The following is a 56,031-nucleotide window of genomic DNA, read 5'->3' on the forward strand; positions in this document are numbered from 1 at the left end:
CATCAACAATGCCGTCGACGGTGTCGCGGACACTTTTGGCGCATATAACAAGCCCGTTGGTCCCAGCCGGAACACGGTCTACGCCGCTCCCGCCGTCCGACCGACCGCTACCGCTCTCGCGCCCTGCGGCCTTGCCGGCCTCGGGCACTCGCGGTCTACCGGCGTCCGCCGCTCCGTCCGTGTTCCGGCTGGCCGTTCGGGTTGTGTCCGGCCGAAGGGTGAGTCGCTCCGCAATCGAGCTCGTTGAATGCGCGCTCGACCTCGTGATGCCGGGCATCGGGTACCTGCTCCCCGGGAGCCCCCAGCGCGCATCACTGAGTGACGGGCGATGAAGGGTCCCTTGTCGGGAGTGCTGTCACCGTGTCCGGTCTGTGTCCGATCGCCGGACGAGCAGCCTGCGTCAGACGCGCTCAGCGCGGCGTATTTGACGTATGGGAGTCATTAAACCGCAGGCCAGCGGCCGTTCCATCCACCTGAAAAGCGGAAGGTCGGCGGTTCGATCCCGCCCCTGGCCACCATGCAGTGTCCGCCCGCGGTGTCTTGGCGGCCCGGCGGGAAACCGGTTACGACGGTCGCTTCGTCGCTGGCGGTGCGGTGTCGGGGCCGTCAGAGAAGACGGGAAGTTGCACGGCCTCCGAGCTGCGACCGGCGTCTGAGGCGATCTCGGGCTGGTGGCGATGCGAAAACAACTCTGCCGAATCCATGTATGCGTGGTCCTTTGTCGTGGTGCTGGGTCGCTCAGGCGAGAATCCGTCGGGCCGGGAGCGGTCGGACTGCGATCTGGCGTCAGGAGCAAGACGGCCGCGTCGGCACGAGGGGAAAAGGGCGAACGACTCACCAGCCAACCTACACGCACGCAGCGAGGGGGGTGGTCCCGCGGGGCCCGCCGATCGGGCGGCCTGCGCACGGGTGGGGGCCACTGCCCGGTGCTGGCGCCGTCCGGCGGCCGTTGTAGCGCCGGACTGGACGCGCATGGAGCCCCGAAAAGCATTGTGGGCTGGTGGGAAACCCCACCAGCCCACACGGACGAAGCGCTCCGTCAGAGTGCAGTCACACCGACTGCCTGCGGGCCCTTGTTCCCCTGCTCGATGCTGAATTCCACTCGCTGGTTCTCATCGAGCGATTTGTAACCGCTCCCCTGAATCTCGGAGTAGTGCACGAATACGTCCGCCGCACCACCGTCGGGAGCGATAAAACCGAAGCCTTTTTCGCTGTTGAACCACTTCACAGTTCCCTGTGTCATACTTTTCCCACTTCTTTCATTTCATTCCGATGCCGACAGGCACCCTGGGTCATGCTAGCACGTCTGGTGCCGGATCTGAATTCGACTGCAGACGAACGCATTTCGCCGCGGCGGCTCAGGCCGGCACGGTGAATGGAATGCGAATGCGCAAGCGTGCGTACATGTTTCGCGGCTATCGCCGGTTGCGGTCGGTGAACCTTCCGAGGTGGAAGTGGCCAGTGCGGCGCTGCGTCGTCACGTCCCGCCGCGCACGCCGGTTTCGTCAGCGCGGTGCCGCTAGCAAAGTGGTGTTCCATGACGACGTGGTGCGCCTCGATGGCTACCGGTGCCGGCCACCCGCGACCGTCGGGCCGCGCCGCGGCGCCGCCGACGCTCAAAAAATCGTGTGCCGGGCCGGCGCGACGATGACCGGCTGACAACGGAAGCCGGCTCCGCTGCAACGGTTTCGGCGCGGGACCGGCTGGCTCACCATGTTTGCAGAGTCGACGGCGCCGGCGAACCGGTCCCGCGGGTGCAATTGCGGCGGCCCGGTTCGGCCTGACAGGTCAACCCTTGCCCCGGTGCACGACGCGGCGGCCCAACCCAATCGTGGCCGCCGCGAACTTTATGGATTGACCACGGTTGCGCGGGTTACTCCCCTTGATGGCGCCGAGCGGTCTGTGCACGGTACTGGCCGCCTCGTCACGCGATCGGCGCGTGCATCCACGACGGAAGAGTCATGCCATGGCAGAGGACGACGAGGACTCCGGGCAACGCGCGGGCCCGCGCTCGGAGGGCAACCTCGAGCTCTTCTTCGATCTGGTGTTCACCTTCGCGATGTCGCAGGTCACCCAGCTGGCGGTCGGCGATCCCTCGCCGACGGGCTACGGCAGGGCAGCGTTGGCGCTGCTCGCGGTGTGGTGGGCCTGGGCGGGCTACACGTGGCTGATCAACACCTTCGACACGGCCAACGTGTGGCATGAAGCGATCGTCATCGCCGCGATGGCCGCGATGCTGGTGGCCGCGGCGGCACTGCCGGCGGCGTTCGGGTCCGGCGCGCTGGTCTTCGCCGTCGCCCTGCTGACGGTTCGGCTGATCCACGTGGTGAAATTTGTCGCCCTCTCGGGGCACGAGGACGCCGCCTTGCGGCAAAGCACCCGTCGGATAGCGCCGGCGTTCGTCGCCGCACCCGCCTGCACCGTGGCCGCCGCCTTCGTCGATTCGCCCGGACGCGAGCTGCTGTGGGTGGCCGCGGCGGTGATCGACTACGGCGCGCCCGGCGTGCTCGGGCTCGGCGGATTTCGCGTCTCGCCGTCCTACTTCGTCTCGCGCCACGGCTCGATCATCATCATCGCGCTCGGTGAGGTGGTCGTGCAATTAGGCGGGGCCGCAAGGAATCTCGACCGATGGCAGGTGGTTGCGGCTCTGCTGCTGGGCGTGGCCGTCATGGCCACGTTCTGGTGGACCTACTTCGGCCTGACCTCCGGAGCCCGGCAGCGGCTGGAGCAGGCCACGGGCACGGAACGGGCCCACCTTGCGCGCGACGCCTACAGCTACCTGCATCTCCCGCTCGTCGCCGGCATCATGCTGTTCGCCGTCGGCGCGCACGCCACCATCGAGCGCGCGACCGCGCCGCTGCCGCTGGCACCCGCGGTCGCGCTGGCCTGCGGCATGGCGTTGTTCTACTTCGCCGATGTCGCCTACCGGTGGCGCGACCATCGGCAGATCCCCGTCGACCGCGCCGTCACCGGGGTGCTCGCCGCGGCGACGCTGCCCGCGTTGCCGCACCTGCCCGCCCTGGCGGCGCTGGGCCTGCTCGCCGGCATCGGGGTGTGCCGATTGGCCTGGGAACTGTGGCGGCGCCCGCGGATCGGTCCGGCCCTGGCGGGACAGGCGCGTTGAGGGGTGCGCCCGCACGGCTCGCGGTCGGTTGAGCAACCAGCCGGCCGGGCAGAAGGTAACCGGCGCCCTCGCGCGCCACAACTGACAGGAGAGCGTGATGTCAAAGACTCGACGCCTTGCGGGGCGACGAATCGCAGCGTTGGCGGCCGACGGCTTCGAAAAGGTGGAGCTGGTCGTTCCGTTGCGTGCATTGCAATTGGCCGGTGCAAAGGTCGATGTCGTGTCCCTGCGCAAGGGCCGCATCCGCGGGGTGAACCTGCACATGCCGGCGACCCGCGTCGGCGTGGACGTGGTCGTCACCGACGCCGACCCGGATGCTTACGACGGGTTGCTGCTGCCGGGCGGCTTCATCAACCCCGATCTGCTGCGGCAGTCGGCGCCGGCCCGCGACTTCGTCCGCGCCTTCGACCATGCCGGCAAGCCGATAGTCACGCTGTGCCACGGACCGTGGGTGCTCGCGTCGGCGGGCCTGTTGAACGGGCGCACCCTGACCTCGTGGCCGGGAATCCGCGACGACCTGGTCAACGCCGGCGCCGATTGGCTCGATCGCGAGGTCGTGCGCGACCGCAACCTCGTGACCAGCCGGGGACCGCAGGACATGAAGGCGTTTCTGCCCGCGATGCTGGACATCTTTGCCGAGTCCGAACAGCGACCGCCCGCGGCCACCGAGCACGACGGCTCCGACCCGCAGCTCGACGAACCGCTCGGCTGGGCCATGGCCGCGCTGCACTGGTCACCGAAGCCGTCGGCGGCGGCACTGACCGGCGCGGCAGCGGCGGCGCTAGCGTCGCCGCTGCGGAAACAACTCTCGAAATACGCCGCCCGGTCGTAGCTTTCGGTCGACGCCGACAGGCCGGCGCGCGTTGTTCGTTAGTGCCCCGCGTTGCGGGCCAGGTCGATGGCGTACTGGTTGACGAAGGTGCCCGCCGGCGGGTCGCCGTTGTCGCAGCTGCCGTCGGATTCCCCGGGGCGTTTGATCCACAGGTAGGCGTCGGCGTGCGCGCCCGCGGTGGCCGCGGTCGGCGGGGTGCCCAGCGCGCGACCGCTGGGGTTACACCAGTTGAGCCGGGAATCCGGTGCCGGGCCGGCGCCGTTGCGTGAGGTGTCGACCACGTAGTGTGCCCCATTGGTGAGCCCGGAAATGGCCTCGCCGTAACCGATTTCATCCTCGGTGGTGTAGAAGTTCGCGGTGTTGACGCTGAAGCCGCGGGCATGGCCGACGCCGGCCTGGTTCAGCCGCGCCGCCATGTCCTCCGGGCTGTGCCAGCGCAGGTGCCCGGCGTCGACGTAGACCGCCGCGGCCGGATCCTTGGTGAGCGAGTCGACGGCGTAGCGGATCAGGTCGTAGCGCTCCTGGCGTTGGTCGGCCGACAAGCAGTCGGCCATGGCCAGCGCGTCGGGCTCGAGGACGATGGCGACCCGCGACCCGCCCACGCCCCCGGCGATGCCGTCGATCCAGCTGCGGTAGTCGGCGCCCGATCCCATGCCGCCCGCGGCGAAACTGCCGCAGTCGCGGTGCGGGATTCCGTAGATCGACAGCACCGGGATGGCGCCGGCGGCGTTCGCGTCGCCCACGTATTGCCCCACCGTGGCCGCGGAGCCGCCCGGCACGATCCAGTACGCCTGCGGGGTGTTGGCGACGGCGGTCAGTTCGGGGCTCGGCGGGTCGGCGTGCTGCGCGGCGCGCATGGCGGCCGAGTTGGGGTTGACGTAGAACGGCGCGCCGGCGAGCGGGTCGGCCGCGTCGGCCAGGCGGAGCGTCGGCGCGGGGTGGGCGACGAGGCCCGTGCCGACGACGGCAGCGACCGTCAGGAAGGGGGCGATCCATCGCGCGGCTGCACGAGCAGCTGAGAACGTCACCCCTGGCAAATTAGTGCGCCGAAACCGTCAATGCCAATTCCGGCCAATTGCGGCCAATTGTGATCACAATGACCGCATGCCACTCGCCCGCGTCGCCCGGCTGGCCCCGGTGATGGCCGCGCTGGCCGGGTTGGGCGCCGGGCCGCCGGCGCTGGCCGGCCCCGACGTGCCGCCGCTGGGTGCGGCCGCCCGCGCGGCCGGTTTCGTCGACGTCCGCAGCGCTGTCCCGGACGCGGTGATCGACCTGCGCTACGCGACGGCCGACAACTTCACCGGGACGCAGCTGTACCCGTCGGACGCCAGGTGCCTGGTCCACCAGTCGATGGCCCCGGGCCTGGCCGCGGCGGCGTCGTCGCTGCGCGCCCAGGGTCATCTGCTGGTGTTCTGGGACTGCTACCGCCCCCACGACGTCCAGGTGAAGATGTTCAGCCTGGTGCCCAACCCGGCGTGGGTGGCCCGCCCTGGACGGTTCGCGCACAGCCACGAGTCGGGGCGCTCGGTCGACGTGACGTTCACGGCCGGGCAGCAACCGTGCCCCGCCCAGCAGCGCGCCGACGGGCTGTGCCTGGCCGACATGGGCACCGATTTCGACGACTTCACCGCTCGCGCAACGGCATTCGCCACTCAAGGGATCAGCGCTGACGCGCAGGCGAACCGCGCCGCGTTGCGCACCGCCATGAACTACGGCGGCCTGAAGGTGTACGCGGGCGAGTGGTGGCACTTCGACGGCCCGGGGGCGGGTGACGACCGCCCGATCCTCGACGTCCCCGTCGACTGAGCGTCTCAACATATGAGATAACAAAGTCACAATGTGACCAGACACCGGTAATCTGTGCCCAGACGCGACGATCGGAAGGGGCGCAACTATGGGCGACGAGCAGGGGGCGACCTATACCCACGGGCATCACGAGTCGGTGCTGCGCGCACACCAGCGGCGCACGGTCGACGACTCCGCGGCATACCTGCTCCCCTGGTTGCGGCCCGGACTGTCCGTGCTCGACGTCGGGTGCGGGCCCGGCAGCATCACCGCCGGGCTCGCCGCCCGCGTCGCCCCCGGGGTGGTGACGGCCGTCGACCAGGTCGCCGACGTCCTCGACGTCGCGCGCGCCGAGGCCGACCGGCACCGGCTGACCAACGTCGCGTTCGCAACCGCCGACGTCCATCGCCTCGACTTTCCCGACGACACCTTCGACGTCGTGCACGCCCACCAGGTGCTCCAACACGTGACCGACCCGGTGGCGGCGCTGCGCGAGATGAGGCGGGTGTGCGTCCCGGGCGGCATCGTGGCCGCCCGCGACGCCGACTACTCGGGCTTCATCTGGTTCCCGCAGTTGCCGGAGCTCGACCGGTGGCGCGACCTCTACCAGCGGGTCGCCCGCGCCAACGGCGGCGAGCCGGATGCGGGGCGGCGGTTGTTGTCGTGGGCCCGGCGGGCGGGGTTCACCGACATCACCCCCAGCGCGAGCGTGTGGTGCTACGCGACGCCGGAGTCGCGCGACTGGTGGGGCGGGATGTGGGCAGACCGGATCGTGAACTCGACGATCGCCCACGACCTGGTGCGCCTCGACGTGGCGACGACCGCCGAACTCGCGGACATCGCCGCGGCGTGGCGGGCCTGGGCCGCCGACCCCGACGGCATGATCGCCATCCCGCACGGCGAGATTCTCTGCCGCGCCTAGGCGCCGCGGTCGCCGCGCCCGGCGGTATTGGCATTCTCTTTTTTGGCAAGTACGTTATCCATCAGTGCATAATCAGACTCGCATCCCGCGGGGCGGGCGATCGGCGTTGGAGGAACCGTGCGTGTCGGAGTGATGATCGGACCCGAGCGCGGGGATTCCGCGCGCAAGGTCACCCGCATGCTCGCCGACATCGACTGGGCCGAGACCGCCGGTCTGGACAGCGCGTGGATCCCGCAGATCCCGAACGACTTCGACGCGTTGGTGGCCGCCACCCTGCTGGGCACCCGCAGCACCCGCATCGAACTGGGCACGGCGGTGGTCCCGCTGCAGGCCCAGCACCCCATCGCCCTGGCGCGCCAAGCGCTTTCGGTGCACGCGGCCACGGCCGGGCGCCTGGCGCTGGGCGTCGGACCGTCACACCACTGGATCGTCGACGACATGCTCGGCATCCCCTACGAGCGGCCCGCCGGCTACACCCGCGACTACCTCGACGTGCTGCACGCCGCGTTCGCCAACCCGGGTCCCGTCGACGTGGAAAACGACACGTTCCGGGTGCACAATCCCCTGGACCTGGCGCCGGTGGCGCCGCTGCCGCTGCTGGTCGCCGCCCTCGGACCGGTGATGCTGACGATCGCGGGCGAGCGCGCCGACGGCACCATTCTGTGGATGGCCGACGAGCGCGCAGTCGGCGAGCACGTCGTCCCGCGCATCACCAAGGCCGCCGACAATGCCGGGCGCCCCGCGCCGCGCATCGTCGCCGGCGTTCCCGTATGTCTTTGTGCCGCAGACGAAGTGGATGCGGCGCGGGAGCGTGCGAACCGCATCCTGGGCGAGGCCGAAGTGTCCCCCAACTATCAGCGGCTACTCGGCTACGGGGACGCCCGCGATGTCGGCGACATCTGCGCCGCGGGGGACGAGACGGCGATCCTGAATCGCCTGCGCCGCTTCGCCGACGCCGGCGTGACAGATCTGTCGGTGCGCCTGCTGCCCATCGGCGACAACCGCGACGAGTTGATCGCGTCCAAGCGCCGGACCCGCGAGATGATCGCCGAGCTCGCAACGCAATTGCGTTAGCCGCCCGGACCGTTGAGGTGAGCCTCGGCCAGTTTCCGGAAGGCGGCCACCAGGCGGCCGCGATCGCCGGCGCGCGTGGCCAAGACGACGTGGCTGGGCTCGACGTTGTCCAACGGGATGGTGACGATGTCGGGCCGCAACGCGTTGCCGTGGAAGCCGGCGGTGATCGCGACCGCCTGCCCGGAGGCGATCAGTTCGAATTTGTCCTCGAGCGCGTCGATGAACGGGCCGTCCGGCGCGCGGCGGCCGTCGGGCCGAGGGTCGATGCGCCAATACGCGCTCCACGCGGGATCGGAGTGCCGCACCCGCGGCATCGGCTCGTCGGCGATGTCGTCGAGGCTCACCGACGCGCGGCCCGCGAGGCGATGATCGATGGGCACCGCCAAGACGCGGGGCTCGTCGTAGAGGACCGTCACGTGCAGCTGATCGGTCGGGAAGGGCAACCGCGTCATCACCGCGTCAACCACGTGGTCCAGCAACGCCATTCGCGCCCGCGCGAAATCCAGGTGTACGACCTGCACGTCCGCGTCCGGATGTTCGCGGCGCAATTCCCGCACCGCCGGGGTGACGATCATGCCGGTGGTATAGCCGATGGTGATCCGGCTCGGTTGGGCGGCGGCGCGGGCCTGCGCGGCGGCCTGGGCGGCCGAGCGCAATAGCGCCTTGGCCCGCGGCAGGAACACCTCACCGGCGGCTGTGACCCGGGTGCCCTGCGGCGTGCGGTCCAGTAATCGCACGCCCAATTGCTGCTCCAGGCGCCGGATTTGGCGGCTCAAGGAGGGCTGCGCGACCCGCAGGGCGGCGGCGGCACGGCCGAAGTGCCGCTGTTCGGCGACCACGACGAAATAACCCACCAGGCGCAGGTCGAGATCGATCACCGGCGAATCCGTCATGCCTCGAGTGTAAGGCCCTCTTCGCCGGCCGCGACGCCGCTGCGCCCCGCTGAGCTGGCGTGATGCCGATTGTGCATGACGCCATCCGGAATGGGTCTTGGACGTGGTGGCGCGACGGACTTTGACTGGACAGCACGGACTGGACAGCACGCTAAGGCGCCAACCTGAAGGGAACCACCATGCACGTCTTCGTGACCGGCGCGACCGGACACATCGGCTCGGCCGTCGTCGACGAACTGCTCGCGGCCGGGCACCGCGTCACCGGCCTGGCCCGCTCCGACGAGGGCGCCGCCGCCCTCTCCGCCAGGGGCGCCCAGGTACACCGGGGCGACCTGGACGACCTCGACAGCCTCCGGTCGGGCGCCGCCGCGGCCGACGGCGTCATCCACCTCGCTTTCAAGCACGATTTCGACGATTTCGCCGGTGCGGCCGAGGCCGACCTGCGCGCCGTCGAGGCGTTGGGGGAAGCGCTCGTGGGAACCGATCGGCCATTCGTCAGCACGTCCGGGACCCTGCTGCTGTCGCTCCTCGGGGCGGGTGGCACCGGGACCGAACTCGACGTGCTGCCCGGCGGGCCTCGGGTCGACTCGGAGAATGCGGTCATCGCGCTGGCCGAGCGGGGCGTGCGCTCCTCGGTGATCCGGCTGTCGCCGCTGGTGCACAGCAACCTCGACCATCACGGCTTCGCCCACCACCTGATAAACACCGCGCGCGCCACCGGCAAGTCGGGCTACCTCGGTGACGGGTCGAACCGCTGGCCCGCGGTGCACACGCTCGACGCCGCGCACCTGTACCGGTTGGCGCTCGAAACCGCGCCCGCCGGAACGCGTTTGCACGGCGTCGCCGACAAGGGAATACCGTTCGCCGACATCGCGGCCGTCATCGGGCGCAAGCTCGACGTGCCTACGGTGAGCATCCCGGCCGAAGAGGCGGGTCATTTCGGTTTCCTCGCGCTCTTCGCGGCCCTGGACAACCCGACCTCGAACGAGCTGACGCGAAAGATCGTGGATTGGCATCCGCAGCGGGCGGGCCTCATCGAGGACCTCGAGGCCGGCCACTACTTCGGTGAGTGACGCCATGGCGCCGATCGACGAGACCCGAAAGGCGTTGGGACCGGTGGGCGCATGCCTGCCGGTCTCCTTCACCGCCACACCGACGGCCGACCAGTTACGGGATGCCGCGCGCCGCCTCGAACGCGCGGGTTACGGCGCGGTCTGGACGAACGAGGTCCTCGGCAAGGACGCCCTGGTCCAACTGGCCGTGTTACTGGCCGCCACCGAACGGATCGTCCTGGGCACCTGCATCGCCAACATCTGGGCGCGCCCGGCGCAGACCATGAACGCGGCAGCCGCCCAACTGGCGCAGGCGTATCCCGGCAGGCTGGCCCTCGGGTTGGGGGTGGGCTACCCGGAGCAGGCGACCAGCGTCGGCCGCGAATTCGGCAGCCCCTTGGCCACCATGCGCGACTACCTGGACCAGATGGACGCCGTCACGTGGCCGCCGGCACCGGACGCGCCCTACCCGCGCATCGTCGCCGCCAACGGCCCGAAAATGCTGGCGCTGGCCGGTGAAAAGGCGCACGGCGCCTTTCCGGCCGGCCTGCCCCCGGAATTCACCGCCCGGGCCCGCGCGGCGTTGGGGCCGGGCAAGCTCCTGGTGGTCGGGGTGAGCCTGGCCGCCGGTTCGTCTGCGGCAGACCACGATTACTCAGAAATCGGCGCGCTGGTGCGCGAGCACCTGCGTGTCGGTGCGGACCACGTCGCGCTGCTGGCGCCCGTGGGCGGCGACTTCGCGACCGGGGTGCGTGCACTCGAAGAGCTGGGCCCGACGCTCGCCGCTCGAACGTGCGGGTAGCTTCACGCTCGGCCCCGAGCGTGCGGGTAGCTTCACGCTCGTCCCAGGCGAGCGGGGGCCGCGCGCCCGAGGTGGCTACGCGAGTTGCTTCTCGGCGTACAAGCGGGCCCACTCCGCGCGCGGCCGGATCGACACGTCCACGTCGACGGCGTTGGCGCGCAACGCCGTCACGGTGGCGCGTTCCCGGGGGGTGCGCGCGAATGGGTCCCAGCCGAAGAATCGGCAGGCGTTGGCCCAGGTGATCTTGTTGATGTCGGCGTCGTCGGCGCCCGCGGCGTTGAGTTCGGCCAGCACCTGCTCGGGAGCGTCGGGCCAGAAGCAGTCCGAGTGCGGGTAGTCGCACTCCCACGCGATGTTGTCGATGCCGATCTCGTGGCGCAGTTTCAGCGACGTCTTGTCGGTGACGTAGCAGGCCAGCGAGTGCTCGCGGAACACGTCGCTGGGCAGTTTCGAACCGAAGTCGCGGCGTAGCCACTTCTGATTCGTGTAGTGGCGGTCGCTACGATCCAAATAGAAAGGGATCCAACCGATTCCGCCCTCGGAGAACGCAAACCTCAGGTCGGGGTAGTTACGCATCGCCGGACCCCACAACAGGTCCTGCGCGCACATCGCCGAGACCTGGGTGGCCAAGATGATCATGTTGTCGATGGGCGCGTTCGGGGCCATGCTGATAGCGCCGAAGCCGGTTCCGATGTGCAGGCACATCACCACGTTCTCCTCGGACAGCGCGCGAAACACCGGGCCCCAGTAGTCGTCGTCGTGATAGCTCGGCAGCCCCTCCAGGTGCGGCAGTTCCGGCATCGTCACCGCCCGGCAACCCTTGGCGGCGACGCGGCGGATCTCGGCGCACATGGCGCCCGGATTCCAGGTCGGCAGCACGGCGATGGGAATGAAGCGATCGGGGTAGGAACCCGCCCAGTCGTCGATGTGCCAGTCGTTGTAGGCCGACACCATGACCAGCGTGACCTCTTCGCGGTGCATGTTGAGGTGCCGGGCCGAGAACCCGGTGAACGTCGGGAAGCACATCGACGCCAGGATGCCGTTGCGGTTCATGTCCCGGACCCGTTCGTGGACGTCATAGACGCCGGGGCGCATCTCGGCGAATCCGGCCGGGTCGCGGCCCCACTCCTCGGCCGGCCACGAGACCACGGCGTTGAGGCCGCTGACGCCCTGCGGCCGGCCTTGATACATCCACTGATCGACGCCCTTGTCGTCGGTGACGACGATTGGGGCCTCGTCCTTGTACCGCGCCGGCACGTGGCGCAAGAACATGTCCGGCGGTTCGACGACGTGGTCGTCGATGCTCACCAGGATCAAGTCGTCGACGTTCATTCGAATCCTTTCGCGCACGGGCTATGTGGCCGTGTGGCCTAGCCGTCGCACTCGGTGGTGGTCTCGAGCAGCCGGGGAATCGGCGGTGGATCCAGCTGCAGGGCGTCGGACATGTGCAGCTGAGCGGCGTTGGCGATCATGCCGTCGAGGATGGCCTGCAGGTCGTCGCCCTCGATCTCGTAAATGGCGACATACGGGCCGTTGCCGTCGACGGGCCGCAGCCGCCGTGCCGAGACGAAACCGTCCAGGGCGACGAGTTCGGGCAGGTGCACCTCGTCGTACCACATGTTGTATTCGCGTTCCCGCTCCGGCGAACTGGGCCGGCTCTCAACGAGAATGACGCCTTTGGCCATGCGCTCGCCCCTCTCACTCACTCGTAACGCACCGTGACCGTGTCCGTGTCCGGCACGCCCTGGCAGGTCAGGACGTAACCCTCGGCCACCTCGTCGTCGTCCAGCGCGTCGTTGACCCGCATGGTCGCGTGGCCCTCTTCGAGCAGGGCCATGCAGGTGCCGCAGTTGCCGGCCTCGCAGCTGAACGGGGGCTGTAGGCCAGCGCGCCGCGCCGTCTCCAAGAGGGTCTCGCCGGCCACGATCGGTACGGTCACCTTCTTGCGGTCCAGCAGGATCGTCACGCTGCCGGCGACGGAGCCGTTCGCTTCGGGATCAGCCACCGGTGGGTCTCCTCGATGATTCGGGCACTCGACCGCCCCCGACACATTTGCATTCTTCACTGTAGAGAATACTATTCTCACAGACCGATAGGGTCTTCTCAAGCCACGTCGGGGGCGAGCCCGGCCTGCCAGGGAGGACGGGACGTGACCGAGCCGCCCGCGCTCGTGTACGGGGAACGGCACCTCAGCTTGTCCGATCTCGACGCGCTTTCCAGCGGCTGGGCGACCCGCCTGAGAAGCGGCGGTGTGCGGGCGGGCCAGCGGGTGGCCGTCATGGCGTCCACCCGACCGGAATTCGTCGCGGCGGTGCTCGCGATCTGGCGGGTGGCCGCCACCGCGGTGCTGCTGAGCCCCGCGTGGCGACGCGCCGAGGTCGACCACGCGCTCGCACTCACCGCCCCCGGCCACGCCGTCGGCGACCACCCGGTCCTCGCCGGGCTGATGCCCATGCTGCACCTGGACGAGCCCGTGCCGGCGGGCGCTTCGACGCCTCGCGCCGCGGCCCCGCCGTCCGATGCGGTCCTGGTGTTCAGTTCGGGCACCACGGGCCTGCCGAAGGCGGTGCGGCACACCCACGCGTCACTGGACGCCGCCGTGGCGCACTGGCGCGCGGCGCTGCAGCTGACGCCGCGCGACCGGATCCAGGTGGTCACGCCGCCGTCGCACATCCTGGGGTTGCTGAATCTGCTCACCGCGCTGCGGACGGGTGCCCGGGTCCGGCTGCATCCGCGGTTCGACATCGACCGCATGCTGCACCACATCGCCGCCGACCGCATCACCGTCGAGATGGCCGTCGCCCCGATCGCGCTGGCCATTGCGGCGCATCCCGATCTGGAGTCCTACGACCTGTCGTCGCTGCGCTACATCATGTGGGGCGCCACCCCCGTCGCGGCCGACGTCGCCCAGACGGTGACGCGGCGCACCGGCGTCGGTTGGGTGCCGGCCTACGGGACCACCGAGCTGCCCGTCATCGCCTGCAACCCGGTCACCGGCGCCCGGCTGGACGCGGTCGGTCGCCCGGTGCCGGGGGTGCAGGTGCACGTGGTGTCGCTGGGGACTTCAGAGCCGGTCGGCCCGGGTGAGGTCGGTGAGATCCAGGCCCGGTCGGCCTCGTTGATGGCCGGTTACCTGCCTGCGGAGGCCACCGGCGAGGCCGTCCGGGACGGCTGGTATCGCACCGGGGACGTCGGCTGGCTCGACGACGCCGGCTGGTTGCGGATCACCGACCGGCTCAAAGAGATGATCAAGGTGCGCGGCTTTCAGGTCGCCCCCGCCGAGATCGAGACGGTGTTGCACGGCCATCCGGACGTCAAGGACTGCGCGGTCTTCGGGCTGCCCGACGGCAGCAACGGGGAAGCGGTCGTCGCCGCGGTCGCCGCGCACGCATCGGCCGACGCCGACACCCTGGCCGCGGAGCTGTCGGCGCGGGTGGGCGAGCGACTCGCCTCCTACAAGCAGCTGACCCGGATCGTGTTCGTGCCCGACATTCCGCGCCTGCCCTCGGGCAAGGTGTTGCGCCGAATCCTGAAGGAGCGCTATGGATGTACGTCTGACCGCTGAACAACGGCAGCTGCGCGACGCCGCCGCCAAGCTGGCCGACGACCTGGGCCCCGGCGCGGTGCAGGAGCTTGACGACGAGGACCGAATCCGCCGCCTGGACAAGCAGATTGACGCGACCGGCTGGCGGTCGTTGCGCGCCGACGAGGCGTCGGGCGTGGAGGTGGCCGTTGTCGCCGAGGAGTTCGGCCGCCGCCTCGTCGATGCGCCGTTCCTGGGCCCGCTCCTGGCCGACGACCTGGCCCGCCGCGTCGGCGCCGACGCGCACGGCGCCACGGTGGCCGTCGACGGCCGCGTGATCGATGCGCGGGGTGCGCGGCGCGCCCTGACCCTGTCCGGAACCTCGGTGCTAGCCATGGATGTGGGCGCCGCGAGCACCTGCGCCGACCTCACCCGCGCCGAGGCCGACGTCGCCGGGGCGCCGGTGTCGCAGGGCGAGATATCGGAGGACGCCGCCGCGCGATGGCGGGCCCTGGCGCTGGTCACCACCACGGCCGACCTGGTCGGCATCGCCCGCGGCGCGCACGCGCTCGCCTGTGACTACGCGAAAATCCGCGAGCAGTACGGCAAGTCGATCGGTTCATATCAGGCCGTCGCACACCTGCTGGCCGAAAGCCTGGCACTCATCGAGGGTTCGGTGAGCGTCCTGCGGCACGCCGCCTGGGCGGTCGACGAACTGGCCGCGCCCGAGGCGATCAGGGCCGCGCAGGTGGCGAAGGTCTACTGCGCCCGCGCGGCCCGAACCGTCTGCGAGACGGCCATCCAGGTGCACGGCGGCATCGGCAACACCTGGGAGTGCCTGGTCCACGTGTATCTCCGGCGCGCGCTGACCTCGACCGAATTGTGGCCCGTGACGTTGAAGGAGATCGACCTTGGACTTTCGTGACTCCGCCGACGAGGCCGCGTTCCGGGAGCGGCTGCGGGCCTGGCTCACGTTGCGCGCCAAAGAGTTTGTGGGCTCCGGCGACGACTACTGGGCCCTGCAGGCCGGGTGGCACCAGGCGCTGTACCGGGAGGGCTTCTTCGGCCTGTCCTTCCCGCGCGAGTACGGCGGGCAGGAACTTCCCCCGGTCTACGACGTCATCGTCGACGAGGAACTCGCGCGCGCGGGCGCCCCGCCGCGGCCCAGCGTCGGCTACCTGGTCTACGGCATCGGCCGCCACGCCAACGACGAACTGCGCCGGCGCTTCCTGCCCGGCATCATCGACGGCACCCAACGGTGGTGTCAGGGCTTCAGCGAACCGGGCGCCGGCTCGGACCTGGCGTCGCTGAGCACCACCGCCCGCCGTGAGGGCGACAGCTATGTGGTGAACGGCCACAAGATCTGGACGAGTTACTCCGACGTGGCCGACTGGTGTCTACTCCTGGCCCGCACCGAGCCCGACGCCAAGCGTCACCGCGGCCTATCGGCCTTCATCCTGGAAATGAAACAGCCTGGCGTGCAACAACGTCCGCTGCGGATGATCAACGGGGTCACCAACGAGTTCGGCCAGGTGTTCTTCGACGGTGCGAAGATACCGGCGGACCGGATGGTCGGCGCCCCCGGCGAAGGCTGGGCGGTGGCGATGACCGTCGTCGGTCACGAGCGGGAACCCTCGACGCTGGGGTACGCGGCCCGCTACGGCAAGCTGGTCCGAAAAATGTTGAGCCGCAACGAGGGTGAGGTTCCGGAAGAGCTGGCCTGGGCGGCGGTGCAGGCCGAGATGCTGACGCACCACGTGCGGCGGCGGCTGTCCGAACAACTCGACGGCATCTCGCACGGGCCCGAGGGTTCACTCGACAAGCTGCTGATGACCTGGGTCGAGCAATCCGTCGGGCACGCCGCGGTGGCGGTCGCCGGCACCCGCGACGCCGACCTGCTCGGCGCCTATCTGTACAGCCGCGCCCAGAGCGTGATGGGCGGGACGTCGCAGATACAGAAGAACATCATCGCTGCGCGCATCCTGGGACTGCCGCAGTGATCGCGAAGGGGGCCCGGGTGAAGCGGGTCACGACCAGAAAAGAAGGAGTCTGACGTGTACGACATGCCCACCGAGATCGACGTCCAAGCCGACGGTCCCTTGCGGCTCATCACCTTGAACCGGCCGGAGTCGCTCAACTCGGTGAACGACAACCTGCACGTGGGCCTCGCACGGCTGTGGCAGCGCTTGACCGACGACCCGACCGCCCGGGCGGCGGTGATCACGGGGGCGGGGCGGGCGTTTTCGGCCGGTGGCGACTTCAGCTACCTCAAGGAGCTTTCGGCCGACGCCGACCTGCGCGCCAAGACCATTCGGGACGGGCGGGAGATCGTGCTGGGGATGGCGCGGTGCCGGATCCCGGTCGTGGCCGCGGTCAACGGGCCGGCCGTCGGGCTCGGTTGCAGCCTGGTCGCGCTCAGCGACATCGTCTACATCGCCGAAAAGGCTTATCTCGCCGACCCGCACGTGCAGGTCGGCCTGGTGGCCGCCGACGGCGGACCGTTGACGTGGCCGCTGCACATCAGCCTGCTGCTGGCCAAGGAGTTCGCGTTGACGGGCACCAGGATCGACGCGCAGCGCGCCGTCGAGTTGGGGCTGGCCAACCACGTCGTCGCCGATCCCGTGGCCGAGGCGATCGCGTGCGCGAAGAAGATTCTCGAGCTGCCGCAGCAGGCCGTCGAGAGCACCAAGCGGGTGCTCAACATCCACCTCGAGCGGGCGGTGTTGGCGAGCCTGGACTACGCCCTGTCCGCGGAGAGCCAGTCGTTCCTCACCGAGGATTTCCGGTCGATCGTCACGAAGCTGGCCGCCGGCAAGAACTGAACCCGGCGCTACGCCGCCGAATCATCGTGCTGTGCCAGGAATTCGCGCATGACGGCGTCGAATTTCTCCGGCTCCTCGATGAACGGCATGTGGGAGCTCGCCTCGAACAACTCGAAGCGCGAGCCGGCGATGCGCTGATGCATGGCCCACATGTGCTCGGGCACGCACTCGTCGTACCGGCCGGCGAGGATGAGGGCGGGCACCGTGATTTCGGCCAACCGGTCCATCACGTCCCAGTCGCGGATGGTGCCGACGATGTGAAAGTCGCTGGGCCCGAACATTGTTTCGAAGATCTCGGAGCCCATGTGGCGGAAGGCTTCCTCGAGTTCGCGGGGCCAGGGCCGCGCGCGACAGAGGTAGGTCTCGTTCCAGGTGCGGATCGCGGCCTGGTATTCGGCGGCGTGCGTGGTGCCGGCGGCTTCATGGCGTTCGATGGCCGCCTGCGTCGCGGGGTCGAGCTCGGACTTCAACCGCTGGACCATGGTGCCGAACGCCGGGATGGAGGCGATGCTGTTCGAGACGGTCAGGCTGGTCGGCCGGGGGCCCGCGTCCAGCACGAACTGCTGGGCCAGCATGCCGCCCCAGGAGTTGCCGAACAGGTGGAAGCGGTCGAGGCCGAGCGCATCCACCACGGCCCGGGTCTCGGCCACCGAGCGTTGCATCGTCCACAGCGCCGGATTCGGTGCGCAGGGGGACTTTCCGCAGCCGAGCTGATCCCAGAAGATGACCTCGCGCTCGTCGGCCAGCCGTTCCAGCGACCGCAGGTAGTCATGCGGGAGGCCGGGACCGCCGTGCACCACGAGCAGCGGCAGGCCCCGCCCGCCCCCGATCCGGGTGAACCAGACCGTCCCGCCCGGGACGTCGATCGACCCCTCCGGCGCCGCCGTCGCCTCTGTCATGACCCAGCAGTGTAGGCAGCCCGGCGGCAACCGGCGCGGCGTCGCCTTGCAACTGAGGCTCTCCGATTGAGAGAATAAAGTTCTCTACCCGCGGGGCGTCGTGACTGCGCCGCCGCGTCCGCTCGCCACCACAGGAGAAGGCCGTGCCCGAAGCCGTCATCGTGTCCGCGCTGCGCACCCCCATCGGCACCGCCCGCAAGGGCACGTTGCGCGACACCAGCGCGTTCGACCTCGCGCATCACGTGGTTACCGAGGCGGCCAAGGACCTGGACCCGGCGCAGTTCGACGACGTCATCCTGGGCGAGGGGCTCTACGGCGGCGGGGTGCTCGCGCGGCATGCGGCCGTCACGGCCGGCCTGACGCAGGTGCCCGGCCTGGCCAACAACCGCCACTGCGCCGCGGGCCAGGCCGCCGTGCAGAGCGCCGCGGCGAGCGTGCGCGCGGGCATGGACCGGCTGGTGCTCGCGGGCGGCGTGAACTCGGCGTCGACCTCGCCCCGATCGCGCCTGCAGGTGGACGGCGAGTGGGTCGACTGGTTCCCGCCGACGCACCCCGATCGTCCCGACGCGCCGAACCTGGACATGTCGATCACGGTCGGGTGGAACGCCGCCGTCAAGGCGGGTGTGAGTCGCGAGGAGATGGACGCCTGGGCGCTGCGCTCGCACCGCAACGCGATCGCCGCCATCGACGAGGGGCGGTTCAAGGAGGAGATCGTTCCGATCGAGACTCCGCACGGGGTGTTCGCGGTCGACGAGCACCCGCGCCGCGACACCACCATGGAGAAGCTGGCCGCCCTCAAGCCGCTGCACCCCGAGATCGAGGGCTTCTCCATCACCGCCGGCAACGCCTGCGGGGCCAATGACGGTGCCGCGGTGTTGACGATCGCCAGCGACGAGCTGGGCCTGCCCGCGCTGGCCACCGTCAAGTCCTGGGCGTCCGTCGGCGTCGACCCCGCGATCACCGGGCTGGCGCCGGTGGACGCCATCCCGAAAGCCCTTGCCCGCGCCGGCCTTTCGGTCTCCGACGTGGACCTGTTCGAAATCAACGAGGCCTTCGCGGCGATGTGCGTGGCCACCGTCAGGCTGCTCGACCTCGACCCCGACACGGTGAACGTCAGCGGCAGCGGCTGCTCGCTGGGCCACCCGGTCGCCGCGAGCGGCGCCCGGATGCTCGTCACGCTGGTCCACGAATTGCGGCGTCGCGGCGGGGGAATCGGCGTCGCGGCGATGTGCGCGGGTGGCGGCATGGGTTCGGCGACGGTGATCGAGGTACCCGCTCCCTAACCGCCAACGCCGCGCGTCGCCCACGCGCACCGTGTCCCCCGATCGGGGGACACGAGATTCATCCCGTTCGCGAGCCGATCGGCGGAGGCGCCCGCCGCGGCCGCGCCCTACCTTCAGAACTGTGTTCAACGCGGTGACCGGCCCAGCCACCCGACTACGGGGCTCGGCCGGCGCGCAACCGGATCGCAGTGAGCAAGGAGACGCGGCAATGACTTACACCACCGAACTTTCGGCAACGCTGGCGCGGGACGACCGGCTGGAGCTGTACCGCCGGATGTGGGTACTGCGACTGCTCGACATGGCCCTCGACGAGCCGCGCGTGGACGGTCCCTTCGACGGCTCGTTGCCGCCCGCGCTCGGTCAGGAGGCGGTGGCCGTCGGCGCCACCGCGGCGCTACGGCCGGGCGATGTGGTGCACACCGCGATCCCGCACTTCCGCAACGCCGAGCACGTCGCCCGGGCCCTTCCCCTCGGCCCGGCCCTGGCCGAACTGCGCTGCCCCCGCCCCGCCGCCGCTGCCAACCAGACGGCGTACGCCACCGATTGGAAGCAATTGCTGGACAGCTCAACGGATTTGGCGCGGTCGATCTCGTTCGCCCTGGGCGACGCTTACGCGCAGAAACTGGCCGGCTCCGGCAACGTCACCCTGTGCGCGATCGGCGGGCGAGACGCTAACACGGCGGAGTTCACCGCGGCGGCAAGCATCGCGGTGTCCTGGCGGCTGCCCCTGGTGTTCGTCGTCGAGAACATCGTCGAGGGCGCTCGCGGGCGTCGGGGCCCACATGAGAGCCGCGGGCTGCCGTTGCGCTCCGCCGACGGCAGGTACGTCGCGGCGGTCGCGGACTCGGTGGCCGACGCCGTGCGGCGGGCAAGCGCCGGCGGCGGGCCCGGCGTGGTCGAGGCGGTCACCTATCGGACGAATCATCCATGCGGGGGTGACCCGCTGATCCTGGTCAAGCGGCAGCTTCGCTGGGCGGGCGTGGACGACGCCGAGCTGTGCGGGGTCGAACGCCGGGCCCGCCGGCTGGTCGCCGAGGCGGTGTACGTCGCCAACTCGCTGCTGGCGCAGGGGCCCGCACCGAAGCGCCAGCCCGGTCCCTGGTCGGCCGCTAGCTGAGCAGGCCCTGCCGCATGGCCTCGGCGACGGCGGCGGCGCGATCACCGACGCCCAGCTTCTCGTACAGGCGCTGCACGTGCGTCTTGACCGTCGACGGGGCCACGAACAACTCACCGGCGATGACGGGGATGCTTTGACCGCGAGCGATCCGATTGAGCACCTCCCGCTCCCGCGCGCTGAGCACGGGGGCGGGAGGTTCGGCGCGGTGCCGGATCTCCGCCGCCAACCCGCCGACCAGGGTGGGCGCCACCACGTCGCGGCCCGCGGCGCAATCCCGCACGGCCGTGACGATCTCCGCGCGCGTCGCGTCCTTGAGCACAAAACCCGCGGCACCGTGCTGCAGCGCCTGGTACACGATCGCCGGCTCGTCGTGCGCCGAGATGAGCAGCACCCGGGTCGGCAACCCCCGATTGCGCACCGCGGCCGCCACCTCGGCCCCGTCCATGCCGGGCATCCGGTAGTCGAGGAGCGCGACCTCGGGCAGCTGCGACGCGATCAGCTCCAACGCGGCGGTCCCGTCGGTGGCCTCACCGACCACGTCCACCGACCCGCTCGACGACAGCGCCCGCACCACGCCCTCCCGGAACAGCGGGTGATCATCGGCAACCACCACCCGCACCTTCTCGCCCGGCGCCGCGCTGACCATGGCGACGAGTCTAACGTTTTGCCGGGTCGCTACCTCCGTCGACGTGGCGGGCGCTGATGCGTAGACACGCAGTTTGCCTGGGCTCGCCGGCCGCCGATGAGTACGGTGAGCGGGTGGCGGTCACCGGCGACGCGGAACTGGAACGCGTCCGCACCATTCACCAATTGCGTTCCTACCGAATCGGTGCCGTGCTGCGGCTCGGCGTCGTGGGTCTGATGGCCGCGGCCATGATCATCGGCACCGAGCGCTCGGAGTGGCCTCAGGAAACCGTGCTGATCGCGCTCTACGCGTCGGTCGGGCTGGGCGCGCTGGCGTTGGCGTTCGCCCCGGTGCGCCGCCGGATCGGCCGGGGCCGCCTGGTCACGCTCGGCCGGCTGGAGCCGTTCGCGTTCACCGTCGTCGACATCGTCGCGCTGACGGCGTTCCAGCTGTTGTCCACCAACGGGGTGTATCCGCTGCTGATCATGGCGATGCTGCCGGTCCTGCTGGGCCTGGACGTCTCCTCGCGCCGCGCGGCGGTGGTGTTGCTCTTCTCCATGCTCGGCTTCGCGATCGCCGTGCTGCAAGATCCGGTGATGTCGAGCGCGGTTCGATTGCCCGAGGCCGGGTTTCGCTTCTTGCTCTATGCGTTCCTGTGTTGCGCGGCGTTCCTGGTGGTCCGGATCGAGGAGCGGCATACGCGGTCGGTGGCCGGGCTCAGCGCCCTGCGCGAGGAGTTGCTCGCGCAGACGATGACCGCGGCGGACGAATCGCAGCGCCGGATCTCCGAGTTCATCCACGACGGGCCGTTGCAGGACATCCTCGCGGTGCGCCAGGAACTCGACGAGCTCAAAGTCGCCTTCGCGGGCGACGGCCGGGTCGACCGGGCCTTGGCCGGCCTCAAGTCGGCCTCGGAACGGTTGCGCCAGGCCACCTTCGAATTGCACCCGGCGGTGCTCGAGCAGGTGGGGCTGGGCGCCGCGGTGCAGCAGTTGGCCACCTTCACCGCCCAGCGCGCCGGCATCGACATCGCGACCGACATCGACTACCCCCTGCGCAGCGAGATCGATCCCGTCGTCTTCGGGGTCGCGCGGGAGTTGCTGTCCAACGTCGTGCAGCATGCGCGGGCCCACACCGCGACGGTCACGCTCGGGATCACCGACGGTCGCTGCGTGCTGCACGTCATCGACGACGGCGTGGGCCTCAGCCTCACGACCGTGGCGCGCCGGCTCGGTGAGGGGCACATCGGGCTCGCCGCGCATCGATCTCGTGTGGAGGCGGCCGGCGGGGCGTTCGTCTTTCTCGACGTGCCGATCGGAACGCACGCGTGCGTCGAACTGCCGGTCCCGCAACGCTCTTGCGACCAGCGGCGGACGGGCGGGTAATCGCCGGGCTTCTGGGTACGCCTTCGGGGAGCAGTCCAGACACACAGCCGGGAGGGCAGCAATGACGACGGCGCAACCATCGCCCGTAGCCGCGACGCACGACTACACGCTCGACGAGCAACGCAACATCAACCTGGTGCGCAAATACATGGAGATCTCCTACACGCCCGGCAGGGCCAGCGCCGAAGCGGTGGCGCACCTGTGTGCCCCCGGCAATCGCTTCATCGCGCCGACCACGTTCCCGGGCGTCGACACCCTCGAGGGCTATGCCGACGACCACGGCCGGCTCATGGAACAGGTCGACGACCTGCGCATCGTGAGCTACGACGTCTGCTTCGCCAAGGCCGACCGCGTCTGCCTGCGCTACAGCGCCGAGGGGACGCACCGGGGCCGGCCGCACGGCGACCTCGAGCCCACCGGCCGCACCGCGCGGTGGTCGGCGGCGGCGCTTTTCCAGGTGCGCGACGGCAAGCTGGTCGAGTTCGTCAAGGACTGGAACAAGCTGTCGATGTGGGAGCAGTTGGGCTGGCCCCTGGAGGAATGCCTGACCTCCGGCCGGGCCTGAGCCGCCGCTAGGTCAAGTCGACGGACTTTCCGGTGGCGGCCGCGTGACCGGCGCGGTAGCCGAAAACCATTGCCGGACCGAGGGTTCCACCGGCGCCGCCGTAGGCCCGTCCGGTCACGCCGCCCATCGCGTTGCCGGCGGCGTACAGGCCGGGTATCGGCTCGCCGCTGACGTGCAGCACGCGACCGTCGCGGCCGGTGCGCGGCCCGCCCTTGGTGCCCATCGCCCCGATGCGCACCGGCACGGCGTAAAACGGTGCGGTGTCGATGGGGCCGAGGGTCTTTCCGGCCAGCGTGGTCGCATTGTCGTCTCCCCAGTAACCGTCGTAGGCGCTGGAGCCGCGCCCGAAGTCGGGGTCGGCGCCGGCGGCCACGTGCCGGTTCCACCGTGCGACGGTGTGGGCCAGGCCGTCGGCGTCGATGCCGGTCTTCGCGGCCAACTCGGCGAGATCCGCGGATTCGCAGAACCATTCCGGAACCCGTTGGCCCGGTTCGATTCCGAGGAATCCGTAGCGCTGCAGGTGCACGGAGTCGAACACCATCCACCCCCGGTCGTTGACGTAACCGCCGCGCGGGTCGAGGTAGTGGAACGCTCCGGCCATCGAGTTGTAATCGCACGCCTCGTTGACGAAGCGGCGCCCGGCCGCATTGACGATGATGCTGCGCGGCCGGGTGCGTTCCAGGCGCACGCTGCGGCTGCGTTGCCTGCCGTCGATCGTGTCGCCAGGGATCTGCACGATGGGCACCCACCAGGCCTCGCCCATGTTGGCCAGGTCGGCGCCGTGCGCCATCGCCAGCCGCAGCCCGTCGCCGGTGTTGTTGGGCGGTGAGACCGCACCGTGCATGGGGCCGCGCAGAAAGGCCTGCGCCAGAACGGGATCCCACTCGAAGCCGCCGGTGCCCAGGATGACACCGTGGCGGGCGCGCACGGTCAGGGTTTGCCCCGCCAGCGCGACCCGCACCCCGGTGATCTCCCCGGCCTCGGCGACGAGCTGCTCGGCGCGGGCGTTGACGTGCGGAACCACACCGACGTCCAACAGGCCCTTGAGCAGCCCGGCGATCAGCGCGGTGCCGGCGACACACAGGTGGCTGGTTCGCTCGTCGATCGCCGCGTGCAGCCTGGCGCGGGTCTCGGCGTCGAATCCCACGTTGGACCAGTCGGCCGGGAACGACGTGATGCGCGTTGCCCATTCGCCCAGCTGCGCCAGGTCGAACGGGGCCGCGGACAGCGACCGGCCCCCGGACGGCTGCCCGCCCGGCAGTTCGGGCTGGTAGTCGGGGAAGCCGGTCGCGATCTCGAAGCGCAGCCCGCTGTGCGCCTCGATGAAGTCGAGCATCGCGGGTCCGGTGTGCACGAACGTCTCCACCAGGTCGTCGTCCATCGATCCCAGCGACTGGGCGCGCAGGTAGCGCAACGCGTCGTCGGGCGTCAATTCGCCGTCGGGAGAACGGTTGTGCGCCGGTATCCACACGATGCCGCCGGACACGGCGGTGGTCCCACCCACCGTCGGTGCCTTCTCGAAGACTTCCACCGTGGCGCCCGCGGCGGCCGCGGTGAGCGCGGCGGTGAGGCCCGCACCTCCCGTGCCGAGCACGACGACGTCGACTTGGGTGTCCCAGGGCATGAACGGTGTCCTTTCAGCTCAGCAGCGCCGACAGCTGGTGGGCGGCCGCCAGGACCGCGTCCTTGCCGCGCAGCACCACGTCTTCCCGGTGCGAGATCAGGTTGATGCAGGTCGGCGGGGAGGGCGCCGGTCGCCGTACCGGGACCGCCAACCCGAAGGTGTTGGGTTCGATCTCCCCGTAGGTGCTCACCCAGCCCCGCTCTCGCGCCCGGGCGACCAGGTCCCGCTCGCCCGGGCGCGGCGGCATGCTCGCGAGCAGCGCGATGCCCGCGGCCCCACGCTCCAACGGGTAGCGGCTGCCCTCGTGGAACGAGAGTTGGTAGGCGACGTGGCTGGGGACGATCACCGCGATCGCCACCTGCTGCTCGCCCTCGGCGATGAGCAACGACACGGTGGTGCCCAGCTCGTCGGCCAGCGTGCGCAGCGTCGGGAGGCTGACCTGCCGCACGTTGCGGTCGAACGACGCACCCAGCACGGCGAGCCCCGCCGCCGGCCGATAGCGGCCGTCCTCGCCCTTGGCCACCAGGTGGAATTGGGCCAGCGTCGTCAGCAGGCGGTAGGCGATCGTGCGATGCACACCGACCCGTTCGGCCAGCTGTTGCGCGGTCAGCCCGCCGGGGGAGTCGGCCACCAATTGCAGCGCGGTGAGTCCCCTGGCCAGCGTCTGCGAGCCCGGTCCCGGTCCTGTCACAGGCTTGACAGACCACCGCGCGAGAGCGAAGCTCTAAATATAACGCACATTAGTGTGCGATATTAGCACACAAAGTTAGTCGAAAACGAGAACGGCGTTTTCCCACGGGCGAGGCGTGAGAGGAATCGTGGCGGAGTTCGAAAGCATCTGGAGCGACCTGCAGGGTGTCGCCTTCGAGCAGGGTTACCTCGAGGCTCAGGGCGTGCCCACCCGCTACCTACGGGCGGGCAGGCCGGGCAACCCGGTGCTGGTGCTGTTGCACGGCTCGGGCGGACACGCCGAGGCCTACGTCCGCAACCTGGCCGCGCACGCCGAGCACTTTTGGACCTGGTCCATCGACATGCTCGGGCACGGCTACACCGGCAAGCCCGGGCACCCGCTGGAGGTCCGGCACTACGTCGAACACCTGATGGCCGTGCTGCGCGCCATCGGCGTCGACCGGGCCAGCATCAGCGGCGAGTCGCTCGGCGGGTGGGTGGCCGCCCGCGCCGCCATCGACCACCCGGACGTCGTCGACAAGCTGGTCCTCAACACCGCGGGCGGCTCCCAGGCCGATCCGGCCGTGATGCAACGGATCATCACCTTGTCGATGGCAGCGGCCGAGGACCCGGCCTGGGACACCGTGCAGGCGCGGATCAAGTGGCTGATGGCCGACAAATCCAAGGGCTACGACGACCTGGTCGCCAGCCGCCAGCGCGTCTACCGCCAGCCGGGATTCGTCGACGCCATGCGCGACATCATGGCGCTGCAGGACCCGCAGATCCGTGCGCGAAACCTCCTGGGGCCGGCCGAATACGGGTCGATCACCGCGCCCACGCTGGTCCTGTGGACCAGCGACGACCCGACCGCCGACGTGACCGAGGGCCGCCGCATCGCCTCGATGATCCCGGGGGCGCGTTTCGAGGTGATGCCCGGTTGCGGCCACTGGCCGCAGTACGAGGACGCCAAGACCTTCAACCGCCTGCACCTCGACTTCCTGTTGGGCCGCTGATGTCCGACGCATCCGAGGTCGACACCGACGTCCTCGTCGTCGGCGCCGGACCCGTCGGCTTGACGCTGGCTAATATCCTTGGCCTGCAAGGCATTAAGACGGTGGTCGTCGAGGAGCGGGACACCCTGATCGATTACCCGCGCGGGGTCGGGCTCGACGACGAGGCGTTGCGGACCTTCCAGGCGATCGGGTTGGTCGACCGGATCCTGCCGCACACGGTGCCGAACCAGATCCTGCGTTTCCTGGACGCGCACCGCCGCGTGCTCGCCGAGATGGCACCACCCGACGCGCGATTCGGCTGGCCCAAGCGCAACGGGTTCGTCCAGCCGCTCGTCGACGCCGAATTGCTGGCCGGCCTGGACCGTTTCGACCACGTCGAGCTGTGGTGGGGCCGGCCGATGACGGCCTGCGAGGAGGACCCGACGGGCGTCACCGTCGAACTCGGCGGCGGGCAAGGCCGGGTGCGGGCGCGCTACGTCGTCGGCTGCGACGGTGGCCGCAGCATGACCCGCCGCGTGATGGGCGTGTCCTTCGACGGCACGACGTCCGCGACGCGATGGCTGGTGGTCGACATCGCCAACGACCCGCTCGGTCACCCGAACAGCGAGGTCGGTGCGGACCCGGAACGCCCCTACGCCTCCATCTCGATCGCCCACGGAATTCGCCGCTTCGAGTTCATGATTCACGCCGACGAGACCGACGAGCAGGCCGAGGACCCGGAGTTCCTGACGCGCATGCTGGCGCGGATGGTGCCCCACCCCGATCGGGTGGATGTGATCCGGCGTCGCGTGTACACGCACCACTCGCGGATCGCCGGCGCCTTCCGCAAGGGCCGGCTGTTGCTGGCCGGCGACGCCGCGCACCTGATGCCCGTGTGGCAGGGGCAGGGCTACAACAGCGGCATCCGCGACGCGGCCAACCTGGGCTGGAAATTGGCCGCGGTGGTGACGGGCCGCGCCGACGACACGCTGCTCGACACCTACGACGTGGAGCGGCGCAAGCACGCGCGGGCGATGATCGACCTGTCCACCATGGTGGGCCGCGTCATCTCGCCGACCAACCGGCGGGTGGCGGGCGCGCGCGACCTTCTCATCCGCTCGGCGTCGATCGTCCCGACCCTCAAGCGCTACGTGCTGGAGATGCGGTTCAAGCCGATGCCGCGCTACGAGACCGGCGCCGTGGTGCACGGCACGTCGTATTCCGCTGGCCCGCAGTCGGTTTCGCCGGCCGGCACGCTGTTCATCCAACCCCGCGTCGACACCCGCACACAGCATGACGTGCTGCTCGACGACGTCCTCGGCGACTGGTTCGCCGTCCTGTGCTGGAACAACCACCCGCGCCGGATCCTCGGCGACGTGGCGTTCGCCAACTGGAAGGCGCTCGGCGCCCGCTTCGTCGCGCTCCGGCCGCGGACCCAGCTGCACTGGACGGGTCACGACGACCCCGACGTCGTGGTCGTCGGCGACCGGTCCGGCGGCGTGAAGTCCTGGTTCGACTCCCACCCGGAATCGGTGCTGTTCCTGCGGCCCGATCGGTGCATCGCCGGCGCGTGCATCGCCCAGCGGGCACCGGATCTGAGCGCCGAGCTGTTCTCGGTGCTGGCCCTCACGCCGCCCCTGGCACCGCGAGGGGGTGAATCGCCGAATGGCACTGGCTCTGTGCTGCATGTCGCACAGCCCGCTGTTGAATCTTCCGGGGCCGTCGCGGGACCTGCTTGACGACATCGAATCGGCGATCGGCGCCGCGCGGCGCTTCGTCACCGACTACGACCCCGAGCTCGTCGTCACCTTCTCCCCGGACCACTACAACGGATTCTTCTACCGGGCGATGCCGCCCTTCTGCATCGGCACGGCCGCCGCGGGCGTCGGCGACTACGGCACCCACGCGGGACCGTTGACCGTGGCCGAGCGGCTCGCGTTGGACTGTGCGCAGGCCGTGTTGGACGACGGCGTCGACGTCGCTGTGTCGACCAGCATGGACGTCGACCACGGCACCGTGCAGCCGCTGGAGAAGCTGTTCGGTGACGCGACGGCGCGCCCGGTGCTCCCGATCTTCATCAACGCGATCGCGCTGCCGCTGGGGCCGTTACGCCGCTGCCGAGCGCTCGGCGCGGCGGTCGGCAGGTATCTCGCCGGCCTGGACAAGCGGGTCCTGCTGCTGGGCTCCGGCGGCCTCTCGCACAGCCCGCCGGTGCCGACGCTGGACACGGCGCCGCCGCCGGTGCTCGAGCGCATCGTGCACGGTCGCCCCATGACGACCCAGCAGCGCCAAGACCGCCAGGCCGCGGTCGTCGAGGCGGCCCGCGGCTTCGCGACCGGCAACTCGCCGCTGCAGCCGTTGAATCCCCTGTGGGACAACGCGTTCCTGGACATCGTCGACACCGGCCGGCTGGCCGAACTCGACGGGTGGTCGAACGCGTTCGTCGCGCGCGAGGGCGGTGGCTCCGCGCAGGAGATCAGGACCTGGGTCGCGGCGTTCGCGGCGCTGGCCACCGCGGGCCCGTACCGAACCGTCGAGCGTTTCTACCGGGCCGCCCCGGAGCTCATCGCCGGGTTCGCCATCAGAACGGCGGTCCCGCAATGACGTCGGTGGCCGAGGGTTTCGACCACGTCGTCGACCTGCTGATCATCGGGTCGGGGGGCGGCGGCATGACCGCCGCCCTGACGGCGCAGGCCGCCGGCCTGGACGCCCTGATCGTCGAGAAGTCCTCGTGCTACGGCGGTTCCACCGCCCTGTCCGGCGGCGGCATCTGGGTGCCCGGGGCGCCCGCGCAATGCCGGGAGGGCTACCGGCCGTCCCCGGACGCCGTCGTCGAATACCTGCTGCGGATCACCGACGGCCTGGTGAGCGAGGCGCGGATCCGCCAATACGTGGAGTCCGCCCCGAAGATGCTCGCCTTCCTGGAAGGCGCCTCGGGGTGGTGCGAATTCGTCTGGAAGCCCGGATACGCCGATTACTATCCCGAGCTGCCCGGCGGCTCAGAACTCGGCAGCACCATCAACGTCCCGCCCATCGACCTGCGCGCCCTCGGCCCCGACGAGGAGCAGCTGCTCAAGCCGCTGGCGCTGGCGCCGAAGGGAATCTGGCTCGGGCCCAAGGAGCTTCGCACGTTCTACCGGATCCGGCAGTCGTGGGCGGGCAAGGGGGTGCTGCTCAAGCTGATCGCCCGGATGGTGCGGGCCCGAGTGTTCGGCGAACGGATGGCCGCGATCGGCCAGTCGCTGGCCGCGCGGCTGCGCCTGGCGCTGCGCGAGCGGGGCATCCCGCTGTGGCTGGATTCGCCGATGATCGAGTTGCTGACCGATCCCGACGGCGCGGTGACCGGCGCGGTGGTGCAACGGCAGGGGCGCGCGCACCGCATCGGGGCGCGGCGCGGCGTCATCCTGGCCTCCGGAGGCTTCGAGCACGACCTCGCCCGGCGCAAGGAGCTGCTGCCCGAGGTGGACCGGGACTGGAGCTTCGGCAACCCGGCGGCCCTGGGTGACGGCATCCGCGCGGGCGAAAAGGTCGGGGCCGCAACGGACCTGCTCGACGAGGCCTGGTGGTTTCCGGCGATCCAGTGGCCGGACGGCCGCATGCAGTTCATGCTCAACGAGCGGATGATGCCCGCCCAGTTCATCGTCAACGGCGCCGGGCGGCGGTTCATCAACGAGGCGGCCCCCTACATGGATTTCGGTCACGCCATGATCGCCGGCCAACGGACTGGCGTCACCCACATACCCTGCTGGCTGATCACCGACCACCGGTCGTGGAACCGCTACGTCGTCGCGGGCCACCTGCCCATCCCCAAGATTCCCGGGGCGCCGGTGCCCACCGGGCGCAAGGTCCCGTCGGCGTGGCTGCAATCCGGCGTCGTCAAGGCCGCCTCGTCGTGGGAGGAGTTGGCCGGCCGGATCGGCGTGCCCGCGCAGAACCTGGCCGAAACCGCCCGCCGCTTCAACGAACTCGCGCGTCGCGGCCACGACGACGATTTCAACCGCGGCGACAGCGTCTACGACAACTACTACGGCGACCCGACGTTGCCGAATCCCAACCTGTTCCCGCTCGGCGCCCCACCGTATTACGCCTTCCGGATCGTCCTCGGTGACCTCGGCACCTCCGGCGGCCTGCGCACCGACGAGCACGCCCGCGTCCTGCGGGCCGACGACACCGTGGTGCCCGGGCTCTACGCGGTGGGTAACACCGCGGCGCCGGTGATGGGCCGCAGCTACGCCGGTGCTGGCGCCACCATCGGACCCGCCATGACCTTCGGCTATGTCGCGGCGAAACACGTTGCCGCACAGCCCGCCGACGACGCCCTGAATTCGCCTAGGAGGTAGCAATGAAGATTTCGCTGTTCTACGAGTTCGCCCTGCCGCGGCCCTGGGCGCCCGACGACGAACACGCCATGCTGCAGGACTGCCTCGACGAGGTGGCGGCGGCCGACAAGGCCGGCTTTTCCACCGTCTGGCTGACCGAGCACCACTTCCTCGAGGAGTACTGTCACTCCACCGCCCCCGAGATCTTCCTCGCCGCCGCCAGTCAGCGCACCAAGAACATCCGGTTGGGGTTCGGCATCATGCACCTACCGCCCGTGGTGAACCACCCCGCGCGGGTCGCCGAGCGCATCGCCACGCTCGATCTGCTCTCCAACGGCCGCGTCGAATTCGGCACCGGCGAATCGTCATCGGTCGGCGAACTCGGGGGCTTCAACATCGACCCCGCCGACAAGCGGGCGCAGTGGGAGGAGGCGCTGGAGGTCTCGATCCGCTGCATGATCGAGGAGCCGTTCAGCGGGTTCAAGGGGCAGCACATCGAGATGCCGGCCCGCAACGTGGTTCCCAAGCCGCTGCAGAAGCCGCACCCGCCGGTGTGGGTCGCCTGCACGCGCCCGGCCAGCGTCCAGATGGCCGCCCAAAAGGCCATCGGCGCACTGAGTTTCGCCTACACGGGCCCCGGCCCGCTGACGGAGAGGGTCAACGGCTACTACAAGGAGCTCGAGGAGAACGGGGTCCCGGTCACACCGGCGATCAACCCGAACATCCTGGCCATCGGCGGCGACCTGTCGATGATGGTCGCCAAGACCGAAGACCAGGCCTTGCAGCGCCTCGGGAAGGGCGGCGGCTTCTTCTCCTTCGGGATCATGCACTACTACATGACCGGCGTGCACACCCCCGGCCGCACCAGGGTGTGGGAGCGCTACCTCGACGAGGTCGAGAAGGACCCGACCCTCGCCTATGGTCCCGGGCGCGGGGCGATCGGCACCCCGGCCATGGTGCGTGAATTCCTGCGCGGCTACGAGGAAAGCGGCGTCGACGAGATCATCCTGCTGCTCAATCCCCGTAGCCACGAGGGCACCATGGAATCCATCGAGTTGATGGGCCAAGAGGTCCTGCCCGAGTTCATCGAGCGTGACGCCAAGGCGGTGGCCGAGAAGGCCAAGCGCCTAGAGCCCGTGATCGAAAAGATCGAGGAGCGCCGCCCCGAGCCGACCGCGCCGCGGTTCGACGAGGAATACTCGTTCGGCGGCCTGCCCACCGGGCGGGGCGGTAAATTCACCGCCAGCGAGATCCCCGAGGCGATGGCCGAGATCAACGAGGGCCGGGTGCAGGCCGCGCAGCGGGCGAAAGAGCAGCAGCAGTAATCACCGAAAACGGTTGAGCCGAGGGACATCGGGCGTTGGGACAGATCGACCAGTTGTGGCGCTACGACGGTCGCCGGGCGGTGGTGACCGGATGCGCGTCGGGCATCGGTGAACACGTGGTGCGCCAGCTCACCGAGGTCGGCGCCGACGTCGTCGGGCTCGACAAACGCCGCCCCGCGATCGACGTCGCCGAGTTCCACGAGATCGACCTGGCCGACCAGGAGTCGATCGACGCGGCGGTGTCCTCCATCGACGGGCGCGTCGACGCGCTGTTCAACGTCGCCGGCGTCTCCTCCGGGATCGGTGACCCGCCCCTGGTGGTCACCGTCAACTTCCTCGGCCTGCGGCACGTCACCGAGGCGCTGATCGCGCGCATGGCCGCCGGGTCCGCCATCGTGAGCGTGTCGTCGCTGGCGGCGCGCGACTACCGCGAACACCTGCGGGCGATCGCCCCGCTGGTCGCGACCGCCACGATGCGCGAGGGCGTCGACTGGTGCCAAGCCCACCCGGACGCGCTGGCCGGCGGCGGTTACCAGTTGTCCAAGGAGGCGCTGATCCTCTACACCATGCGCAGCGCCGCGGCCCTCGGCGCGCGCGGGATCCGCATCAACTGCACCGGGCCCGGCGTCACCGAGACGCCGATCCTCGATCAGCTGCGCACCGCCTACGGGCAGGCCTTCCTCGACGACATCCCCAAGCCCCTGGGCCGGGTCAGTTCCCCCGCCGAGCAGGCGGCGGTCCTGCTGTTCCTCAATAGCGCTGCCGCAAGCTACATTTCGGGGCAGGTGCTGTGGGTTGACGGCGGCAACCTGGGCGCGGCGATCGCCCGCGAGCTCGAAGAGGGGGCCCCGTGGCCGGCGTAACCGACTTCCGGCGGGTCGCAGCAGAGGTCCGCAACTGGGGCCGCTGGGGTGATGACGACGAGCTGGGCACCCTCAACTTCATCACCCCCGAAAAGATTGCCCAAGCGGCCGGCCTGGTCAGGCACGGCAAGGTCTTCCCCCTCGGCGTCGACTTCGGTTCGTCGGGTCCGCAGGGGGCGTTCAAGTTTCGGCACAACCCCATTCACACGATGACCGTCGACGGCGGTGACGCACATTCGCTGCCGCGGTTCGGCCCCGGCTGGGTGGACAACCCGAGCGCTCAGGACATGGGGAAGTACTTCCAGGACGACTTGTTCCGCTTCAACGACGACATGATCGTCATGCCGCTGCAATGCGCGACGCAGTGGGACGCGCTGTCGCACGTCTACTACGAGGACAAGCTGTACAACGGGTTTCCCGCCGACTCCGTCACCAGTTTCGGCGCGAAGCTCTGCGGGATCGACAAGGTCGACGGCAAGGGCATCACCTCCCGTGGGGTGCTTCTCGACGTCGCCCGTCACCGCGGTGTGGACACCTTCATCGAGCTCGGTAACCCGATCACCGCCGGGGAGTTGGACGACGTGGCGCGCGCGCAGGGCGTGACGATCGGCAGTGGCGACATCGTCTTGGTCCGAACCGGTTGGTGGGCAAGGTTTTGCGAAACCGGAGACGGCGGCGAGCCCGGCTCCGGCCTGGACTGGCTGTGCGCGTCGTGGTTCCACGACCACGACGTCGCCGCGGTGGCCGCCGACAACCTGATGGTCGAAGACCCGGTCTCGGGCGTGCAGGGCACGTTCATGCCGATGCACATGCTGTGCCTGCGCGACATGGGCCTGATGCTCGGCGAGTACTGGGACCTCAACGCCTTGGGGGCCGATTGCGCCGCCGACGGCGTCTACGAATTTCAGCTCATCGCGCCGCCGCTGAGGTTCACCGGCGCGGTGGGCTCCCCGGTGAATCCGATCGCGATCAAGTGATGGGGTTCTCCCGCCACACCCTGTCGGTCGACGGGCTGCGGACCAGCTACCTGGAAGCGGGTCACGGTGACCCGGTGGTCCTCCTGCACGGCGGCGAGTTCGGCGCCGGCGCCGAACTCGGCTGGGAACGCAACATCGCCGCGCTGGCCGCCCGGTACCGGGTGCTGGCGCCCGATCAGCTGGGCTTCGGAGAGTCCGCCAAGGTCGTCGACTTCGTCGACGGCCGTGGGATGCGGATCCGGCACGTCGCGCGCTTCTGCGAACTGCTCGGCGTCGGCGCGGCGCACTTCGTCGGCAACTCGATGGGCGCGATCAACCTGCTCGTCGACGCCACGTCCGACGCGCCGCTCCTGCCGGCCCGCAGTCTGGCGATCATCTGCGGGGGCGGTGACATCCAGCAGAACCAGCATTTCGAAGCGCTGCAACAGTACGACGCCACCTTGGCGGGGATGCGCCGGATCGTTGCGGCGTTGTTCCACGACGCGGCCTACGCCGCCGACGGCGACTACGTGCGGCGCCGCCACGAGTCCAGCACCGCGCCCGGCGCGTGGGAAGCCATTGCCGCGGCGCGGTTTCGGCGCCCGGGTGCCGCGCCCTCTTCGACGCCACCGAGCGCGCGTCCCTACGCGCGCATCCGGGTGCCGACGCTGGTCGTCGAGGGCGGCGACGACAAGTTGCTACCGGAGGGCTGGGCGGCCGACATCGCCGCGCAGATCCCCGGCGCCCGGTCCGCGGTCGTCGCCGACGCCGGGCACTGCCCGCAGATCGAACAACCGTCGGTGGTCAACGACCTGCTGTTGGAGTTCCTCGACGCCGTGTGAGGCGCTCGGCGAGGCCCCGATGAGGCTAGGAAGCGCCGCTCGGCGCCCGGGCGGCCAGCCACGCGTCAAAGCGGGTGGGGTAGACGGTGGTCTCCTCACCGGGCACGGGAACGATGCTGCGCTCGTCGAGCACCGCGCCGTAGTACCGGGCGTCGGCGTCGGTGACTACGGTGCGCCCGTCGGCGTCCGCGGCGATCAGGGCGCGGATGAAGTCGTCCATGCCCTGCTTGTCGGGACCCGCGATGTTGACGATCCCATTGCGGGGCTCGCCGACCGCCGCACGGGCGACGGCCGTGGCGACGTCCGCGGCGGCGATGGGCTGAAACGCCGCGTGCGGCGCGCGGACCGTGTCCCCGTCGGTCATCGAATCGGCAATGCCGGAAACGAATTCGAAGAACTGCGTGGCCCGCACGATCGAATAGGGACGCCCCGATTCGGCGATCAGCCTCTCCTGCGCGACCTTGGCGCGCAGGTAACCGCTGTCCGGGGCCCGGTCGGCACCCACGATTGAGAGGGCGACGTGGTGGGCGACGCCGGCGGCCCGCTCCGCCTCGAGCAGATTGCGGGTGGACGCGGTGAAGAAGTGCAGCACGTCGTCGTCCGCCCAGGACGGCGAATTGGCGACGTCCACCACCGCCTGCACCCCCGCGACGGCGTCGGCGAGCCCCTCGCCGGTGACCGCGTCGACCCCCGAGCGCGGCGAGGCCGGCACTGCCTCGTGGCCCAGCCCGTCGAGGATCGACACGACCTGCGATCCGATTAGTCCGCTGCCCCCGATTATGAGAATCTTCATCGTCGAGCCTCCCGAAGCGAATACCTGCGGATGCGGGCGCGTCCTTACTATCGCGCATTGGCGGTTCGCGCGCCACAACCGATCGAACGGCGGCATGGCCTCGGGGCCGAGGAGGGTGGGGGCTTTGGGGGCGTCATCGTTGCAACTCCGTTCCGCGACAACGCAAGACGTCCTGGACTGCGGGCGGGTCTGCTATCGGGCCTTCAGCGCCGTGGCCGAGCGCCACGCGTTCCCCCGCGATTTCGCCGAGGTCGGGGCGGCCATGGACCTCATCTCGCAACTCGTCGCGAACCCACGCTTCTTCTCCGTCGTCGCCGAACGCGACGGAACCGTCGTCGGCAGCAACTTCCTGGACCAACGCGCCAGCATCTTCAGCGTCGGCCCGGTCACGGTCGAACCCGACGTCCAAGACCACGGAATCGGCGGGGCATTGATGGCGGCGGTGCTCGACGAGAGTGCGAGGCGCCAGGCGCGGGGGGTGCGGTTGGTCCAGGTCGCCTACAACACCCGCTCGCTGAGCCTCTACGCACGACTGGGTTTCGACGTCCGCGAGCCGCTGGCGGTGCTGCAGGGACCAGCCATCGCCCGGGCCCGCCCCGGCTTCGATATCCGCCCCGCGACGCGCGAGGACGTCCCGGCGTGCGACGCGCTGTGCGTGGGCGTGCACGGCCACGACCGGTCGGGAGAACTGCAGGAAGCCGTAGACCGCGGGGCGGCCAGCGTCGTGACGCAGCACGGGCGAATCACCGCCTACAGCACCGGGATTGGTTTCACGGGGTATTCCGTCGCCGAGACCGACGAGGCCCTGACCGCCCTGATCGCCGCGGCCCCACACTTCGCCGGGCCGGGCTTTCTGATGCCGCTGCGCAACACCGCCCTGCTGCGCTGGTGCCTGGGCCACGGGCTGCGAGTGGTCTACGTGGCGAACCTGATGACCGTGGGCTACTACCGGGAACCTCGGGGCGCGTACCTCGCCTCTATCGGTTACTGATCCCACCGTCCCGGGCGACCCGCACTAAATCAATTGCTTGACTTAACGCGGCGGCCGCCGATTAACTCGTCGTGTGGTCAACGAGTTGGAGGGCACGGTCGCCATCGTCACCGGCGCCGCGTCCGGGATCGGCCGCGATATCGCGCAACGGTTCGTCGCCGAGGGCGCCCGGGTGGTGATCGCCGACGTGGCGGCCGACCGCGGGGAGGAAGTGGCGGCCGCGCTCGGCGGCGCCGCCCTCTTCCACCGCACCGACGTCTCCGAACCCGACGAGGTCGGGGCGCTGGTGGCCGCCGCCGTCGAGGCGTTCGGCGCCCTGCACGTCATGGTCAACAACGCGGGGATCTCCAGCCCGCTGCGCAAGCTCCTCGACGACGACCTCGCCGACTTTCATCGGGTGCTGGGGGTCAACCTGTTGGGCGTGATGGCCGGCACCCGGGATGCCGCCCGGCACATGGCCGAACACGGTGGCGGATCGATCATCAACATCACGTCGATCGGCGGCATCCAGGCCGGCGGCGGCGTGATGAGCTATCGCGCGTCCAAGGCGGCCGTCATCCACTTCACCAAGTCGGCCGCAATCGAGTTGGCGCAGCACGACATTCGCGTCAACGCCATCGCCCCGGGCAGCATCCCCACCCCCATCTTGGGCAAGTCGGCGGCCGGCATGGACGCCGAGCAGTTGCAGCAGTTCGAGGCGCGCATCCGCCAGGGCATGCGCGACGATCGGCCACTCAAGCGCGAGGGCACGCCCGACGACGTGGCCGAGGCGGCGCTGTACCTCGCCACCGACCGGTCGCGCTACGTCACCGGCATCGTGCTGCCGGTCGACGGCGGCACCGTCGCGGGCAAGGTCATCAAGAGCAGGAGACGCGAGGGCTGACCCGTCGCGGTCAGAACCGTCCCCGGCGCTTTAAATCAATCGCTTGACTTAATCCCACGGCCGCGGTTGACTAACGCAATGACCACTGCCGGCCGGGCCGTCCGCACCGACCGCGCCAGCTCCACCCAGGAGGCGATCCTGGTGGCCGCCGAGCGGCTCTACGCCGAGCACGGAATGTTCGCCGTCTCGAATCGGCAAGTCAGCGAGGCCGCCGGCCAGGGGAACAACGCCGCGGTCGGCTACCACTTCGGCACCAAGGCCGACCTGGTGCGGGCCATCGAACACAAACACCGCGGGCCCGTCGAGCGGCTCCGCGAGCGGATGGTGGCCGAGCTGCTCGCCTCGGGTGGGTCGGGTGAACTGCGGGACTGGGTCGCCTGCCTGGTCCGCCCGCTCACCGACCACCTGGAGGAGCTGGGCAACCCCACCTGGTACGCGCGGTTCGCCGCCCAGGCCATGACCGATCCGGCGTACTACAACATCATCGTCAAGGGCGCGCTCAGCTCGCCGTCGCTGGTCCAGGTGGTCGAGGAGACCAACCGGTGCCTGCCCAACCTGCCCGCCGAAGTGCATTTCGACCGCAACATCATGGCCCGAAACCTGTTGATGCACACCTGCGCCGACCGCGAGCGCGCGCTGGCCACCGGCGTGTTACCGCCGCACCGCTCCTGGCGCGCGGCGGCGTCCGGCTTGATCGACGCGATCGTGGGCCTGTGGCTGGCACCCGTGACACCGCACGAGTGAGGGACCGGGGAAGATGAAGGTAACGGTCGACCAAAACGCTTGCGCCTCATCGGGAAACTGCGTCATGAACGCGCCCGAGGTGTTCGATCAGCGCGACGACGACGGCGTCGTCGTTTTGCTCGAGGAAACCCCCGGGGCCGACCTGGCCGAGGGCGCACGGTGCGCGGCTGCGGCGTGCCCCGCGCTGGCCATCCACATCGAGGAATGAGAACCATGCCGGACACCCTGACCAGCGGCACGACCCAGACCACCGCCGAGGTCCCGGAGTACCCGATGGCCCGGGACCCGCGCTGCCCGTTCGCCCCGCCACCGGACGTCATGACGCTCGCCCAGGCCCGGCCGCTGTCCCGGGTCCGCATCTGGGACGGCAGCACCCCGTGGCTCATCACGGGCTACGAGCAAGTGCGAGAACTGTTTTCGGACTCCCGGGTGAGCGTCGACGACCGGCAGCCCGGTTTCCCGCATTGGAACGCCGGAATGCTGTCCACCGTGCACAAGCGGCCGCGCTCGGTGTTCACCGCCGACGGCGAGGAGCACACCCGGTTTCGGCGCATGCTGTCAAAGCCGTTCACGTTCAAGCGCGTCGAGGCGCTGCGCCCCACCATCGCGCGGATCACCGACGATCACATCGACGCGATCCTGGCCGGCCCGCAGCCCGCCGACCTGGTCACGGCGCTGGCGCTGCCGGTCCCCTCGCTGGTGATCAGCCAACTGCTGGGCGTCCCGTACGAGGACGCCGACATGTTCCAGCACCACGCCAACGTCGGGCTGGCCCGCTACGCCACCGGTGAGGACACCGTCAAGGGCGCGATGAGCCTGCACAAGTACCTCGGCGAGCTCGTCGAGGCCAAGATGGAACACCCGGGCCAGGACGCGGTCTCCGATCTCGCCGAACGGGTCAAGGCCGGCGAACTCAGCGTCAAGGAGGCCGCCCAGCTGGGCACCGGCCTGCTGATCGCCGGGCACGAAACCACGGCGAACATGATCGGGCTCGGGGTGCTTGCCCTGCTGCAGAACCCCGACCAGGCCGCCGTCCTGCGCGAGGCCGAAGACCCGAAGATCGTGGCCAACGCCGTGGAGGAACTGTTGCGCTACCTCAGCATCATTCAGAACGGTCAGCGCCGGGTGGCGTTGGAGGACATCCACATTGCCGGGGAGACGATCCGCGCCGGCGACGGCATCATCATCGACCTCGCCCCGGCGAACTGGGACGCCGACGCCTTCACCGAGCCCGACCGGCTGTACCTGCACCGCTCCGGCGCGGACCGCAACGTCGCGTTCGGGTACGGCCGGCACCAGTGCGTGGGTCAGCAGCTGGCCCGCGCCGAACTGCAGATCGTCTACCAGACCCTGGTGCGGCGCATTCCCACGCTGTCGCTGGCCATCCCGCTCGACGACGTGCCGTTCAAGCACGACCGTCTCGCCTACGGCGTCTACGAACTTCCGGTGACCTGGTAGCCCCCAGGCCGCAACGTCAGGACTATCCGATCCGAATGGAGGGTCAAAGATGACTACTCAGGCAAGCCCCGTGTCGCTGTACCCGCCGGAGGGGTTCGGCGCGCCGAAGGATCGCCGCGGCCACGCCTCCGGCGCGGACGTCGGGCTGCCGGAGGGCACCGTGGTGTTCTCCGCCGACAACCACATCTCGCTGGCGGACGACATCTTCTACCAACGCTTTCCGGACGACCTGAAGGATAAGGCGCCGCGGATCTGGTACGAGGACGGCGCCTACCAGGTCGGGCGCAAGGGCCAGTCCTTCTTGCCCGGCGACTTCAGCGCCGTGCTCATGCAATACGACGATCTGCCCGGTGCCGCGAGCACCAACATCGAGGCCCGCATCCAGGAACTGCACGACGACGGTGTGGACAAGGAGCTGGCGTTTCCCAACGCCGTGCTGGCGCTGTTCCACTACCCGGACAAACGACTGCGGGAGCTGGCGTTTCGCGTCTACAACGAGTACATCGCCGAGCTGCAGGAGCGCTCGGGCGGCCACTTCTACGGCGCCGGGCTGATCAATTGGTGGGACCCGCAGGGCACCCGCAGGACGCTCGACGAGCTGAAGTCGTTGGGGCTGAAGACCTTCCTGATGCCACTGAACCCCGGCAAGGACGACGACGGCAACCCGATCGACTACTGCAGCACCACCATGCGGCCGGTGTGGGACGAGATCGAGGCCGCCGGCCTGCCCGTCACCCACCACATCGGGGAGACGCCGCCGAAGAGCCCGACCGAATTCAACAGCGTGGTCGTCGGCATGATGATCAACATCGACGGCTTCCGGGAGACGTTCTCCAAGTACATCTTCGGCGGCATCCTCGACGACCACCCCGGCCTGCGGATCGGCTGGTTCGAGGGCGGCATCTCCTGGGTGCCGTGGGCGCTGCAAGACGCCGAGCACCTGGTCGCCTCCTATCAGCACATGTTCAACCGGCCGCTGCAGCATGACGTCCGGCACTATTGGGACGCCCACATGAGCGCGTCGTTCATGGTCGATCCGCTCGGCCTGCAACTCATCGACCGCATCGGCGTGGACAAGGTGATGTGGTCCAGCGACTACCCACACAACGAGAGCACCTACGGGTATTCGGAAAAGTCGCTGGCCGCCGTCGTCGACGCCGTTGGCCCCACCGACGCGGCGAAGATCGTCAGCGGCAACATCACCGAGTTCCTGGGCCTGCACCGGTGATTCGATGACGACATTCGCGCACGCGGGCGCCGCGACCGGCGCCCTGGTCATCCCGGAAACCCCCGACCTGGCCCGGCTGCGCCGCGAGACCGGCCGACGGCTGCGCGCGGCCATGGCCGAACGCGGCGTCGACGCGCTGGTCCTGTTGGGCAACAACGCGGTGGTCTACGCCACCGGGACCAGCTGGCCGCTGGGCGACGCGGGATTGTCCTACGTCGAGCGGCCGGTCGCCGTGGTGCTCGCCGATGACGAATGGCCGCACCTGTTCTTGCCGTTTCGAGAAGGCGCCGCGCTCGAGGCGGGTCTGCCCGCCGACCACCTGCACGGACCGGTCTATCTCGAATTCGACGAGGGCGTCGAGCAATTCGCGCGGGCGCTGGCCGACCTGATCCCGGCACCGGCGGTGGTCGCGGTCGACGAGTTCACCGGCGCCATGTCACGCGCCACCAAGCGGTTGTTTCCGCACGGGGCACCCGTGGACGCCGCCGCCGTGGTCAGCGCCGCGAAGGCCGTGAAGACTCCCGACGAACTGTCCTGCATCCGCACGGCGATCCGCATCACCGACGAGGCGATGGTCGAGGTGCAACGCGGGCTGGCCCCCGGAATCCGCCAGATCGACCTGTCCGCACGCTTCCTGCGCCGCGCCTTCGAGCTGGGCGCCACGGCAAGCATGCTGGAACCCATCTGGCAGGTGATGCCGCCCAGCAAGGCCGACGGCGTGTGGACCACGCACGGGGATTTGGCGCTGCCGTTGCTCACCACCGAGCGGGAGTTGGCCGACGGCGACGTGCTGTGGACCGACGTCAGCATCACCTATCACGGGTACTGCTCCGATTTCGGGCGTACCTGGATCGTCGGTCGCGACCCGTCACCGCGCCAGCAAGCGCAGTTCGCCAGGTGGTTCGAGATCATGAGCGCGGTCCTGGGTGTCGCCAGGGCCGGCGCCACGGCGGCCGACCTGGGCCGGGCCGCGATCGACGCCAACGGCGGCACCAAGCCCTGGCTGCCGCACTTCTACCTGGGACACGGCATCGGGGTGAACGCCGCCGAAATGCCGATGATCGGCACCGATCTCGGCACCGAGTTCGACGAGACCTTCGTGTTGCAAGCCGGCATGGTGCTGGTCTTGGAGCCGGTGGTGTGGGAGGACGGCACCGGCGGTTACCGCAGCGAAGAGGTCCTGGTCATCACCGAGGAGGGCTGGATCCGATTGACCGACTACCCGTATGACCCCTATGGCAACTGAAGTCCTGCCCGACGAGCGGGTGTTGCGCTCGGGCCGCCGGCGGCGTGCGCTCGAGCAGATGGCCGAGCACGGCCTCGACGTCCTGGTGCTCGGGCGGCAGGCCAACGTCCGCTACGTCACCGGCGCCCCGCAGCTATGGGTCGCCGGCACCAGGCCGTTCGGCCCAACCTGTGTCCTGGTGCGCGCGACCGGGGCGATCCATCTGCTTAGCACCTGGGACGAGGGTGTGCCGGAGGACATCCCGCACGAGAACCTCTACGGCATTTCGTGGAACCCGATGAACACCGTGGCGGCCCTGCAGCGCATCGAGGGTGCCGCCACCGCACGCCGCGTCGGAACCGACGCGCTGTCACCTGTGTTCGCGCGCCTGCTGCCGACCGCCTTTCCGCGCGCCGACCTGGTCGACGGCGAGCTCGCGATGCGCGCGGCCAGACGCATCAAAACGGCCGAGGAAGTCGTCGCGCTGCGCGAGGCGATCGCGGTCGCGGAGTCCGGCCTCGCCGCCGCCGTGTCCGAGTTGCGCCCGGGGGTGGGCGAGCAGGAGTTGGCCGGGGTTCTGCTCGAAGCCGTCGCGGCCGGTGGTGTCAGCACACCGTCCAACCAGGACGTCGCCTGGGTGACGTCGCGCGAGCACCCCTGGCGGCGCGGCCACGGGGACGGCCGCGTGAAAGACGGTGACCTGGTGGCCTTCTCGGCCGGCGTCTTGGCGGGGGGGTACATCGGAGAGGTGGGACGAACCTGGCCCGCCGGTCAGCACCGCACCGCCGCCGACCTTTATCGGCGCTGGGACAGGTTGTGGGACAACCTGTTCCAGGCGTGCCGGGCGGGTGCGCCGGCCAGTGACCTGCTCGCGGCGTATCCCGCCGCGGGCGAGCCGGAGCCACCGTTACCCGTGGCGCGCGGCTTGGGCATGGGGTTCGACCCGCCCGTCGTCGCGCACCGGCTGCCGCAGACGGCCGCCACCGAGCGACTGGCGGCGGGAATGGTGCTCTCGGTGACCGGGTACGTGTGGGAGCGGGGCGCCGGAGCGGTGTTCGGGCGCCAGGCGGTGCTGATCGGCGCCGACGGTCCCGACATCCTGACCCGCAGCCCGTTCTGGCGGCCCTGACGGTGCCCACGCAACCGGCGGTCGAGTCGCGTACGACCGGCACCACGAAGGGCAGAGCGAAGCGACGGTGACGCAGCCACCACTGACCGGCTACACGGTGGTCGACCTGTCCAGCGGCATCGCCGGCGCCTACTGCACCAAGCTGCTCGCCGACGGTGGCGCCGAGGTGGTGAAAGTCGAGGCCCCCGAGGGTGATCCGCTGCGGCTGTGGTCGGCCTCCGGCGCCGCCGTCCCGGCCGGCGGCGACGGTGCCCTGTTCACCTACCTGGCGGGGGCGAAGCACAGCGTGGTCGCCGACCCCGCCAACGCAGGCGACGCCGAGCTGGTGCATCGGCTACTGGCCGCGGCCGACGCGGTGATCTGGTCGGCGGGCTCGCGGGTCGCCGACGCGGCGGTGTTCGCGCCGGAGGCCATCGGTGAGCGCCACCCGCACCTCACCGTCACCTCCATCACCCCGTTCGGGCTGCACGGCCCCTGGCGGGACAAACCGGCGACCGAATTCACGTTGCAGGCCTGGTCAGGCGGTATCGTCGGGCTCGGCCGCGGCGAGCAGCAACGCGCGCCCGTCTTCGTCGGCGGCCAGGTCGGGGAATACCTGGCCGGCGCCTACGCGAGCGCGGCGACCCTGGCGTCGCGATGGCGCCGAATCGCCGGTGGCGCGGGCGAATTGCTGGATCTGTCGATGCTGGAGACGGACATCCTGTGCCTCACCTACTACCCGGTCACCTACCACGACGTGCTGGGCAGGCCATGGCGGGACCTGCGGCGGCCGACGATCCCGGGGGTGGCTCAAGCCAAGGACGGCCTGGTCAGTCTCGGCTGCGGCACCGCGCAGCAATGGTTCGACCTGTGCGCGATGGTCGGCCACCCGGAGTGGATCGACGAAGACTCGGCGTTGTCGATCACCGAGCAGGCCAACATCCACGCGGAGGACATCTTCGCCTGGCTCACCGACACCCCGGTCGACGAAGTCCGCGAGCTGGCCGCGGCGTTTCGCATCCCGCACGCGCCCGTGGGCAACGGCGCGAACCTGACGTCGTTCGACCAGTTCGTCGAGCGCGGCTGCTTCGCGCGCAACCCGCGCGACGGCTTCGACCAGCCGAACCCCCCGTATCGGTTGCGGCCCGTCCAGCTGCCCCGGCCGCGGCCGGCACCGCGGCTGGGGGAGCACACGCAGCGCTACCGCGCCGCGCAACCGCCGCCCCGCCCGGCGCCCGCGGGTCCCGGGAAGCCGTTGCCGTTCAGCGGGACTCGTGTTCTCGACCTGACGACGTTCTGGGCCGGTCCGTGCGCCACTCACTTCCTGGCCCTGCTCGGCGCGGAGGTCATCCACGTCGAATCCACCCGTCGGCCCGACGGCACCCGGCTGATCGCCGGCATCCCCACCGCCGAGGAGCGCTGGTGGGAAAGGTCTCCCATCTTCGAGGCCTTGAACACCAACAAGAAGGGGGTGACGCTGGACCTGCAGGACCCCCGCGGCCGGGACCTGCTGCGTGGCCTCATCGCCACGTCGGACGTCGTCGTCGAGAACTTCACGCCGCGGGTGCTCGACCACATCGGCCTCGACTTCGCCGCCGCGCAATCGTTGCGGCGAGACATCGTCATGGTGCGGATGCCCGGCTTCGGTTTGGAGGGGCCCTGGCGCGACAACCCGGCGTTCGCCTACGTCATCGAGGCCGCGTCGGGGGTGAGCTGGCTCACCGGTTACCCGGACCGCACGCCCTATGACCCCTACTCGATCGGTGACGCCTGCGCCGGTGTGCACGCCGTCAACGCCATCATGCTGGCCCTGGAGCACCGAAGGCGCACCGGGGACGGGGTTTTCATCGAGGCGACGATGGTCGACGCCGCGCTGAGCATCGCCGCCGAGCAGGTGATCGAGCATTCGGCGTACGGGGCGCTGCTGGAGCGCGCCGGCAACCGCGGGCCCACGGCCGCCCCGCAAAACCTCTATCTGAGCGGCGATGTCGACGAATTCGGGCGGCTCGACAGTTGGGTCGCCATCGCGGTCGAGACCGACGAGCAGTGGAACAGCCTCTGCGCCGCGCTCGACTCGCCCGCGTGGGCGACCGGTCCGGAGCTCGCCACGGCGGCCGGCCGGCGCGAGCATCACGATCTCATCGACGAGCGGCTCGCCGCGTGGTGCGCGCCGCGCGGCCGCGACGCCATCGTCGCCACCCTGTGGGACGCCGGCGTGCCGGTGGCCAAAGTGCTGCAGCCGCACCGGCAGACCGAGCTGGAGCAGCTGACGTTTCGTGGGTTCTTCGAAACGGTCGACCACCCGGTCAACGGCCCGGCACGGCTTTCCACGCTGCCGGTGCGGTCGTCGGCCGGGCCGCACACGTTTCACACCGAGCCTGCCCCGCTCCTCGGGCAGCACAACCGTTTACTGCTGGCCGAGTTGGGTCTGTCCGATGCGCAGATCGCCGCGCTCGAGGCCGACGGCGTGATTGGCAGCGCGCCGGCGATGGGCGGCTGATCACCGATGGCCATCGACCCGGCCGACATCCTGCTCACGGGGCAGGTGGCCGTGGTGACCGGCGGGGGAGCCGGGATCGGCCGCGGAATCGCGGCCGGGCTCGCCGCATTCGGCGCCCGCGTCGCCATCTGGGAACGCGACCCGCAGTCCTGCGCGCTGGCGGCGAAAAGCATTGGCGCCCTTGGTATCCCAACCGACGTCCGGGACGGCGCGCAGGTCGACGCCGCGCTGCAGCGCACCCTCGACGAGCTCGGCACGCCGACCGTCCTGGTCAACAACGCCGGCGGCGTGTTCTCGTCGCCGCTGTTGCAGACCAGCGAGAACGGCTGGGACGCCCTGTACCGCGCCAACCTGCGCCACGTCCTGCTGTGCAGCCAGCGCGTCGCGCGGCGGATGGTCGCGGCCCAACTGCGCGGCAGCATCATCTCGCTCACCTCGATCGAGGGCGTGCGCGCGGCGCCCGGATACGCGGCATACGCCGCGGCCAAGGCCGGGGTCATCAACTACACGAAGACGGCCGCGCTGGAATTGGCGCCGCACGGCATCCGGGTCAACGCGATAGCGCCCGACATCACGCTTACCGAGGGGCTGGCCCAACTCGGCGGCGAGGCGGCGTCGAGCCGGATCGGCCAGGTCGTTCCCCTGGGGCGTCCCGGCCATGTCGACGAAATCGCCAACGCTGCGGTCTTTTTAGCGTCGAGGATGTCGGCCTACGTGACCGGGCAGACGCTGCACATCGACGGCGGGACCCATGCCGCGGGTGGCTGGTATCGGGATCCGCACACCGGTGACTACCGCCTCGGACCCGCATGACGCCTCGTCAGCCGGAGAATACCGGCAGGTCGATGCCGACGGCCGCGTTCTGCTCCGGGCTCGCCAGCGTATAGCCGTACTTCTGTGTGATGGCGACGAAATGCCGCAGCCGGTCGGCCGTCACCGCAATGGGCTCGCCCGTCGACGGCAGGCCGACCTCGGTGAAGAATTTCCCCATCCGCAGGGTGGTGACGATGAGGTCCACTGCCGGTTCGTCGGAGACGTTGCGGTGCGCGTGCAGCACGCCGCCGGGTATCCGCACGTAATCGCCGGCGTGGGCGTCCTGCCACCGCAATCCGCGATCGCTCTCGATCAGCACCTGATGGGTGCCCGCGAGGATCAGGAAGTCCTCGGCGTCGGGGTGGCTGTGCAGCGGCACCGTGACGCCGGGCGGCACCACGGCGCGCATCACGCAGAACTGGCCGTGTTCCTCATCGGACCACGTGACGAACTCCACGCTGGGCCCGAACACCTCGAACGCCTCTCTGGCCGTGCCCGCCGCGATCCGGTAAAGCACCTCGGCAGTCGCCGATTCCGCGCACATGCTTTGCCCTCTCCGGGGCGTCCGCCGATCGCCGCCGCCTCTGGACACGGCGCGCGGCACCCGGCGGTTCACCGGATCCCGGCTAGTGCTGCCAGCCCTCGGCGGCCTGCTCCTCGAAGGCGCGGTCGATGCGCTCGAACCGGCGGCGGATCGACGCGCGGGCGGCCGCGTGCGGCAGGACGTACAAGCGGTTGGCCAGGATCGCCTCGGCCGTCAGGCGGGCGACGTCGGCCGCGGTGACGGCCGCGTCCTGCGTTGGCAACTCCCCGGCCGCGGCCGGGGCGTCGTCGGCGGCGCGGATTCGCTCGGAGTTCGACAGCAGCGGGGTGTCGACCACCATCGGGCACAGCACCGATACCCCGATGCCCTCGGCCTTGACCTCACGCGCCAACGTCTCCGCCAGCCCGACCACGCCGTACTTCGCCACGCCGTAGGTGCCCATCCCGGCGTTGGGCACCAGGCCGGCGAACGACGCGGTGAACGCGATGTGCCCGCCCGTGCCCTGCGCGAGCAACCGCGGCAGGAAGGCCTCGACGGCGTGGATCGAACCCCACAGGTCGATGTCGATGATGCAGCGCCAGTCGTCGTGCGTCATCTGCGCGATGGGGCCGCCGACGAAGATGCCGGCGTTGCTGAACACGACGTCGACGCGGCCGAGCAACCGGAAGGCTTCGTCGGCCAGTCCCAGCATCTCGTCGAGATCCCGGACGTCACACCCGACGCCGTGCGCGTCGAATCCCGCTGCGCGCAGCCCATTCACCGCCCGTTCGAGCGCGGGCCGATCGACGTCGGAAAGCACCAGCCGCGCGCCGCGGCGGCCGAACTCGGCGGCAGTGGCCAGGCCGATGCCGCTGGCGCCGCCGGTGATCACCGCGCCGCGCCCCTCGAAATCAGACAGGAATCCCTCCACGAGGCGGGACTCTATTTCAGGCAGCCACCCGCGTCGATCGGCAGGGTGACGCCCGTGACGTATCGCGATTCGTCGGACGCGAAGAACAAGACGCCGTTGCTGACGTCCACCGGCTCGACCCAGGGGATCGGCAGCGTGTGGAACAGGTGGCAGATCGGCGCCATGTCGTCGGGACCCGGATTCTCCAGGTCCGGCCGGAACATCTTGAAGGTGCCGTCGTTGTGCAGCATCGGTGTCTTGACGTGCGTGGGGTGCACCGTGTTGACGCGAATCATGTGCTGCCCCAACTCAACCGCGAACGCCCGCATCAGGCCCACCACGCCGTGCTTGGCGGCGACGTAGTGGCCGGTGTGCGGGTAGGCCTTGAGGCCGCCGACCGAACTGGTCAAGATGATCGAACCGCCGCGGCCACCGGCCAGCAGATGCGGCACACCGGCTTTCACGGTCTTCCAGACGCCGGCCAGGTTGATGTCGATCATCTCGGTCCAGTCTTCTTCGCTGGTCTTGTCCAAAGTCTCACCGCCGTTACCGATTCCGGCGTTCGCCACGATGATGTCGAGCCGGCCGAGCTGCTCCACGCCGGTGTCCACGGCCGCCTTGAGGGCGTCGTAGTCGCGCACGTCCACCTCGGCGGTGAAGATCCTGCGGTTGTGTCCCTTGACCAGATCGGCGGTCTCGGCGAGGTCTTCCGGCGTCGAGGCCGGGATGGCCGTATCCACCACGCCGTCGCGGATCGGCTTGCAGATGTCCACGGCGATGATGTCGGCGCCTTCCTGGGCCAACCGCACCGCGTGGCTGCGGCCCTGACCACGTGCCGCCCCGGTGACGAAGGCGACCTTGCCCTCAACACGTCCAGTCATGGGCTACCTCAACTCCCGAGTAGTTCGATTGGCCTGACGGGCGCGGAACACCCTTTCGACTCCGCCGCTTGAACTCTGTCACCACCGGTCACCGAGTGTCAATGGCAGATTCGTTTTGGCTAATCTGAACTCTTCTTGGAAGAGAATTGCATTCTCACAGGTCGCGCGATACCCGCAGACCGGGCGGCACGGCGGGAGGGGTTACGCGACGAAGCCGCGCGAGCAGAAGTCCCACACCTCTTCGGCGGTGATCGGGTGCACCGTCGCGTCGTCGGAACCGCCGCTGGATTGCGCGATGAACATCACCGTCTGCATCGTCATGGCGGCGATGCGCTTCGGGTTGATCGTGGAGCGCAGCGCGCCGGCCTCGCTGGCGGCCTCCATCAGCTCGGTGAGCAGGGCCAGCAGGGGTGCGTGGGCGACCTTGACCTCGGCCGGGTGGGTCACCAGCAGCCGGGGGGCGAAGTCGGTGAACAGTGGCCGCTTGGCCGTCGGGTCCGGGCGGGACGCCTCGTAGAGCAACTCGACCGCCACCTGCAACCGCTCTAGCGGGTCGGTGTGGCTTTCCGTCGCGGCGCGGATCTGGTCGGCCGAGCGGCTCAGCGCGTCTTCGAACAGGGCGAGCAGCAACTCGTGCTTGCCGTCGAACTGCAGGTAGAAGCTCCGCAGCGACTGGCGGGACCGGTCCACGACCTCCTGCACGGTAAAGTCGGTGCTGCCCTTTTCGATGATGATCGCCTGCGCGGCATCGAGGAAGCGCTGAACCCGTTGCGCCGCACGCAGTTTCGCCGTTTTGATGGAGCGCTCGACGGCGCGCTGCTTCCAGGCCGGCTCTTCGCTGGGAGTGGTCACGGCCGACTCGGATGATTGCCGCGCGGGGAGAACATGGTTGGACTCTACCGGAGAACGCCGTGACATCGCTGCGCTCGACCCCCTCACGGATCACGTGTTGGAGATTGTAACTTGCTTCGCATGAGAATACTATTCTCTTAGACGCGTGTTTGGGAAGCGTTATCGCAAGAGCGAACCGTTCCGCCGGCGCAGCCGCCGCGGGCCGACACGGTGGCGCCCGACGGTATTGAGGGAAGAGACGTGCAACTGACCTTCGACGCCGACGTCGAGGCCTTCCGGGCGGAGTTCGTCGCGTTCCTCGACGCCCACCTGCCGTCCGACGCACAGGCGAGCGAACGGCCGCGGTCCAGCTCGGACGTGCCGGAGTGGGCGCGCCGCTGGCAGCGGCTCCTCTTCGACAACGGCTGGTTGCTGCCGGGCAACTCGCCCGAATTCGGCGGCCGCAACGCCACATTGCTGCAGCAATACGTCTACCTGGAGGAGCTGGGGCGCCGGCGGATCTACCAGAGCTTCAACCCGCAGGGGGTCGGGATCATCGCGGCGTCGCTGTTGACGTTCGGCACGCCGGAACAGCAGCGACGGTGGGCGGTGCCGATCCTGCGGGCCGAGATGACCGCGTCGCTGGGGATGAGCGAGCCGGGCGCCGGATCGGATCTGGCGTCGCTGAAAACGCGCGCGGTGCTGTCCTCCGATGCGCAAGGCGACCACTTCGTCGTCAACGGGCAGAAGGTGTGGACGTCGGGCGCCCACGACGCCGACGTGTTGCTGACGTTCGTTCGCACCGATCCCAACGCTGCCAAGCACAAGGGCATCAGCGTGCTGCTGATCCCGACCGACACGCCGGGCGTGGTGCGGCGGCCGTTCGCGTCGCTGTGTGACGTCGACGAGGTCGACTTCAACGAGGTCTTCTTCACCGATGCCCGGGTACCCGCCGAGAACTTGGTGGGCGGCCTCAACGAGGGGTGGGAGGTGGCCACCGGTTCCCTCGGTCACGAGCGCGTCATGCTCTGGATGGGCTACGTCGACCTGCTGCACGAGCTGAGCGTCGACTTCCGTCCCGGCGGGGCCCTCGAACGCGACCGCTACGCCACGTTGGTGATGGACGCCTACGCGCTGCGGTTGCTGGGATCGGCGGCGCTGTCGAAAGCCGCTCGCGGCGAAGAGGATGTGCCCGCCCAATCGGTGCTCAAGCTGCTCGGTTCCGAGGCGCTGCAACGGGCGTCCGAGGACGCCTTGAGCGCCGCGGGCGCCGACGGCTTGGTGGGTCGCGCGATGACCGCCCCCTTCGCCGCGCTGAATCTGGACAGCCATTACCGCAGTTGGTTCGACCGCTACGCGCGCAGCTTCGCCGCGACCATCGCCGGCGGCACCTCGGAGATCCAGCGCAACATCATCGCCGAACGCGTGCTGGGGCTGCCGCGGCATTGACCCCGGGTCGGACCTCAGCAGTTGGTGGTGGCCGGGTTGTCCAGGCAGCGCTGCAGGCGGTCCGGGTCCTGGGCGTCCAGCCAGGAGTAATACCCGATGGCGACCAAGCCGGCCGCGATCGCGATGCCCCCTAACACCATGCCCGTCAACGCGATTCCGGGGTTGGTGGCCTCGCCGCGCTGAACCCGTCGACGGGCGATGTCACCGGTCACCACCGCCGCGATACCCAGCGGCACCCCGATGAGCAGCCAGCAGGTCACCAGCCCCACCGCGCCGAGGAGCAACGAAGCGACGCCGAACTGGTTGCGAGGGGCGCCGGGCTGAGTCATCGCGCCCAGTCTGCCCCGCGCCGCATCCCGGAACAAGCGCCGGCCCGACGCGCTCACCGGCCACCCGGCCGGGTCCGCGTCACAGCTGGATGAGCCGCGGCGCCGATCCGTTCGCCAGCAGCGCCTTTCCCGCCTCGCGGGTCAGGTCCCGCGCACTCCCGAGCAGGCCGTCGAGGATGAGTGACCGCTTGATGTGCCGGTGCAGCTGGTGCTCGGCGGTGAAGCCGACGCCCCCCAGGACCTGTTGGCAATGCCGGGCGGCGGTCAGCGCGGCCTGCCCGGCCGCCGCCTTGGCCAGCGCGGACGCCAGGGCATCGGCCCCGTCGGCGGCCTGCAGCGTCGCCTCGGCACCCTCGAGCGCCACCAGGGTCTCGGCGAGGCGGTGGCGAATCGCCTGGAACGAGCTGATCCGCCGCCCGAACTGCACCCGGTCGACGGCGTGCTGACGCGCCAGCGCCAGCATCGCCCGACCGCTGCCCACCAGCCACCAGCCCAGCGCGCGGCGCCCGGCCGCCAGCGCGGCGGGGGCCGGCGCCTCGCCGCGCGCCGCGACGTGGATGGGCAGTTCGCCGTCCACGGCCGAGGTGGGGCCGTCGGTGCGCTCCCAGACGACCCACCCCGCGGTGAACGGCAGTGCCACGGTGCCGCCGGCGTCGAAGCCCATCGCGCGCAGCACGACGTCGTTGAGCACCGGCGCGTGCGCGCCGGTCTCGCCCAGCAGGCGGAACACCAGAGGGATTGCCAGGCGCGGTAATTCGTCGAGCATCTCGCGCCAGCCGAGGTCGCTCAGCGCCGCGTCGAGCTTCTGGCCAGATCCGGCGCACGACAGCATCGCGGTGCGCAGCGAGTCGCTCAGCATCCGCAGCTCGTCGGGGTCGGTGGTGCTCACGGCTCACTCCTTGCCGAGATCGAGGAGCCGGCGGGCGATGATGTTGCGCTGGATCTCGGCGGTGCCGCCGTAGATCGTCGACGCGCGCGAGTACAGGTATTCCGAGCGCCACGCGGGGTCGTCGAGTTCCACGGCGCCGGGCAGCAGGTCGCGCGCGGTGTCGTAGAGCCGCTGCTCGGCCGTGGCCAACAGCACCTTGTCGATCGAGGTGTCCGGGCCCAGCCGCGCGCCGTCGCGCAGCCGGTACTGAGTGAGGCGCGATCGGCAGCGCAGAGTGTGCAGCGCGAGATAGGTTGAGCCGAGCTCGAATTCGTCGTGGGCGTCGAGTGCGGCGCGCCGCGGGGCTTCGGCGATGAGCTCGTCGAACCGCGAGTACAAATAGGCGATCCGTTGCCAGAAGCAGGTCGAGCGCTCGTAGGGCAGCAGGTCCATCGCCAGCCGCCACCCGTCGCCCGGCTTGCCGAGCATCCGGGTCGACGGGACCACCACGTCGTCGTAGTAGACCTCGCAGAACTCGTCGACCCCGTGCATCGTCCGCAGCGGCCGGATGGTGATGCCCGGCGTGTCCAGGTCGACGAAGAAGGCGGTGATGCCCTCGTGCCCCGGGGCCGTGCGGGTGAGCAGAATGCATCGGCTGCAGAATTGCGCGAAGCTGGTCCAGACCTTCTGCCCGTTGACAATCCAGGTGTCTCCGTCGGGGACCGCCCGGGTGGTCAGGGACGCCAGGTCGCTACCCGATCCGGGCTCGGAGAAGCCCTGACACCACTGCTCCTCCCCGCGCAACAGCCGCGGCACCATTTCGGCGGCGAGTTGCGGTGCGGCGTAGTCGATCATGGTGGGGGTCAGCACTTCGAGCATCGAATAGGGGCCTGGCTCGGCCAGGCGCCGGCCCACCACCTCCTCGCCGACGATGGCGCGCAGCACCGCCGGTCCGCCCAGGCCGCCGACCTCCTGCGGCCAGCCGTAGCGCATCCAGTCGGCGTCGTAGAGCGCTCGGCTGACCCGCAGGAACTGCCGCATGTGGCCCTGCAGGGAATGGTCGGGGCCCGGTGTCAAGTCGTTCTCGTCGAGCCACGTTCGCAAGCCCGCCCGGAACTCCTCGACGTTCACGGCGTGGGACGGCCGATGGCGTGCGGGCGACCCGAGTCGTGCACGCCGCTGCGCCGGATGAAGGTCATGGCGCGGGTTTTGAGCCGCCAGCCGTCCGCGGTGCGGGCGTAGGTGTCGCGGTAGTAGCCGATCCGCATGTCATGCGTGGCACCGTCGATGAAACACAGCGGCTGGGTGCCGGTCGCCGCATCGCCGTCGAGCGTCTCGATCAGCGCGGTCCCGGTGAGGAACAAGCCCTTGGGCGCGGCGGCCACCAGTTCCGGGAATCGGTCCAGCTTGTACGTCGAACCGAAGGCGCTGTAGGTGCCGTCCGGGGTGAAGACGCCGACCAGGCCGTCGATGTCCTCCTGGGTGATCGTGACGGCGTAGCGGGCGAGCAGCTGCTGGATCTCGACCAGGTCGTCAGTTCTGCTCGGCTGATGCGTTGACATAGACCTTGCCGCCTTTCATGACGAAGCCGACGTTGCGGGTAACGGTGATGTCGTCCAACGGATTTCCGGGCACCGCGATGACGTCGGCGAGCTGACCCGACGCGAGCCGGCCGAGCTCGGTCGAGTTGATCAGTTCCGCGGCGGTGACCGTGGCCGCCCGCAACACCGCCAGCGGCGGCAGGCCCCACTCCACCAGCGTGACGAGTTCGTCGGCGTTGCGGCCGTGGGGGATCGCCGGCGCATCGGTGCCGACCGCGATCTTCACGCCGGCCTCGTAGGCGGCCAAGATGGAGGTGCGCGACTTGGGGAACATCTCGGCGGCCTTGGCCTGCAACGCGGGTGGGGCGTGCGAGACGTCCATGCCCTCGGCCAGGCGTCGCGTGCTGACCAAGAACGTGCCGCGCTCGACCATCAGCGCGATCGCCTCGTCGTCGACGAGGAAGCCGTGCTCGATGCAGTCGATGCCCGCGTCGACGGCGTGCTTGACCGCGTCGGCGCCATGGGTGTGCGCCGCGACCCGCAGCCCGCGCCGGTGCGCCTCGTCGACGATCGCGCGCAGCTCCTCGTCTGAATAATGTTGTGCCCCAGGCGGTCCCGTCAGCGACATGACACCGCCGGAACAACACACTTTGATCAGCTGCGCCCCGTGCTTGATCTGGTAGCGCACCGCCTTGCGAATCTCGTCGACGCCGTTGGCGATGCCCTCCTCGACCGTCAGCTCCAGCGCGTGCGGGGCGAACGCGGCGAACATCGTGGGATCCAGGTGTCCGCCCGTGGGCGTGATGGCGTGCCCGGCGGGAATCACCCGCGGCCCCTCGATCCAGCCCGCCTCGATCGCGTTGCCCAGGGCCACGTCCAGCAGGTAGCCCCCCGTCTTGACGAACAGGCCGAGGTTGCGCACCGTGGTGAACCCGGCGCGCAGCGTGCGGCGGGCGTTGCCGACCGCGCGCAGCACCCGCGTCGGCGGATCGTCCTGCACCTGGGACAGGCCGGGCTTCTCGCCGCGCCCACCCATCAGCAGGTTGACCTCCATGTCCATCAGGCCAGGCAACAGGACCTGGTCGCCCAGATCGATGAGCTCGCCGTCGACCGCACCGCCGACGCCGACGATCCGGTCGCCCTCGATTCGAAGCACGCCGGGCGTGACGATCTCGCCGGCGTCGACGTCGAGCAGTCCAGCGGCCCTGAGCGTCAACACCTCTCAGATCACCGGTTCCCGCACCAGTTCGACCCACGCCGCGCCGCTGTCGGGCACCCGCGGCTGTTTCCAGGCCTCGACGGGGAACGACACCATGACCAGCGACTGCATGATGTGCATCAGGCTGCGCGCGTCGTCCGGGAGGTCGTCGAGCGGAAACTTGTCGCAGTAGGCGATCGCGTCGTTCAACTTGGGGAACGCGACGTCGTAGAACGCCTGCATCTCGGGCATCGTCGAGGCCAAGCGTTTGGCGTAGCGCTCGGGCTCGGTGGCCAGGTCCCAATCCAAAAATGGCTCCAGGGCCGCGAATTCAGACGGTAACTTTGCCATTGGCCTGGTACTCCTTCGCCCAATTGGCGACATAGTCGCCGGTCGTCTTGTGCAGATGACGGATCAGCACTTCCTGGTCGCAGAGCAGGAATTCTTTCACGGCGCGGGTACCGATCATGGTCTGCGTCGCTTCCAGGGTGTTGGCGTCTTGCAGCGCATACTCTTTGAATGTCACGGCGGCCAGCTCCTGCGCCAGGCGTTCCCGCGCGTTGCGGGGCGGTACGAAATACAGCGACGACTCGAAGATGTGCTTGTCGACGGCCGTCGGCCAGTAGTGGTAGGTCAGATACCAGCCCGGCTCCCAGATGAGCAGCATGAAGTTGGGGTAGAACAGCCAGGAGTCGATGCCCCATTGCGGTGCCCGCTTGACGTTGACACCCGGTGGCAATTCCAGGTTTTGGATGATCTCCGGCTTGTCCCACGGACCGAACAGCCCGCTGCGCAGCACCTGGTCCAGCGGCTTCACCATGGACATGTCTGGCGGCGGCGCCTGACCGCCCCAGGTCGACTGCAGGTTGTGCGGCCCCGACAGTTCGTAGTGCAGCGCCTCGTAGCCGTACTTCTGGATCTTGGCGGCCTCCTCTTTGGTGTACTGCCCCTGGTGCAGGATCGGCGCGTGGTAGAACTCGACGAACGCGTCGATGAACAACTTCCAGTTGCTGCCGACCTCGGCCCGATAGGAGTACGTCTCGGTCATCTCGCCGAACGGGTAGCCCTCGATGCTCTTGGCCAGCGGACCGAGGTAGTCGACCAGCGGCGCGGCGTTGTCGTCGAAGTTGACGAAGATGAAGCCCTCCCACACCTCGCAGCGCACGGCAGCGAGCCCGTAATTGCCCTTGTCGAGGTTGAAGAAGTCCTCCTCTTGCTGCACGAAGGTCAGCTCGCCGTCCAGGCTGTAGCGCCAGGCGTGGTACTTGCAGGTGAACTGCCGGCAGGTGCCCGAGGTCTCCTCGTTGGGAAAGTCGTTCCACACCAGCTTGTTTCCGCGGTGCCGGCACACGTTGTGGTAGGCCTTGACCGAGCCGTCCTTGGTCTTGACGATGATGACCGACGTGCCCTTGCCGGCCGACGGCAGTTCCCGGGTGAAGTAGCTGCCGGTGCGGGGGAGCCGCTC

Annotated in this window: 55 protein-coding genes, 1 tRNA gene and 1 pseudogene (1 of these 57 only partly in view); 35 read left to right on the top strand and 22 right to left on the bottom strand. The window is 69.7% G+C overall.

What is annotated here, in order from left to right:
- Positions 1-450 precede the first annotated feature (450 nt).
- Positions 451-518: transfer RNA gene (locus A5700_RS13960), tRNA-Phe, on the top strand.
- Between the two features lie 521 nt (positions 519-1,039).
- Here A5700_RS13960 and A5700_RS13965 read toward each other — a convergent pair.
- Positions 1,040-1,243, bottom strand: a complete 204-nt coding sequence (locus A5700_RS13965) for a cold-shock protein (RefSeq protein ID WP_068071507.1) — start codon at positions 1,241-1,243, stop codon at positions 1,040-1,042.
- Between the two features lie 723 nt (positions 1,244-1,966).
- Between A5700_RS13965 and A5700_RS13970 the strand changes: the two genes are divergently transcribed.
- Complete coding sequence (locus A5700_RS13970) at positions 1,967-3,124, top strand: low temperature requirement protein A (protein WP_068071505.1); 1,158 nt, start codon at positions 1,967-1,969, stop codon at positions 3,122-3,124.
- Between the two features lie 97 nt (positions 3,125-3,221).
- Positions 3,222-3,761, top strand: a pseudogene (locus tag A5700_RS13975) (type 1 glutamine amidotransferase domain-containing protein); the annotation flags it as partial.
- Positions 3,762-3,994: 233 nt separating this feature from the next.
- On the opposite strand, the gene A5700_RS13980 reads toward A5700_RS13975, so the two are convergent.
- Entirely contained in the window at positions 3,995-4,984 is a 990-nt protein-coding gene (locus A5700_RS13980; protein ID WP_068071501.1) for a glycoside hydrolase family 6 protein, read from the bottom strand.
- 112 nt (positions 4,985-5,096) lie between these two features.
- On the opposite strand from A5700_RS13980, the gene A5700_RS13985 reads away from it, so the two are divergent.
- The 3 genes from A5700_RS13985 to A5700_RS13995 all read left to right on the top strand — a co-directional run bounded on the left by A5700_RS13985 (position 5,097) and on the right by A5700_RS13995 (position 7,737).
- A complete protein-coding gene (locus tag A5700_RS13985) occupies positions 5,097-5,762 on the top strand; it encodes a M15 family metallopeptidase (protein ID WP_231973840.1) in 666 nt (221 codons plus the stop codon).
- An 88-nt stretch (positions 5,763-5,850) separates the two neighbouring features.
- Complete coding sequence (locus A5700_RS13990; RefSeq protein ID WP_068071497.1) at positions 5,851-6,663, top strand: class I SAM-dependent methyltransferase; 813 nt, start codon at positions 5,851-5,853, stop codon at positions 6,661-6,663.
- 117 nt (positions 6,664-6,780) lie between these two features.
- Positions 6,781-7,737: an LLM class F420-dependent oxidoreductase gene (locus tag A5700_RS13995; RefSeq protein WP_068071495.1), complete on the top strand. Its 957-nt coding sequence runs from the start codon at positions 6,781-6,783 to the stop codon at positions 7,735-7,737.
- On the opposite strand, the gene A5700_RS14000 is transcribed toward A5700_RS13995, so the two are convergent.
- Positions 7,734-8,630 (bottom strand): LysR family transcriptional regulator, encoded by an 897-nt coding sequence (locus tag A5700_RS14000; protein ID WP_068071493.1) that lies wholly within the window; start codon positions 8,628-8,630, stop codon positions 7,734-7,736. The genes A5700_RS13995 and A5700_RS14000 overlap by 4 nt on opposite strands.
- 179 nt (positions 8,631-8,809) lie before the next feature.
- Between A5700_RS14000 and A5700_RS14005 the strand changes: the two genes are divergently transcribed.
- Together A5700_RS14005 and A5700_RS14010 are read left to right on the top strand one after the other, a co-directional pair.
- Positions 8,810-9,703, top strand: a complete 894-nt coding sequence (locus A5700_RS14005) for an SDR family oxidoreductase (protein WP_068071491.1) — start codon at positions 8,810-8,812, stop codon at positions 9,701-9,703.
- Positions 9,696-10,484, top strand: coding sequence for an LLM class flavin-dependent oxidoreductase (locus A5700_RS14010; RefSeq protein WP_231973837.1), 789 nt, complete (start codon positions 9,696-9,698; stop codon positions 10,482-10,484). Before A5700_RS14005 ends, A5700_RS14010 begins: the two co-directional genes overlap by 8 nt.
- A 75-nt stretch (positions 10,485-10,559) precedes the next feature.
- Here the strand turns inward: A5700_RS14010 and A5700_RS14015 are convergent, their stop codons facing one another.
- From A5700_RS14015 to A5700_RS14025, 3 genes are read right to left on the bottom strand one after another with little or no spacing between them, the layout of a single operon-like run.
- Entirely contained in the window at positions 10,560-11,816 is a 1,257-nt protein-coding gene (locus tag A5700_RS14015) for an amidohydrolase family protein (protein ID WP_068204802.1), read from the bottom strand.
- Positions 11,817-11,854: 38 nt separating this feature from the next.
- Complete coding sequence (locus tag A5700_RS14020) at positions 11,855-12,169, bottom strand: DUF4286 family protein (RefSeq protein ID WP_068071062.1); 315 nt, start codon at positions 12,167-12,169, stop codon at positions 11,855-11,857.
- A gap of 17 nt (positions 12,170-12,186) precedes the next feature.
- Positions 12,187-12,489 (bottom strand): 2Fe-2S iron-sulfur cluster-binding protein, encoded by a 303-nt coding sequence (locus tag A5700_RS14025; RefSeq protein ID WP_068071064.1) that lies wholly within the window; start codon positions 12,487-12,489, stop codon positions 12,187-12,189.
- A gap of 144 nt (positions 12,490-12,633) precedes the next feature.
- Between A5700_RS14025 and A5700_RS14030 the strand changes: the two genes are divergently transcribed.
- The 4 genes from A5700_RS14030 to A5700_RS14045 are packed head-to-tail and all read left to right on the top strand — an operon-like array spanning position 12,634 to position 16,829.
- Positions 12,634-14,049, top strand: coding sequence for a class I adenylate-forming enzyme family protein (locus tag A5700_RS14030; RefSeq protein ID WP_068204804.1), 1,416 nt, complete (start codon positions 12,634-12,636; stop codon positions 14,047-14,049).
- Positions 14,027-14,932 (top strand): acyl-CoA dehydrogenase family protein, encoded by a 906-nt coding sequence (locus A5700_RS14035; RefSeq protein WP_068071068.1) that lies wholly within the window; start codon positions 14,027-14,029, stop codon positions 14,930-14,932. The genes A5700_RS14030 and A5700_RS14035 overlap by 23 nt, the downstream gene beginning before the upstream one ends.
- Positions 14,919-16,007 (top strand): acyl-CoA dehydrogenase family protein, encoded by a 1,089-nt coding sequence (locus tag A5700_RS14040; RefSeq protein WP_068071071.1) that lies wholly within the window; start codon positions 14,919-14,921, stop codon positions 16,005-16,007. Before A5700_RS14035 ends, A5700_RS14040 begins: the two co-directional genes overlap by 14 nt.
- A gap of 54 nt (positions 16,008-16,061) precedes the next feature.
- On the top strand, positions 16,062-16,829 hold the full coding sequence (locus A5700_RS14045; protein WP_068071073.1) for an enoyl-CoA hydratase/isomerase family protein: 768 nt from the start codon (positions 16,062-16,064) through the stop codon (positions 16,827-16,829).
- An 8-nt stretch (positions 16,830-16,837) separates the two neighbouring features.
- Here the strand turns inward: A5700_RS14045 and A5700_RS14050 are convergent, their stop codons facing one another.
- The gene (locus A5700_RS14050) at positions 16,838-17,728 is read right to left on the bottom strand and encodes a proline iminopeptidase-family hydrolase (protein ID WP_068071075.1); all 891 of its coding nucleotides are present in this window, start codon (positions 17,726-17,728) and stop codon (positions 16,838-16,840) included.
- Positions 17,729-17,871: 143 nt separating this feature from the next.
- On the opposite strand from A5700_RS14050, the gene A5700_RS14055 reads away from it, so the two are divergent.
- Positions 17,872-19,011: a thiolase family protein gene (locus tag A5700_RS14055; protein ID WP_068071077.1), complete on the top strand. Its 1,140-nt coding sequence runs from the start codon at positions 17,872-17,874 to the stop codon at positions 19,009-19,011.
- Between the two features lie 208 nt (positions 19,012-19,219).
- Positions 19,220-20,128, top strand: a complete 909-nt coding sequence (locus tag A5700_RS14060) for a thiamine pyrophosphate-dependent enzyme (RefSeq protein WP_197502859.1) — start codon at positions 19,220-19,222, stop codon at positions 20,126-20,128.
- Here A5700_RS14060 and A5700_RS14065 read toward each other — a convergent pair.
- Positions 20,121-20,774: a response regulator transcription factor gene (locus tag A5700_RS14065; RefSeq protein WP_068071082.1), complete on the bottom strand. Its 654-nt coding sequence runs from the start codon at positions 20,772-20,774 to the stop codon at positions 20,121-20,123. The two genes, A5700_RS14060 and A5700_RS14065, sit on opposite strands and share 8 nt — an antisense overlap.
- 113 nt (positions 20,775-20,887) lie before the next feature.
- Between A5700_RS14065 and A5700_RS14070 the strand changes: the two genes are divergently transcribed.
- A complete protein-coding gene (locus A5700_RS14070; RefSeq protein ID WP_068071084.1) occupies positions 20,888-22,138 on the top strand; it encodes an ATP-binding protein in 1,251 nt (416 codons plus the stop codon).
- Between the two features lie 61 nt (positions 22,139-22,199).
- On the top strand, positions 22,200-22,703 hold the full coding sequence (locus A5700_RS14075; protein WP_068071086.1) for an ester cyclase: 504 nt from the start codon (positions 22,200-22,202) through the stop codon (positions 22,701-22,703).
- A gap of 7 nt (positions 22,704-22,710) precedes the next feature.
- On the opposite strand, the gene A5700_RS14080 is transcribed toward A5700_RS14075, so the two are convergent.
- Complete coding sequence (locus A5700_RS14080) at positions 22,711-24,327, bottom strand: FAD-dependent oxidoreductase (RefSeq protein WP_068071088.1); 1,617 nt, start codon at positions 24,325-24,327, stop codon at positions 22,711-22,713.
- Between the two features lie 13 nt (positions 24,328-24,340).
- Positions 24,341-25,018 carry an IclR family transcriptional regulator gene (locus A5700_RS14085; RefSeq protein WP_068071090.1) on the bottom strand — a complete coding sequence of 226 codons (678 nt, stop codon included), beginning with the start codon at positions 25,016-25,018 and terminating at the stop codon, positions 24,341-24,343.
- Positions 25,019-25,145: 127 nt separating this feature from the next.
- Here A5700_RS14085 and A5700_RS14090 point away from each other — a divergent pair, with 127 nt between their 5' ends.
- Genes A5700_RS14090 through A5700_RS14125 form a run of 8 tightly spaced genes read left to right on the top strand, consistent with a single transcriptional unit; the run spans position 25,146 to position 34,293 of the window.
- Complete coding sequence (locus A5700_RS14090) at positions 25,146-26,009, top strand: alpha/beta fold hydrolase (protein WP_068071091.1); 864 nt, start codon at positions 25,146-25,148, stop codon at positions 26,007-26,009.
- Positions 26,009-27,727 carry a bifunctional 3-(3-hydroxy-phenyl)propionate/3-hydroxycinnamic acid hydroxylase gene (locus A5700_RS14095; protein ID WP_068071095.1) on the top strand — a complete coding sequence of 573 codons (1,719 nt, stop codon included), beginning with the start codon at positions 26,009-26,011 and terminating at the stop codon, positions 27,725-27,727. The genes A5700_RS14090 and A5700_RS14095 overlap by 1 nt, the downstream gene beginning before the upstream one ends.
- Positions 27,675-28,592: a 3-carboxyethylcatechol 2,3-dioxygenase gene (locus tag A5700_RS14100; RefSeq protein ID WP_068071097.1), complete on the top strand. Its 918-nt coding sequence runs from the start codon at positions 27,675-27,677 to the stop codon at positions 28,590-28,592. Before A5700_RS14095 ends, A5700_RS14100 begins: the two co-directional genes overlap by 53 nt.
- Entirely contained in the window at positions 28,589-30,328 is a 1,740-nt protein-coding gene (locus tag A5700_RS14105; RefSeq protein WP_068071099.1) for an FAD-binding protein, read from the top strand. The genes A5700_RS14100 and A5700_RS14105 overlap by 4 nt, the downstream gene beginning before the upstream one ends.
- Positions 30,329-30,330: 2 nt before the next feature.
- Positions 30,331-31,632, top strand: coding sequence for an LLM class flavin-dependent oxidoreductase (locus tag A5700_RS14110; RefSeq protein ID WP_068071100.1), 1,302 nt, complete (start codon positions 30,331-30,333; stop codon positions 31,630-31,632).
- Positions 31,633-31,667: 35 nt separating this feature from the next.
- Positions 31,668-32,495: a coniferyl-alcohol dehydrogenase gene (locus A5700_RS14115; RefSeq protein ID WP_068071101.1), complete on the top strand. Its 828-nt coding sequence runs from the start codon at positions 31,668-31,670 to the stop codon at positions 32,493-32,495.
- On the top strand, positions 32,483-33,472 hold the full coding sequence (locus A5700_RS14120) for a cyclase family protein (protein WP_068071102.1): 990 nt from the start codon (positions 32,483-32,485) through the stop codon (positions 33,470-33,472). The genes A5700_RS14115 and A5700_RS14120 overlap by 13 nt, the downstream gene beginning before the upstream one ends.
- On the top strand, positions 33,472-34,293 hold the full coding sequence (locus A5700_RS14125) for an alpha/beta fold hydrolase (protein ID WP_068071104.1): 822 nt from the start codon (positions 33,472-33,474) through the stop codon (positions 34,291-34,293). The genes A5700_RS14120 and A5700_RS14125 overlap by 1 nt, the downstream gene beginning before the upstream one ends.
- Before the next feature lie 25 nt (positions 34,294-34,318).
- On the opposite strand, the gene A5700_RS14130 is transcribed toward A5700_RS14125, so the two are convergent.
- Positions 34,319-35,086 carry an SDR family oxidoreductase gene (locus tag A5700_RS14130; protein ID WP_068071106.1) on the bottom strand — a complete coding sequence of 256 codons (768 nt, stop codon included), beginning with the start codon at positions 35,084-35,086 and terminating at the stop codon, positions 34,319-34,321.
- A 139-nt stretch (positions 35,087-35,225) separates the two neighbouring features.
- Here A5700_RS14130 and A5700_RS14135 point away from each other — a divergent pair, with 139 nt between their 5' ends.
- From A5700_RS14135 to A5700_RS14180, 10 genes are all read left to right on the top strand, one after another.
- On the top strand, positions 35,226-36,077 hold the full coding sequence (locus tag A5700_RS14135; RefSeq protein WP_197502860.1) for a GNAT family N-acetyltransferase: 852 nt from the start codon (positions 35,226-35,228) through the stop codon (positions 36,075-36,077).
- Positions 36,078-36,150: 73 nt separating this feature from the next.
- A complete protein-coding gene (locus A5700_RS14140; RefSeq protein WP_068071113.1) occupies positions 36,151-36,960 on the top strand; it encodes an SDR family NAD(P)-dependent oxidoreductase in 810 nt (269 codons plus the stop codon).
- 78 nt (positions 36,961-37,038) lie between these two features.
- Complete coding sequence (locus A5700_RS14145; RefSeq protein WP_068071117.1) at positions 37,039-37,704, top strand: TetR/AcrR family transcriptional regulator; 666 nt, start codon at positions 37,039-37,041, stop codon at positions 37,702-37,704.
- A gap of 13 nt (positions 37,705-37,717) precedes the next feature.
- Complete coding sequence (locus tag A5700_RS14150) at positions 37,718-37,912, top strand: ferredoxin (RefSeq protein ID WP_068071119.1); 195 nt, start codon at positions 37,718-37,720, stop codon at positions 37,910-37,912.
- A 5-nt stretch (positions 37,913-37,917) separates the two neighbouring features.
- On the top strand, positions 37,918-39,162 hold the full coding sequence (locus tag A5700_RS14155; protein ID WP_068071120.1) for a cytochrome P450: 1,245 nt from the start codon (positions 37,918-37,920) through the stop codon (positions 39,160-39,162).
- Between the two features lie 160 nt (positions 39,163-39,322).
- Positions 39,323-40,390, top strand: coding sequence for an amidohydrolase family protein (locus A5700_RS14160; RefSeq protein WP_197502861.1), 1,068 nt, complete (start codon positions 39,323-39,325; stop codon positions 40,388-40,390).
- Between the two features lie 4 nt (positions 40,391-40,394).
- Complete coding sequence (locus tag A5700_RS14165; RefSeq protein ID WP_068071124.1) at positions 40,395-41,636, top strand: Xaa-Pro peptidase family protein; 1,242 nt, start codon at positions 40,395-40,397, stop codon at positions 41,634-41,636.
- The gene (locus tag A5700_RS14170) at positions 41,626-42,744 is read left to right on the top strand and encodes a Xaa-Pro peptidase family protein (RefSeq protein WP_068071126.1); all 1,119 of its coding nucleotides are present in this window, start codon (positions 41,626-41,628) and stop codon (positions 42,742-42,744) included. Before A5700_RS14165 ends, A5700_RS14170 begins: the two co-directional genes overlap by 11 nt.
- Positions 42,745-42,811: 67 nt before the next feature.
- Positions 42,812-45,223: a CaiB/BaiF CoA-transferase family protein gene (locus tag A5700_RS14175; protein ID WP_068071128.1), complete on the top strand. Its 2,412-nt coding sequence runs from the start codon at positions 42,812-42,814 to the stop codon at positions 45,221-45,223.
- A gap of 6 nt (positions 45,224-45,229) precedes the next feature.
- Positions 45,230-46,036: an SDR family NAD(P)-dependent oxidoreductase gene (locus A5700_RS14180; RefSeq protein WP_068071130.1), complete on the top strand. Its 807-nt coding sequence runs from the start codon at positions 45,230-45,232 to the stop codon at positions 46,034-46,036.
- A gap of 7 nt (positions 46,037-46,043) precedes the next feature.
- Here A5700_RS14180 and A5700_RS14185 read toward each other — a convergent pair whose 3' ends face one another.
- The 4 genes from A5700_RS14185 to A5700_RS14200 form a co-directional block, all read right to left on the bottom strand.
- The gene (locus A5700_RS14185) at positions 46,044-46,580 is read right to left on the bottom strand and encodes a cupin domain-containing protein (RefSeq protein WP_068071131.1); all 537 of its coding nucleotides are present in this window, start codon (positions 46,578-46,580) and stop codon (positions 46,044-46,046) included.
- A gap of 82 nt (positions 46,581-46,662) precedes the next feature.
- A complete protein-coding gene (locus A5700_RS14190) occupies positions 46,663-47,478 on the bottom strand; it encodes an SDR family NAD(P)-dependent oxidoreductase (RefSeq protein ID WP_156671217.1) in 816 nt (271 codons plus the stop codon).
- A 23-nt stretch (positions 47,479-47,501) separates the two neighbouring features.
- Entirely contained in the window at positions 47,502-48,350 is an 849-nt protein-coding gene (locus A5700_RS14195) for a mycofactocin-coupled SDR family oxidoreductase (RefSeq protein ID WP_068071133.1), read from the bottom strand.
- A 201-nt stretch (positions 48,351-48,551) separates the two neighbouring features.
- Positions 48,552-49,202 carry a TetR/AcrR family transcriptional regulator gene (locus A5700_RS14200; protein ID WP_068071134.1) on the bottom strand — a complete coding sequence of 217 codons (651 nt, stop codon included), beginning with the start codon at positions 49,200-49,202 and terminating at the stop codon, positions 48,552-48,554.
- Positions 49,203-49,442: 240 nt separating this feature from the next.
- On the opposite strand from A5700_RS14200, the gene A5700_RS14205 reads away from it, so the two are divergent.
- Positions 49,443-50,630 carry an acyl-CoA dehydrogenase family protein gene (locus A5700_RS14205; protein ID WP_068071135.1) on the top strand — a complete coding sequence of 396 codons (1,188 nt, stop codon included), beginning with the start codon at positions 49,443-49,445 and terminating at the stop codon, positions 50,628-50,630.
- A 14-nt stretch (positions 50,631-50,644) separates the two neighbouring features.
- Here A5700_RS14205 and A5700_RS14210 read toward each other — a convergent pair whose 3' ends face one another.
- The 7 genes from A5700_RS14210 to A5700_RS14240 form a co-directional block, all read right to left on the bottom strand.
- Positions 50,645-50,959 (bottom strand): DUF4190 domain-containing protein, encoded by a 315-nt coding sequence (locus A5700_RS14210; protein ID WP_068071136.1) that lies wholly within the window; start codon positions 50,957-50,959, stop codon positions 50,645-50,647.
- 79 nt (positions 50,960-51,038) lie between these two features.
- Positions 51,039-51,818: an acyl-CoA dehydrogenase family protein gene (locus tag A5700_RS14215; RefSeq protein ID WP_068071201.1), complete on the bottom strand. Its 780-nt coding sequence runs from the start codon at positions 51,816-51,818 to the stop codon at positions 51,039-51,041.
- A 33-nt stretch (positions 51,819-51,851) separates the two neighbouring features.
- Positions 51,852-52,958, bottom strand: coding sequence for an acyl-CoA dehydrogenase family protein (locus A5700_RS14220; RefSeq protein WP_068071137.1), 1,107 nt, complete (start codon positions 52,956-52,958; stop codon positions 51,852-51,854).
- Positions 52,955-53,389, bottom strand: coding sequence for a nuclear transport factor 2 family protein (locus A5700_RS14225; RefSeq protein ID WP_068071138.1), 435 nt, complete (start codon positions 53,387-53,389; stop codon positions 52,955-52,957). Before A5700_RS14225 ends, A5700_RS14220 begins: the two co-directional genes overlap by 4 nt.
- Positions 53,361-54,587: an amidohydrolase family protein gene (locus A5700_RS14230; protein WP_068071139.1), complete on the bottom strand. Its 1,227-nt coding sequence runs from the start codon at positions 54,585-54,587 to the stop codon at positions 53,361-53,363. Before A5700_RS14230 ends, A5700_RS14225 begins: the two co-directional genes overlap by 29 nt.
- Positions 54,588-54,590: 3 nt before the next feature.
- A complete protein-coding gene (locus tag A5700_RS14235) occupies positions 54,591-54,917 on the bottom strand; it encodes a hypothetical protein (protein WP_068071140.1) in 327 nt (108 codons plus the stop codon).
- Positions 54,898-56,031, bottom strand: the 3' portion of a protein-coding gene (locus tag A5700_RS14240; RefSeq protein ID WP_068071141.1) for an aromatic ring-hydroxylating dioxygenase subunit alpha. It continues 159 nt past the right edge of the window; only the last 1,134 of its 1,293 coding nucleotides appear in the window; the start codon falls outside the window, past its right edge; it ends in the stop codon at positions 54,898-54,900. The genes A5700_RS14235 and A5700_RS14240 overlap by 20 nt, the downstream gene beginning before the upstream one ends.

Source organism: Mycobacterium sp. E1214 (assembly GCF_001666755.1).
Classification (GTDB): Bacteria; Actinomycetota; Actinomycetes; order Mycobacteriales; family Mycobacteriaceae; genus Mycobacterium.

What these genes read in the sequence shown, in the direction of transcription:
- A5700_RS13965 (WP_068071507.1), bottom strand. Translation starts at nt 1,243, where the DNA reads ATGACACAGGGAACTGTGAAGTGGTTCAACAGCGAAAAAGGCTTCGGT.
- A5700_RS13970 (WP_068071505.1), top strand. Translation starts at nt 1,967, where the DNA reads ATGGCAGAGGACGACGAGGACTCCGGGCAACGCGCGGGCCCGCGCTCG.
- A5700_RS13985 (WP_231973840.1), top strand. Translation starts at nt 5,097, where the DNA reads ATGGCCGCGCTGGCCGGGTTGGGCGCCGGGCCGCCGGCGCTGGCCGGC.
- A5700_RS13990 (WP_068071497.1), top strand. Translation starts at nt 5,851, where the DNA reads ATGGGCGACGAGCAGGGGGCGACCTATACCCACGGGCATCACGAGTCG.
- A5700_RS14000 (WP_068071493.1), bottom strand. Translation starts at nt 8,630, where the DNA reads ATGACGGATTCGCCGGTGATCGATCTCGACCTGCGCCTGGTGGGTTAT.
- A5700_RS14005 (WP_068071491.1), top strand. Translation starts at nt 8,810, where the DNA reads ATGCACGTCTTCGTGACCGGCGCGACCGGACACATCGGCTCGGCCGTC.
- A5700_RS14015 (WP_068204802.1), bottom strand. Translation starts at nt 11,816, where the DNA reads ATGAACGTCGACGACTTGATCCTGGTGAGCATCGACGACCACGTCGTC.
- A5700_RS14020 (WP_068071062.1), bottom strand. Translation starts at nt 12,169, where the DNA reads ATGGCCAAAGGCGTCATTCTCGTTGAGAGCCGGCCCAGTTCGCCGGAG.
- A5700_RS14035 (WP_068071068.1), top strand. Translation starts at nt 14,027, where the DNA reads ATGGATGTACGTCTGACCGCTGAACAACGGCAGCTGCGCGACGCCGCC.
- A5700_RS14050 (WP_068071075.1), bottom strand. Translation starts at nt 17,728, where the DNA reads ATGACAGAGGCGACGGCGGCGCCGGAGGGGTCGATCGACGTCCCGGGC.
- A5700_RS14060 (WP_197502859.1), top strand. Translation starts at nt 19,220, where the DNA reads ATGACTTACACCACCGAACTTTCGGCAACGCTGGCGCGGGACGACCGG.
- A5700_RS14065 (WP_068071082.1), bottom strand. Translation starts at nt 20,774, where the DNA reads ATGGTCAGCGCGGCGCCGGGCGAGAAGGTGCGGGTGGTGGTTGCCGAT.
- A5700_RS14075 (WP_068071086.1), top strand. Translation starts at nt 22,200, where the DNA reads ATGACGACGGCGCAACCATCGCCCGTAGCCGCGACGCACGACTACACG.
- A5700_RS14080 (WP_068071088.1), bottom strand. Translation starts at nt 24,327, where the DNA reads ATGCCCTGGGACACCCAAGTCGACGTCGTCGTGCTCGGCACGGGAGGT.
- A5700_RS14095 (WP_068071095.1), top strand. Translation starts at nt 26,009, where the DNA reads ATGTCCGACGCATCCGAGGTCGACACCGACGTCCTCGTCGTCGGCGCC.
- A5700_RS14100 (WP_068071097.1), top strand. Translation starts at nt 27,675, where the DNA reads ATGTCGCACAGCCCGCTGTTGAATCTTCCGGGGCCGTCGCGGGACCTG.
- A5700_RS14105 (WP_068071099.1), top strand. Translation starts at nt 28,589, where the DNA reads ATGACGTCGGTGGCCGAGGGTTTCGACCACGTCGTCGACCTGCTGATC.
- A5700_RS14110 (WP_068071100.1), top strand. Translation starts at nt 30,331, where the DNA reads ATGAAGATTTCGCTGTTCTACGAGTTCGCCCTGCCGCGGCCCTGGGCG.
- A5700_RS14125 (WP_068071104.1), top strand. Translation starts at nt 33,472, where the DNA reads ATGGGGTTCTCCCGCCACACCCTGTCGGTCGACGGGCTGCGGACCAGC.
- A5700_RS14130 (WP_068071106.1), bottom strand. Translation starts at nt 35,086, where the DNA reads ATGAAGATTCTCATAATCGGGGGCAGCGGACTAATCGGATCGCAGGTC.
- A5700_RS14145 (WP_068071117.1), top strand. Translation starts at nt 37,039, where the DNA reads ATGACCACTGCCGGCCGGGCCGTCCGCACCGACCGCGCCAGCTCCACC.
- A5700_RS14150 (WP_068071119.1), top strand. Translation starts at nt 37,718, where the DNA reads ATGAAGGTAACGGTCGACCAAAACGCTTGCGCCTCATCGGGAAACTGC.
- A5700_RS14155 (WP_068071120.1), top strand. Translation starts at nt 37,918, where the DNA reads ATGCCGGACACCCTGACCAGCGGCACGACCCAGACCACCGCCGAGGTC.
- A5700_RS14165 (WP_068071124.1), top strand. Translation starts at nt 40,395, where the DNA reads ATGACGACATTCGCGCACGCGGGCGCCGCGACCGGCGCCCTGGTCATC.
- A5700_RS14170 (WP_068071126.1), top strand. Translation starts at nt 41,626, where the DNA reads ATGGCAACTGAAGTCCTGCCCGACGAGCGGGTGTTGCGCTCGGGCCGC.
- A5700_RS14180 (WP_068071130.1), top strand. Translation starts at nt 45,230, where the DNA reads ATGGCCATCGACCCGGCCGACATCCTGCTCACGGGGCAGGTGGCCGTG.
- A5700_RS14185 (WP_068071131.1), bottom strand. Translation starts at nt 46,580, where the DNA reads ATGTGCGCGGAATCGGCGACTGCCGAGGTGCTTTACCGGATCGCGGCG.
- A5700_RS14195 (WP_068071133.1), bottom strand. Translation starts at nt 48,350, where the DNA reads ATGACTGGACGTGTTGAGGGCAAGGTCGCCTTCGTCACCGGGGCGGCA.
- A5700_RS14210 (WP_068071136.1), bottom strand. Translation starts at nt 50,959, where the DNA reads ATGACTCAGCCCGGCGCCCCTCGCAACCAGTTCGGCGTCGCTTCGTTG.
- A5700_RS14215 (WP_068071201.1), bottom strand. Translation starts at nt 51,818, where the DNA reads ATGCTGAGCGACTCGCTGCGCACCGCGATGCTGTCGTGCGCCGGATCT.
- A5700_RS14225 (WP_068071138.1), bottom strand. Translation starts at nt 53,389, where the DNA reads ATGTCAACGCATCAGCCGAGCAGAACTGACGACCTGGTCGAGATCCAG.
- A5700_RS14235 (WP_068071140.1), bottom strand. Translation starts at nt 54,917, where the DNA reads ATGGCAAAGTTACCGTCTGAATTCGCGGCCCTGGAGCCATTTTTGGAT.